Below are 57,671 nucleotides of genomic sequence, written 5' to 3' on the forward strand. Positions count from 1 at the left end.
CTGAGTTAGAGTAGAAAGCCTCTTCCTCAAAGACGTGATCAATAGTCAGCATCCGTTTAAATTCGTACACTCCTACAATTTACGAGTGAATAGCTTTTCTTGACTTGCGTAACTCTTTCTCGTTTTAAAGAAATAAACCAGGTGCAGCAATAGCATCGTCCCTATTCCTAGTACATACACAATGTTATTAAAACCCTGTTCAAGTTTAGTATGGTTTTTATCAATGGTAAAGTGTCTGAAGAATGTTTTAACCGTAGCTTTTCCATTTCTGAAATAGGTTCCGGAAATATATTGAGGAGAAGCAATCGTTTTACCACTTCTGCTCACGTAGCCAATTCGATTATCCTGTACCACGATAGCTACATCTTCGTAGAAAGGCGATACGTTATCAAATGTAACGGGCACGACAATTTTACCTGTGGAATCCACCACGCCTTTTTTAGTCCCTTCCTGTACAATGGAATAATCGTCTTTAATTGAAAGAATGGAGTCTGCTTTTAAAGGGTAGATAAACTCATTATTTTTCTGAAGTAAGCCCCATTTATTATTTTTCTTCGCCCAAATTTTCGAAGAAGGTGTATGGATGAAATCCTGATAGTGAGGTTTTATTACTTCCTTTCCCGCGATCACATCAACATAACCATACTTATTATGCAGTTTGGTTTTATATAACCCATTCCAGTGGGTTGAAGCAGAGGTGTCAATCAGATCATAGGATAACTTTAATGTTAACTCAGCCTTTTCACCCAAAAGCCCATACTTCCCATTTTTTGCAACTACCTGCTTTGCATTCCAGTCGCCGGGTAGCTCAATAAAATCATAGACTTCAGGGATGAGGTATTCACCCTTGTGATTAATAAAATTATACTGTTGATAATCTAAACGTACATGACAGGTACCATTTTGAAAATTTGATGAATGATAGGGACTAAATTCTTTCTCAAAGACTCTTCGATTGTTAGCATCAACAAAATATCCTTTGTTATACGTACTATCAACGACGTAGACTAATCCTTCTCTAAAATACCAGACATCTCTATATACTAAAGGGATAACTAAATGCCCCGATCTATCTATTAAACCCATCCGGGTCGGCTCCAACAGGAAATCAAATCTCCCATCGTGATCAGGATTTCGCTGGACTACTCTTGCAAAACCATCTCTAAACGCCGAAATATCATCGTAGGGTTGCCTGGAAAGCCTCACGCCTTCTTTAGTATGCAAATAGGTCAGATAGCCTTTTTTAAAGTAAATCGTATCATTCGTTTTCCGAATGACTGGCATGTTGATAATCTTTTTGCAGATAAACAGATCGTCACTTGCGTAAACCTCGTCATACTGATTAGCCCAATCGGGCAGATTAATAACTCTTTTCCGTTGAGGTATATCATTCGTGGATGATGATTGGTATTTTGTCGTTTGACTATAGCTATACGTTGCCATAGCAAGCAATAAAAATAGAATTCGCATGAATTTAGAAGGCTGTACCATAATCAATCATCGGGTTTATTCTAATTAATTACATCAATTGTTTCGCTGAATCGCTAGTCAACTTAGTGAATAATTACCTATAAATTATACCTATCCTGAACTGCATTTAAAATTGGCAGTGCATCAGAAATGTATATAAAATAAAATCAACCTCATGCTGGAATAAACTTCAGCAGCCGAGCTCATAATTAATCGACTTATGTCTTAGCAAACCTTTTCTATCAGACTATCACCGAAATCGAGCGTTTACCCAGATAATTCCATTCATTTTCCTGCTTCTAGACCTCCTTGTACGACGTAAAGGTCTTTTTCAACATCATTTACGCACCTTTGCCCAGCGTTTTGTTTTCCGCTTAGAGTCGTAACCTAGCCGCCTGACTCAAACTTGATTTGAGACGAATAGTTTGCCCTTATCTGAATAGCGTCGCTAGCTCCGGTAAAGCCCGAGACTAGCCAGGGTTTGTTACTTTAATCCTTTCTTCCAAAGCATAGAAAGAATGACGGTATTCGCCTAAAAAAAGAGGGCATCTCCTTTCGGAAATGCCCTCTTTCAGTATCAAGTGCTTTTACTTCAGTGCATCAATTAAGGCCTCAGCGGTTACTTTCTGCTGCTCGCCCGTCGTCATATTTTTCAGCGTTAACTGACCAGAGGCGATTTCCTCTGAACCAATGAGTACCACGAAGGGAATTTTCTTTCGGTCGGCGTAATCGAGCTGCTTTTTGAGCTTGGACGACTCCGGATACAACTCGGCGTTGATGCCGGCTTGCCGGACTTTTTGTAACAACGGCAGCGAATAGGTTTCGCCCGCAGCATCGAAATTAGCAAAGAGTACCTTCGTCGTTACGCTCTGATTTTCCGGGAAAAGCTGTAGTTCTTCCATCACGTCGTAAATCCGATCCACGCCCAGTGAAATCCCTACTCCCGACAGGTTGGGCACCCCAAACGCCGCCGTCAGGTTATCATACCGACCACCACCAGAAATACTACCGATCTGCACGCCGCCTGCTTTCACCTCAAAAATGGCTCCAGTGTAATAGCTAAGTCCACGGGCCAGCGTAATATCCAGTTGGATTTTTTTGTCCGAAATTCCCATCGTCCGAATCATCCGCCAGAGCGTTTCCAGCTCCTGCACGCCCTTCATGCCTACCTGCGAATTCTGTAACCAGTCTTTCAGGTTCTCGAAAGTTTCGCGATTCGAAGTCATCGGGGCAAACAGCGGTTGTAGCTTCTTAATGGAGGCATCCGAAAGGCCTTTCTCGCTTAGCTCCTCCTCTACCTTTTCCTTCCCGACTTTATCAAGTTTGTCGATGGCTACAAACAGAGCAGCTTCTTTACCGGCCACCCCAATTACCTCGGCAATCCCGCTGAGAATCTTCCGGTTATTGATTTTGATCGTGAAATCGTTAATCGACAATCCGGCGAAAATTTCGTGTAACATTGCTACGATTTCCGTTTCGCACAACAGGGAATCCGTACCTACAATATCCGCATCGCACTGATAGAATTCGCGGTACCGGCCTTTCTGGGGCCGATCCGCCCGCCAAACGGGTTGCAACTGGTAGCGTTTAAAGGGAAACGTCAGCTCTCCCCGGTTCATCACGACATAGCGGGCAAACGGTACGGTGAGATCGTAGCGAAGCCCTTTTTCGGCGATTTTAGGCGTCAGTTTTTTGTATCCTTCCTCCACATCAGCCGTTTCAATTTTATCCAGGAAATTACCGGAATTCAGGACTTTGAAGAGTAACTGATCCCCTTCTTCACCGTATTTACCCATCAGTACCGACAGGTTTTCCAGCGTGGGCGTTTCGAGGGGTTGAAATCCATATTTCTGGAACGTGCGGCGGATGGTATCGAAAATGAAGTTTCGTTTCACCATTTGCTCCGGACCGAAGTCACGGGTGCCGCGGGGTAAGCTTGGTTTTTGTATACTCATGATCTATGTTTCACAGGAGTGGGGATTTGCTCTCCTGAAGGGCTCTGGTTCATTTTAGACCACAAAAATAGCATTCAAAGCCCGAAGCGAGGGGGATTCATTTAAAATTCCTTTATTTTTAAACGCCCCATTACTTGATTTGTGCGGAAAAACAAGTAGTTTTGCGGTTCATTTTGAGGTTCTGAGTATGAGTATCTGGTATTCCTGGATTACTCGAATCGGTGACCAGTCATACCAAACTGAACAAAATCATGGGTGTATCACAACTGAAGCGTAAAGACCGCAGAAACAAGTCTATCGCTAACAACCGCATCACTACGATCAAACGCCTCTCACTGAAGCCGACGATCAAGAAAGTAGATGTTGAAGCCATCAAAGCTTCTTTCGAACAGAAATAATTGGCAGTTCGGGCATTCTTGCCTATTCTGCCTTTCTATTGATGCATTGAAACCCCGCTAAATGGATTTAGCGGGGTTTTCTTTTTCCTTCTCTTTGTGGGATTTCTCCTCTTTAGGCTTTTGCTTTTTAGCCGCCGCTTCTTTCCGATGAGCCAGCTCCCGGCGATTTTTCCGAAAAAACCGACGCATTTCCTTCCGCGTATCTACCCGTACCCGCATTTGCAGGGCATTGCCGTACATAATCATTCCGCCAACCACGAGGGCAATCGCGTAAATGCCCAGAAGAAACCAGCGATTAAAGACTTCGTTGGTGGACTCTAGCCATACGGCTTTCGCCAGCACAATGATGCCGTACACAAATACAATCAGGCTCACAATCGATAACAGCGTGGATTTGGTCTGCAAACTCATGCGTTTAACGATCTTCCGGCCCGGAGCTTTTTTATATTCAACAATTTTCATAGTTCGTACAGGTTCTTTAAAATACAACCCTGAAAAGAGCCGTATAGTTTGGGGGGTGAAGTACTAGAATTACGCTAAAAAATCCTTTTTTTTCAAAAAGTAGCTGTACACCCGCTAACATCACGTAATTTTCAGTCGCAATCTTACTTTCAAATTTGATATTACCAATGCAGATCGCTCAAAAGCTAACTCTCACGCTGTGCTTATCAGTCGCAGCACTGGGCTTTACCTCGGCTCAGGACCAACGAGCTGTCAAGAAAAACTATCTCGTTAAACCGGAAGAAACGGAATTCTGGGATCCCGAAATCCCAACGGTTACGCCCGGTCAGTCCTATGGCCTGCCCCCCTCGGATGCCATCATTCTCTTTGATGGTAAAAACCTCGACAACTGGGTTACCGTAAAAGACGGCAGTCCTGCCAAATGGGAAGTGAAAGACGGAGCCTTCTCGGTGGTGAAAGGAGCGGGTAACATTTCAACCAAGCAGGATTTCCAGGATTATCAATTGCACATCGAGTGGCGTTCGCCCAATGAGCCTGAGACGCTGAAGAGTCAGGGTAAAGGGAACAGCGGTATTTTCATGCAGGGTATGTACGAAGTACAGGTACTCAACAGCTACAAGAACCGATCGTACCGTAACGGTCAGGCCGGATCGATCTACAAACAAACGCCCCCGATGATCAACCCCATTCGTCCGATGGGTGAATGGAATACGTACGATATCATCTATACGGCTCCCCGCTTTAACCAGAATGGTGGTGTGGAAACGCCTCCGTACGTAACGGTTATTTTCAACGGAGTCATCGTTCAGAACCATACCAAGATTCAGGGTTCAACGGAGTACATCGGTGCTCCGAAAAACGTTCCCCACGGTAAAGGCCCAATCAGTTTACAGGACCACGGCAATGCGGTAAGCTTCCGTAACGTCTGGATTCGCGAACTGTAAGCGACTACCGCGGACAACCTTGAGAGGACAGATTATAGAGAATAGGCATTAGATTCTGGAAAGTCAGCGTCTGATGGCTCTGCTCTATAATCTGTCCTCTTCGATTTAAATCTGTCCGCCGCCGTTTATCTTTGTCGCTTATTCCGTAATCTTTACTCCAGTGAAGCGTCTCATTTCCTTTATTCTTCGTACGGTTCCCCGGCCCGTTTTGCAACGGGTGAGTTATATTCCCCTGAAAATCACGGCGTTTTTCCTGAAAGGTACCGATAAAGAATGTCCCGTTTGTGGCCAGACGTTTCGGCGGTTTCTCCCCTACGGCCGTTTGCAGTCGCGGGCCAATGCCCTGTGTCCCAACTGCCTGGCTCTGGAACGGCATCGGCTGATGTACCTGTATCTACAGGAACGAACCGACTTTTTCAAAGGGAAAAAACGGGTACTGCACGTCGCTCCGGAGCACTGCTTCATGGAACGCTTCGAGAAAATACACGGTGAAGGATACATCACCGCCGACATCGAAAGTCCGCTGGCGAAAGTCAAAATGGACATTCACCAGATTCCTTTCCCTGACAATAGCTTTGATGTTGCGTTTTGTAATCACGTGCTCGAACACGTGGACGACTATCATCAGGCAACCCGCGAACTACACCGCGTGCTGAAACCCGGCGGCTGGGCGATTATCCAGTCACCGCAGGACTGGTCGAAACCGCATACGTTCGAAGATCCTACCATCACCGACCCGAAAGAACGGGAACGTATTTTCTGGCAAAATGACCACCTCCGCCTGTTCGGACAGGATTATGGTCAGGAGCTAGCCAAGGGTGGATTCAAGGTTACTGAAGACCGCTTTGTATTGGAAATGCCTCGCGAACGGGTAGAACGGTACGCCCTGCCGAGTAAGGAGATTATTTATTATTGTCAGAAGTAAACTTTAGACTACCCCGGGTATCCGTATCATACCCGTAAACAACCTGAAAAGTATGAAGTACCATCCGATTCCGAATACTCTATTTGCCAAGAACCGGCAACGGCTTAGTACCCTGCTGAAGCCCAAGTCGATCGCCATTCTTCATTCCAATGACGTACTACCGACCAACGCCGATGGTACGTTGCGGTTCCGTCAGAACAATGATCTCTTTTACGTATCGGGTATCGATCAGGAAGAAAGTATCGTCGTACTGTTTCCGGATGCTCCCGACGAAAAACACCGTGAGATTCTGTTCCTGCGGGAAACGAACGAACACATTGCCGTTTGGGAAGGCTACAAATACACCAAAGAACACGCTCGGGAAGTATCGGGCATTCAGACCGTATACTGGACCCGGCAATTCGACAGCATTCTCCGCACGCTCATTTTCGAAGCCGAACATATTTACCTGAATACCAATGAACATACGCGGGCTGACATCATCGTGGAAAGCCGCGATGCCCGATTCATCAAGCAGTATCAGGAACGCTTCCCTTTACACCAATTCGAGCGGCTGGCTCCGCTGATGCACAATCTGCGGGCCATCAAACAAAGCGAAGAAATTCCCTTGTTGCAGGAAGCCATGCGGATTACGGAAGACGGCTTCCGTCGTTTGCTGAAGTTTGTCAAACCGGGTGTTTGGGAGTACGAAATCGAGGCTGAACTCCTGCACGAATTTGTTCGCCAACGCTCGAAAGGGTTTGCGTACGAACCCATCATTGCGACGGGAGCGAATGCCTGCGTATTGCACTACCTCTCCAATGACCAGCAGTGCCAGGCCGGCGAAGTCATTCTGCTGGACGTGGCAGCCGAATACGCCAATTACAACGCCGACCTGACTCGCTCGATCCCCGTATCGGGCCGTTACACGCCCCGGCAACGGGAGGTATACGAGGCGGTACACCGCGTGATGAAGGAAGCAACGGCTATGCTCGTACCCGGTAACTTATGGGATGAGTACCACAAGGAAGTCGGCAAGATCATGGAAAGCGAGCTGAAAGGCCTCGGACTCATCACCCAGCACGATATTGACCACCAGGACCCCGACTGGCCCGCGTACAAAAAGTACTTCATGCACGGCACTTCCCACTTCCTCGGACTGGACGTGCACGATGTAGGCAGCAAATACCGACGCTTCGAAGCGGGCATGGTATTCACCTGTGAGCCAGGCATTTATATTCCGGAAGAAAAACTGGGTATTCGTCTGGAAAACAATATCTTGATTACCGAAACGGGTAATATTGATATGATGGCAAACATTCCAGTGGACGCCGATGAAATTGAAGCGTTGATGAACGCTTAACCAAAAAAGGGAGCCGAAACGCTCCCTTTTTTGATGTTTTCCAGGGGTGCAACCCCTGGCTATTGGTATTGAACCCGGAACGTGATCTACCATTCAGATTCCTGTTCATCCTTCGGGTAAGTACCCAACCCCGGAGAGGGATTCAATATTCATAAACCTGTATGCAATGTGGGGTACCGCAATCGATCAAACGTATCCGTAGTTCCAACCCGGTAGGCACAGCCTACCCACTCAAAAAGTCCGTAGCGAATGCTACGGACAACCCGCCCCGTTGATACTATCGAATTACATACAGTGACGTTCTATGAGAGACTAGGTGTTGAAATTTCCCACTGGTGCAGGTTTCTTAACCTGCACCCGTTTCTCCTTACTTCATCACACCCTTCCCTACCGAAGACTCAACTCCAAGAAGTTCAACAAACAGAGCTTCGTTGCCATGTGGGCGTGCTATGCACCTTTCTTACTCTGCATTTCCTTCCGCATCTCCAGCACTTCTTCCAGCAGACAATTCATTTTCTCATGCAACTGCTGAATTTCAATTTCCGCTTTCAAATTAATGGCGTAATCGTTGCGGGCCCGTTCGCGGTCCTTGGCTTCCTGCCGATTCTGACTCATCATAATAATGGGTGCCTGAATAGCTGCCAGGCAGGACAAAATCAGATTGAGCAAAATGAAGGGATACGGATCAAACGGTTTTTGCCACAAAAACAGGCTGTTGACGATAATCCAGAGCAAAAGAAAGCTCATAAATCCAATGATAAACTTCCAGCTTCCCCCAAATTCGGCCACGCGGTCAGCCATTTTGTTGCCCCAGCTTTCTTCGCTTTCCGCTTCCGTAGCCGCTACCGTTTGCGTAATCAGCGACTCATCCCCTAGCGTTTGCTGTACCAGTTGCTGCATCTCCAGCAATCGCTGATTCGAGGCAGCATCTGTCAGTTTCCAGTTCTGTAAATGCCGATGCGACTTATTCATCTTATTAATTTTTAACGTTACTATATCGTTTTAATAACCAATACTATAAATCAACCATTTGTACCATTAGCTTTTCCAACTCACGATAGGCACTACCAAAATCAGAATCATACTGTTGCAGATTCAGAGCAAAGGCGTACTGTTCCCCGTTTTTACCAGTGAAATAGCCCGCATAGGCACGGGAGCCGCCAATACTTCCACTTTTGGCCCGTACGTTATCAGCGGCTCGGGTGCCCCTACCCAGATTCTTAACGGTACCGTTTTTTCCAAAAATAGCAATCGTTGAATAAAAGACCGGGAAGTACGGCTCACGGGCTGCAGAGGCTAGAATTTCGGTCATGTTATCCAGGGTAAGTACACTTTGAGGAGAGAGACCGCTGCCATCCTTGATGCGAAAACCGGGTAGTTTCAGTCCTTTGGCTTTCCAGACGTCCTGTAAAGCCCGCACCCCTTCTTCGGTGGTATTGCCATAATTGAGAGCGACCCCAACCGTTTTCAGAAAAGCTTCGGCGTATAAATTGATACTCTGAAAGTTACACTCCGTGATTAAGTCTTTCAGTACGGGTGACTGTACGACACTCAGGGTATCCCGTGTAGCCGGTCGGGCATTTGTACGCAGGTAGTCAAACGCCGTTGTGGGCTCCTGACCCGTCATGATTCCGTTTTCTGCCAACAAATCCCGTAGCGACTGGGCCGCGTACAGGCCCGGATGGGCAATGCTGCCGGATACGCCAAATTCCTTCGGACCTTTGGGTACAAATCCATCCAAAAAATACTGCGTCCCCAGCGGTGACGTATAGATATTAACCTGATCACCTGTTTTGGCAGCATCCGTCCGTACCCGGTTGATGAGCGTGTAGCGGGGCAGTGCAGGCTCCGTTCGCAGCAGAGCGGCCGAATCGCCTACCTGACTACCGGGCTTAAATACGGCCCGGAATTTGTTTTCATTCACATTCAATCCGCTCACCCCCGCCCCGTAGTAGTTGCCCAGATCATCCCAGGGCCAACCGCCGGGTATCGTATTTTCGTCGAAAAGCGTACCGTCACCAATAACCTGACCCGTCACGTAGCGGATGCTTTTAGCCTGGAGAGCGGTCATCCAGCTTTTCAGGAGTTCAGAGAGTGTAGGCGTACTTTTAAATCGACCACTGCCCAGCGAGGGATCGCCGGAGCCGCGAATCCAGAGGTTTCCCAGCAGCGTATCATTGCGGAGGATGCCGTCGGTTTCGAGCGTGGTGGTATACGTATAGTTTTCATTCAGTACCGCCAGTGCCGTAGCCGTAGTGATAAGCTTCATCGTTGAGGCCGGTGGTACGGACTTGCGATGCTGATAAGCCAGCACGGTTTCACCCGTACGCGTCGACTTGATACAGGCGGATACGAAGCCGTGTTGCATGAAAAAACTGGTTTGGAGTGAATCCAAATGGCGGATGAGAGCATCACGTACAAGCGTATCGGGTTTCTGAGCAAAGGTCTGGGAAGAAAAAAACAGCGATAAAAGCAGAAAATAGATGCGATTCATTGGTGTTTGACAAGGAGTAGGATGCTCAACTTCGTAATTCTTTTGGTAGCTTTGCCTGATTTGCTAGCAACTAACTAAGAAGCCACAGGTGTAGACCGACACGAATGTACACCGCTTTTCCGCCTGAAAACAGGGTACGCCCTATGAAATCTTACCCAAAGATGCTTCAGGCAGCAAGCGGAATTCCTTCTCCGATTTAAAACCCTCCATCCCACCATCGGGACACCGCCCTCTGAGGAGTCAGCGGTGGAAGGTTCGGCAAAAACTGGATCGCTGTGGCTGTATGATGATACGATGAAACTAACTTTTTGGGGTGCAGCCCGGCAGGTGACGGGCAGTATGTATTTACTGGAGCTGGAGGATAATTACCGAATTCTGATTGATTGTGGTACCAATATGGAGCGAAATCTGGAAGAGGAGGAAGAAAATAAGCCCTTGTTCCCCTTTGACGCTTCAAGCCTGAATCTGGTGTTGCTCACCCACGCTCACATCGACCATTCCGGGAATATACCCAATCTATACCGCGACGGCTACGAAGGTCAGGTCTTGTGTACGACCCCTACCTACGAGCTTTCCCGACTGCTGTTAATGGATGCGGCTCACCTGAACCAGAAGAAACTGCAACGGGCCACGGGCGATTCCAACAAAAAGAAGAAACGGATGGCCCGCCTCGAAAAAAAGGGCGATCTGTACCTGGACAAACAGGTCGATGACTCCCTGGAAAACTTCGTTACCATCGCGTTTAATCAGAAATTCCAGGTTACGGACAACCTGTGGCTGACCTTCATTCCGGCAGGTCACCTGCTGGGAGCGGCTCACATCATTCTGGAAACGAAAGAAAACGGAGAGAAAAAATCGATTTGCTTTTCGGGTGATCTGGGGCGTAAAAATTATCCCCTGCACGTCGAGCCCAGCCCCGTACCGCAGGTGGATTATCTGGTTTGTGAAAGCACCTACGGTAGCCGTTTACACGAAGATAACCGTTCCCCCGAGGAAGCTCTGGCCGATGTGATTCGCCGTACCTGCATCAATATTCCGGGGCGTCTGATTATTCCTGCTTTCTCAGTAGGCCGGACGCAGGCTTTACTCTTTACGCTGAATCGCCTGTATTCCGAGCAGGGTTTTAAACCGATTCGCGTATTTAGCGACAGCCCCTTGGCTCATTCGACGACGAAAGTTTACGATCGTCACAGCAAATTTCTCAATCCCGAATCGCAGGACTTTAAACAAAAGCACGGTCGTCTGTTCGATTTTCAGAACCTGACTTTTATCGAAAGTGAAAAGGCGAGTCGGGCCATCTCCAATCATAACGAACCCTGTATCATTATTTCAGCTTCGGGCATGGTTTCCGGTGGCCGGGTCGAACAACACGTGGCCGCCAACATCGGCAATCCGTACTGTACGATTCTGCTGGTAGGTTACGCCGCCGAAGATACGCTGGGCTGGCGATTGCTGAACGGACAGAATACGCTACGAATCAAGGACAACGAATACGCGGTTCAGGCAAAAATTGAAAAAATTGATGTCTTCAGTGGACACGGTGATCAGCAGGATCTCGTAAATTTTGTCAAACAACAATCGCCGCAGAAACTTAAAAAGATTTTTCTCATTCACGGCGAAGAAACCTCCATGCAAACCTTTGCCAATCGACTTAATGACGAAGGTTTCGACGATGTCCGGATTCCCCTGAAAGGAGAGAGTTTCGAATTATAAATCGTTTACTAAAGCGGAAAGAACGGCGAGGCATTCGTTACTCAAAATGCTAATTTCCACCGTAACCCCGCTTTTCTTATTACTTTTGTTGTGTTCTAACCTTTGGGTACGTGGCCAATGGCTCACGAATAAGAACTCAGAAACTTGTTTATGCGAACATTACTCGACTTTGAACGGCCCATTGCCGAACTCGAATCCCGAATTGACGAAATGAAACGGCTGGCCGCCGACAAAAACCTTGATGTTTCGGCAGCTACCGCAGTCTTAGAAAACCAGTTAGTAGATCTTAAGAAAGAGACGTTTCGTAACCTGACTCGCTGGCAGCGGGTACAAGTTTCGCGTCACCCCGATCGTCCGTATACGCAGGATTACCTGCACCGGATCTGTACGGATTTTATTGAAATCCATGGCGATCGTCAGGTTGCCGATGATAAGGCGATTGTGGGTGGTTTTGCGAATATCGATGGTCACCCCGTCATGATCATTGGTCAGCAGAAAGGCCGTAATACCAAAGAGCGGCAGTACCGCAACTTCGGTATGCCCAACCCCGAAGGCTATCGCAAGGCCCTGCGTCTGATGAAAATGGCAGAAAAATTCAACTGTCCCATCATTACGCTTATTGATACGCCCGGTGCGTTCCCCGGACTGGAAGCGGAAGAACGCGGACAGGGTGAAGCCATTGCCCGTAATCTTCGGGATATGTTCATGTTAACCGTACCCGTCATTTGTATCGTCATTGGCGAAGGAGCTTCCGGTGGAGCCCTGGGTATTGCCATTGGTGATCAGGTACTGATGCTGGAAAATACCTGGTATTCGGTGATCTCTCCGGAATCCTGCTCGTCGATCCTCTGGCGGAGCTGGGATTACAAGGAACAGGCCGCTGAAGCCCTCAAGCTTACCGCAACGGACATGAGTAGCAATGGACTGGTCGATGGAATCATTCCTGAACCCCTCGGCGGTGCTCACCTCGACCACGACCGGATGTCCGAAATTCTCAAAGGAGAAATCATCAACCGACTCATTGCCCTACAGGCTCTTTCACCCGAAGAACGGATCAATCAACGCATTGAGAAATTCTCAAAAATGGGCGTGTTTGTTGAGTAAGTTTTCGCGATCGGCTACCGTATTTCTGGTACGCCACGGGTAGACCGATCGCTATTCTTCTTCCTATGATTAAAAACCTCATTTTCGATATGGGGAATGTCATCATTGATATTGACGTTCCTCTCACCTATCGGGCGTTTGCCGAACTGGCGGGTATTTCTGAAGAAGAAGCCACGCGTCTGTTTCACGAAAAAGCGTTCTTCCATCAGTTTGAGATTGGAAAAATTAACGAAGCGGATTTTAAAGCGTTGCTTCGTAAAGAATTCAATAGCGACTGGTCGGACGAAACCATCGATACGGCCTGGTGTACGCTGTTGCTCGACATGCCCAAGGCCCGCCTCGATCGCATTCAGGAACTCCGTAAATCGTATCGCGTATTTCTGTTGAGTAATACGAATCCCATTCACGTTCGGGAAATCGTGAAGCGAGCCGCCGCCATGGGCTATGATTTCATGAGTCTCTTTGAAAAACCTTTTCTTTCGTACGAAATGGGTTTCATGAAACCCGATCCGGAATTTTACCGTCACGCCCTCCAGGAAGGGGGTGGCCTTTTGCCGGAAGAAAGTGTATTTATTGACGATAACGCTGATAATATTGAATCAGCTGCAACCGTTGGTATACAAACCATCTGGTTGAATCCGCTCGGCACCGTACTTGATAAATTACTCGATTACTAACCCGCCGGAGCCACATTTCTCGAAAGCCTTGACTGTATGAGCCGTACCCGGCGTCGTTTATATACCCAACTCATTTTATTTGTTCTAACCATTGTGACCACGACGATTGCGGGGGCAGAATGGACGAACGGAACTTCTCTTTTTTACGCCAATCCTCCCTTGACCCTTTCGGACATTCTGGGCGGACTGGCGTTTTCACTTCCTTTTCTGGCAGTACTGACTGTACATGAATTTGGCCATTATTTCACGGCTCGCCTCAACAAGGTTAAGGTTACACTACCCTACTACATTCCCCTCTGGCTCGGCCCTTTCACTACGATTGGTACTATGGGAGCATTTATCAAGCTCCGTAGCCGGGTCAAGACCAATATTCAGTACTTTGACATCGGCATAGCGGGACCGCTGGCGGGCTTTTTCGTGGCTTTGGGCCTACTTTGGTACGGCTTTACCCACTTACCACCACCGGATTATATCTTTACGGTACATCCTGAGTGGCGGCAGTTCGGCAGTAACTATGCCCAGTATGTGTATACCCCACAAGCCATGGAAGGCCGGGGGGCAGTAGGCCTGGGGGATAATCTTCTGTTTTGGTTTTTCAAGAAATACGTTGCCATTGGTACCGTACCGCACCAGTACGATCTGGTGAATTACCCCTTTTTGTTCGCGGGTTATCTATCCCTGTTTTTTACGGCTCTGAACTTGTTCCCCATCGGTCAGCTCGATGGTGGGCACATTTTGTACGGACTTGTGGGGCGTCGGGTTCACCAGATTATATCCCCGATTATCTTCGTGGGATTTCTGTTCTACGCAGGCCTGGGCTGGTTCCGGTACCAGGATTTTGTCGTGGCCGATACCAATGACTTTCTCATTCAGGCGGGATACCTGCTGGCTTATATCGGCATGTTGTTTCTGGCTCTAAGCCGGATTCACGACGATCGACTGATCGTCGTTGCCCTAGCTCTGGGTATTGTACTCAGTCAGCTGGTTCTTAGTTATTTCTTTCCGCAACTCGAAGGCTACCGGGGTTTTGTACCCTTTGCTTTCATGCTGGGACGATTCCTGGGTATTCACCATCCACCAGCCGATTACGAAGTTCCCATTGGCTGGCCCCGTCAGATTCTGGGCTGGTTTTCGCTGGCCGTTTTCGTGGTCTGTTTCAGTCCCCAACCCTTCGTAGTGTATTAAACTTCGGCTTAGGAAAGGATTTTTAGTAATTTTCCCGGGAAGTTAGTATTTCACTTCAACCAACCGAGAACCCTAAACTATAGACGCTGATGTTTCGTTGGCTCGCCGCAAGCCTTTTCCGTTTATCGGGCTGGAAAACTGCCGGTCCTTCTCCGAAAGCATTACCCAAGTTTGTACTCATGGTGGCTCCGCACGCCACTTCTACCGACTTCTTTGTCGGGGTTGGAGCACGGGCCGCCATTGATACCTGGATTTATTACTTAGGAAAAAAAGAGCTGTTCAAACCTGCTCCGGTCGCCTGGTTCATGAAGGCACTGGGTGGTTATCCCGTGGATCGAGGACGAACCAAAAACTTCGTCGACAGTGTAGTCGATCTGTTTAACAGCAAAAAGGAATTTCGGATTTGCATTACGCCGGAAGGGACTCGGGCTGATGTTACGGAGCTGAAAACGGGCTTTTACTACATGGCCTTGGGAGCGAACGTACCGATTGTATTCTGTGCCTTCGATTATGGTCGGAAACTGGTGTACTTTGACGAACCATTCTGGCCTACGGGCAACTGGGAGCAGGACAAAATCGTCATGGCCCGCTTTTTCGATACGGTACACGGAACGAAAAAATCCTGGATACGCAATTATCTGTCTCAGGCCTGATTTTTCAGGTACGCTACCATGCGGCGACCCGCTCGTTCGGAGGCTCCGGTTTCGCCCATTTTTTCGTGTAGATCCTGGTACTGACGCAGCATCTTCTCGCGACTCGTTCCCTGCACAATCTTTTGCAACTCCTGAGCGATCTGTTCGGTCGTTAGGTCGTGCTGAATCAATTCTTTGACGACTTCCTGATTGGCAATCAGATTCACCAGCGAAATATACGGCACGCGAATCAGGCGTTTGGCGATGTGATACGACAATCCGTTGGCCTCGTAGCAGACGACCTCCGGAACGTTAAACAGAGCGGTTTCCAGCGTTGCCGTACCCGAAGTAACCAGAGCCGCGTGAGCAACGGTCAGTAAATCGTAGGACGCATTGGTTACAAATGACACGTCCGATACGGAAGTTTCGTACAGCGTCTCGGACAAGTTGGAAACCTTAGCCACCACAAATTGATAGTCGGGGAACTGGTTTCGTACCGATAACATCTTCGGCAACACCCGGCGTACCTCTTCTACCCGACTGCCCGGCAATAAGGCAATGATCGGACGGGAATCGAGCCTGTTTTTTGTTTGGAAATCCGGATCGGGCGTAAAGGAATCAATGGCATCCAACAGCGGATTTCCTACGTAATCGACCTCGTAATCAAACTTCCGAAAAAAGTCCACTTCGAATGGAAAAATACAAAACATGCGATCCACTACCCGCTTGATCTTCAGTGCTCGTTTCTGATTCCAGGCCCATACTTTCGGGGAAATGTAGTAGAACGTCCGGATGCCGTGCTGTTTGGCAAAAGTCGCCATTCGCAGGTTAAATCCGGCGTAATCAATGAGAATCAGAACATCGGGTTGAAAGGCCAGAATCTGGGCTTTGCATTCCTTCATCTGCCGCCGGATCGTACTCAGATTTTTGGCCACCTCCCAAAAACCCATAAACGCCGAATCGCGGTAATGATGTAGTAATTCGGCTCCGGCCGCCTCCATATCTTCCCCACCCCAGCATTGGATAATCGCCGACGCATCGTGCTGACGAATGCCCTTAATCAGGTTTGATCCGTGTAAATCACCCGAGCGTTCGCCGGCAATGAGGAAGTACTTCATTTAGTTGACAGTTTTCAATTTCTAGTTTTCAGTTTGGAACTTACCGTTTTCAGTAAAACTACGTACTCACTATTGAATGGAATTGGCCCATTACAGTAGCTAAATTACTGAAAACGGTAAACTGCAAATTGAAAACTAGTTTTACCCGAAATACTCCACAAAATTCTTGGGTGTTTCGATGAGTTTCAGGCTGTGGAGCTGGCTGCGGCCCTGCGTGGATTCGGTGACGACGGGGGCCAGAATCTTCCAGATTTCCATGATGAATACTTCACAGGTCGGAATTTTATCCTTCAGAAAATCTACTTCCAGATTCAGATTCCGGTGATCGACCCGCTCGACAATCTGCTCCTTGACGATCTTGCCCAGCTGTTTCATGTCCATCACAAAACCCGTATCCGGATGCGGTGTGCCTTTGACCGTTACAATCAATTCGAAGTTATGTCCGTGATAGTACGGATTGGCACAGGGGCCGAATACTTCAAAGTTCTGTTCGTCGCTCCAACTCGGATTATAAACCCGGTGAGCCGCGTTAAAATGTTCTACTCTTGATACGTATACCATCGTTCAGTGTGTTCTAAAGCCTCGTTTCTATCCGTCACGGTGGGAACGACCTAGCACCGCTGAAAATAGACCGCAAAGGTACGCTTTTCTCAACGGATTTAATACGTAACCTCTTTTAATGATTCCACAGGACGGATTTCGTAGGTTTATACGTCAGCCAAGGTTAAATTTTGATGTTCATTTATAGGATACGTACTATTTTATCTTTTCATATACCGATACGCATTGCAGATATTATTAGATAAATACAATTTATTCATTAAATCTTGACTAGGTTTTCGTAGGGAGTCCTCCTACCTTTGTTTCCTTATATTTTACGCATCAGAAATCTCTCCATACCCTGCGAGTATCTATGATTATTGTTACCGGAGCTGCTGGCTTTATTGGAAGTAATCTTATCCAAAGGCTAAATCAGGATAAATTCAACTTTATCATCGCCGTTGATGATTTCTCGGATCCTGTCAAACGCAAAAATCTGGAAAATAAACAGATTCAGGAGTACGTTGATCGGGAGCATTTCTTCGACTGGCTCGATCAGAATTATCATGAAGTAGAGTTTATTTTTCATATTGGTGCCCGCACGGATACCACGGAATTTAACTACGAGATTTTTGATCATCTCAACGTTAATTATTCCAAGCAAATCTGGCGTAAATGCGTAGCCTACCAAATTCCTTTGGTATACGCTTCGTCTGCCGCTACCTACGGACTGGGTGAATTAGGCTACGAGGACAACGAAACGTTAATCCCTCAGCTTAAGCCTCTTAACCCCTACGGAGATTCTAAAAATCAATTTGATATCTGGGCGTTAGAGCAGGAAGAAAAACCCTTCTTCTGGGCGGGTTTGAAATTCTTCAACGTATACGGCCCTAACGAGTATCACAAAGGCCGCATGGCTTCGGTGATTATGCACGCTCACCGGCAGATTAAGGCTACGGGACAGATGAAGCTTTTCCGTTCGCATAACCCTGAGTTCAAGGATGGCGAACAAATGCGGGATTTTGTGTACGTGAAAGATGTAGTAGAAGTTTGCCTCTTTCTGATGTACAGCCGCAAGCATTCGGGGATTTACAACCTCGGTAGTGGAAAAGCCCGTACCTTCCTGGATCTGGTGACGAACACGTTCAAAGCCATGAACCTGGAACCCCAGATTGATTTCATTGATACGCCCATCGACATTCGCGATACGTACCAGTACTTCACGGAAGCAGCCATGAGTAAACTTCGTTCCATTGGTTATGAAAAGCCCTTCCACACGCTGGAAGAAGGCGTTGCCGATTACGTAGGGAATTATCTGGCGAGCGAACGTTACGTATAAAACGACTCAATACTTTTAAGTCGACGCCTGGAGAACTTTCTTCAGGCGTTATTTTTTATAGAGGTTTACAAAAACTTAATACTCCGATTGAACGACGGCGGTTCGATTACTCAACGTCTGATTTATTTTTGCGGTATGAACTATGATCTGATCCCTTCTCCCTGTTTTGTACTGGAAGAAGCCAAATTAAAGCGTAACCTGGAGTTGCTTCGCTACGTGCAGCAGCAGGCCGGGGTAGAAATCATTTGTGCCCTGAAAGGCTTTTCGATGTTTAGTACGTTCCCGATGCTTCGGAATTACCTAGCCGGAGCCACGGCCAGTAGTATCAACGAAGCCCGGCTTATCAACGAAGAATGGGGAACAAAAGCCCACTCTTACGTACCCGCCATTCGGGAAGATGAAATTGAAGAACTACTCGAACGCTCGACGCATCTGACCTTTAATTCCTGGCGTCAATTCGAAAAATTTGGCAAACAGGCGGCAGCAGCTGGTGTTTCTGTAGGCATTCGTATCAATCCGCAGTATTCCGAAGTCACCACGGATTTGTACAATCCCTGCGTGCCGGGTTCGCGTTTAGGCGTGATTCGTGCCGTACTTCCGGATCAGCTTCCGGCCGAAATTGAAGGGCTACACTTTCATACCCTTTGCGAGAACGATTCGCATACGCTGGAGCGGACGCTCGTACACGTCGAGCAACGGTTCGGTGATTTACTTCAGCAGGTTAAATGGCTCAATATGGGCGGCGGCCATCTCATTACGCGGGCCGATTACGATCCAGAGCATTTGATTTCGGTATTAAAAGCGTTTAAGGCCAAGTTTCCACACTTGAAGATTATCATGGAGCCGGGTTCAGCCGTGGGCTGGCAAACGGGTGTACTGGTTTCAACCGTACTCGATGTAGTGGATGCTCAGGGAATCAATGTGGCCATGTTGGATACATCCTTTTCGGCTCACATGCCCGACACCCTGGAAATGCCCTACAAGCCGCGGATCATCGGGGCTCATCAGGACCCCGTGGCCGGTAAACCTACCTACCGCATGGGTGGCAGTACCTGTCTGGCCGGTGATTACATGGGTGATTACAGTTTCGACGCGGATTTGCAGGAAGGCGACACGATCGTTTTTGACGATATGATTCACTACACCATGGTGAAAACGACGACCTTCAACGGCGTGAATTTACCCAGCATTGGTATCTGGAAAGAGAACGGCACCTTTGAACTCGTTCGCAGCTACGGCTACGAAAGCTACAAGGACCGACTTTCCTAATCGTGATAAAAGGGGCTTGAAAGCCCCTTTTTTATTGAATTCGAATGAACCACAGCGAACAGCCTTCCTGACAAATTGGATCGAGCCGTAAGGTATCATTTCGCACCCGATAGCCGTGCCGGTTCCCGCCGTATTGTGCACTCGTATCAGCGGGTGATCGATGAAGGTAGAGGTATTCACGGTTGATAGTATAGCTACGAACCGACGCGTAATTTCTCAATTCAACGCCCGTAGCTACCACGGTGGAATCCTTTTGAAAACGTAAGGTTTGGGGAGGATTCAGTGGAATTTTGTGGGTATACGGTTTTCCATTCCAATCCCCTCGTTCGACCAGCAACCACTTTCCTACAATGCCTTCTCCAGTCGCTCGTTCGATTCCTTCCAGTGGGTCTTTCCGGCAGGCCGTTGCCAGGATCAGCAGGGTTATTGCGAGTACGTAGGTTTTCATAGCTTCCTGATTAAATAATTTATCGAATGCGTACGTAAGCCGAATGACAACCCTCCACACAGGGCGGTATAATCCATAGCGTATCCGGACTGAGTTTATAGGCAAATTTGTAAGACTGCTTATTCGTCAGTATCAGATGGGAATCATCCATCGAAAATTTTTGGGAAGGTACATTCCCTAAATTCAGCACGTTCTCATTGCGAGTAAACTCAATGATCTCTGCCGTATCGGCTGCTACGGGCACCGTATACAGGCGATCGCCCGGTGAATAGCTGTACTCAAACAGCCGCCATTTCCCGTAGATTCTTGCGTCGTACGCCTGCTCTTTTTCACAACCCATCAGGAGTGTGACCAATGCTAGTATTCCAACCTTTTTCATGAGTCATTCATTTTGTACAAGACCCCCTTCGTGAAAAGATCGTTGGAATGTTGTCGGATGAACTGGTATTTTTCTAGGATAGCTAAACAAAAAATGCCAGCTTCCGCTGGCATTTTTCAAACCTTTATACTGCACAAGTACGTTTATCCTACTTTTTCCACCACCAGGTTATGGTTCGTGTAAATACAGATGTCAGCGGCAATGTGCAGACTTTCGCGTACCATTTCTTCAGCTGATAAATTGGTCGCGTGTTTCTTCAATGCAATGGCTGCTGCCTGAGCAAAGTTGGAGCCGGAACCGATGGCAGCAATACCATTTTCGGGTTCCAGTACATCACCCGTACCGGAGATGATGAGAATCTCCTCCGAATTAGCAACGATCAGCATGGCTTCCAGCTTTCGGAGGTAGCGATCCGTACGCCAGTCTTTCGCCAGCTCAATGGCGGCCCGCTTCATATTCTGACCGTAGGCGTTGAGCTTTTCCTCAAAGCGTTCAATCAGAGTGAATGCATCGGCCGTACTACCCGCGAATCCAGCGACAATTTTTCCGCCCGACAATTTCCGGATTTTTCGAACGTTGGCTTTAGCTACCGTATTTCCCATGGTAGCCTGCCCATCAGCACCCACTACCACTTCGCCATTATGTACGACGCCCAGTACGGTTGTCGAGTGAATTTCTGCTTCTTTCATTGCTTATTCATGGTTAAAAAAGCGGCCCCGAATCCAAATCCGGGGCCGCTTTATGCGATAGTTGACCGTTTCAAGTTTTCCGTTTGCAGGTATGATCGACTGCAACTGTTGCTAGCAATAGCTCCTGACTGAAAACGGAAAACCCTAAACTGAAAACTCATTATACCAGCATCCGCATCGGATCTTCGAGGAGTTGCTTGAACGTTTGCAGGAAGGCTGCTCCCGTTGCTCCGTCAACCGATCGGTGATCGCAGGCTAGCGTTACTTTCATGATGTTAGTAGCGTAGAACTCACCGGCATCATTCACCGCTACGGTTTTCTTGATTCCGCCTACGGCCAGAATACAGGAGTCCGGAGAGTTGATGATCGGATTGAATTCTTCAACGCCGAACATGCCCAGGTTCGAGATACTGAAGGTAGAACCTTCCATATCTTTCGGCTGAAGCTTTTTGTTTTTGGCTTTTCCGGCGTAGTCTTTCACTTCGGTAGAAATCGTCGAAAGCGTTTTCTGATCGGAGTTGCGGATTACAGGTACCACCAGACCGTCTTCCACTGCTACCGCTACACCAATGTTGATGTACTTGTACCGACGGATTTTATCGCCCAGCCAGGAAGAATTCACGGCGGGGTGTTCCCGCAGAGCCAGAGCCGCGGCCTTGATGGTAAAGTCATTGAATGAAATTTTCGCGGGCGATATTTCATTCAACTGCGAACGCAGCTTGATGGCTTTGTCCATCGTAATTTCCATCGTCAGATAGAAGTGCGGAGCCGTGTACAGCGACTCAGACAAACGACGGGCGATGGTTTTACGCATTGACGAGACGGGCAGGTCTTCGTACTCACCCGCGGGCTCAGGAACCGCTACGGGTTTCTGTGGCTGAGCGGCCGGTTGGGCCGGTGCCGCCGCCGGAGCTGCTGCTGCTGGAGCCGAAGCTTCTTTCGCCGCTGGCGTAAAGGTATCGAGGTCTTTCTTCACGATGCGTCCGTTTTCACCGGAGCCCGTTACGTCAGAAAGGTTGATGCCTTTGTCTTTGGCAATGGATTTAGCTAACGGAGAGGCTTTGATACGGCCTTCGGCATCGCTGGATTGCGTTGCATCAGCCGCCTGTTCTTTCGAATCCTCAGCCGGAGCTTCGGCTTTGGTTTCTTCAGCCGCGGGAGCCGTTCCATTTTCAGCGTCGAGAATAGCCTGATAGTTGGCTCCTTCTTCGCCTACGATCGCAATGATCTGGTTGACCTTCGCCGCCTGACCTGCTTCCACGCCTACGTACAACAGCGTACCGTCTTCGTAGTTTTCCAGTTCCATCGTGGCTTTGTCGGTTTCGACTTCGGCCAGGATGTCGCCATTTTTAATTTTATCTCCTACGTTTTTGACCCAGTTGGCAATGACGCCTTCGGTCATCGTATCGCTCAGTAAGGGCATGCGGACCGCCGTCGCTTTGATGCTCGACAGATCCACTGCTTTACTTTCTGATTTTACAGGAGCGGCCGGAGCAGCGGGAGCCGGTTCAGCGGCCGGGGCTTCGGTTTTTTCCTCAGCCGGTGCGGAGCCATTGGCAGAGCCGCCATCGAGCAGAGACTGATAATCTTCTCCGGGTTTGCCTACCACAGCCAGTACTCCATTCACTTCTACAGCTTGCCCTTTGTCGGCAGCTACGTATAAAAGAGTACCATCTGCGTAGTTTTCCAGTTCCATCGTGGCTTTATCGGTTTCAACTTCGGCCAGGATATCTCCGGATTTAACGGTATCGCCCACTTTTTTGAGCCACTCAGCGATGACCCCTTCAGTCATCGTGTCACTCAAAAGGGGCATACGAATTACTTCTGCCATGTGTAAACTAACGGAAAGGGTTTAGGAACAGAATTGCGGGTCAAAAATACGTCTGATTCTCAGAATTCGGCACGTGGATCCGTTAAGTTTTCCAACATACTTGATTCTCAGGACGTTCCCCGCAACAAAATTATCTACGAGCTTAAAGCGATCTTTTGATTCAGCGTTTTGGGCTTCTTCAGCGAACTACCAGCGGCTATGAATGCCCAAAGAAAGCAAAAAAAGAGAGAAGTCAGGGGCTGATTTCTCTCTTTTTTCGTTAGGCCTGAACGGGAATCATCTTCATCCGCTGTACAGCGTAATCCTCCTTGCCGTATTTCCGCAGCACTCGATAGTGCGATTGCAGGGCGGTCCAGAAGGTTTTGTTTTCAATATACTGAATACCGTGGTCCGCGGCTGTCTCTTTTACAATCCTGGAAATTTCGGGATAGTGTATGTGACAGATTTTGGGGAACAAATGGTGTTCAATCTGGAAATTCAATCCACCACACAGGAAATAGGCTAGCGTACTGTTGCAGGAAAAGTTAGCCGTCGTCTGCATCTGATGTACAGCCCAGGATTCTTCAATATTGCCATCGCCATTAGGTTCAGGGAATTCGGTATGTTCAACGATGTGAGCCAGCTGAAACACTAAACCCAGTACCAGTCCTTCAAAGAAGTGCATAATCAGAAAACCAATGACGAATTGCCACCAGGTAATGGACAGCAGGCACAGAGGCAGTACAATGAACAGCGTATAATAAAACGCCTTAAAGAAAAATAAATTAAAGTACTCCTTCTTGGGATGAGCTCGGTTAGGCGTTTTGCCGATGTTCTGTTTGAAGAACTTAACGTAGTCTTTCCGTAGTACCCAGCTTAGCGAAGCCAGTCCGTACAGCAGGAAGGCGTAGATGTGCTGATATTTATGAACGGCATTGACCGGCTCATCTTCGTCGATACGTACGAGGCCGGGTGCAATCTCCAGATCTTCATCGTGTCCGGGAATGTTCGTGTACGTGTGATGAACAATATTGTGGGTGATACTCCAAACGTAGGGATTACCACCAATGAGGTTGAACGTCAAACCCAGCGTACGATTGAGCTTAGAACTCTCAGTAAACGAACCGTGTACGGCATCGTGACAGATATTAAAACCAATAAAGGCACAGGTCATTCCTAGGGCAATGGACAGCAGTAGCATTACCCAGGCGTTGAATTGATTGGAAATAATCAGGCCGTATAGAACCCAAAACAAAACCAGAAAAAAAATGGTTTTATTCCACATGGCCTGATTGGCGTGCTTGGAAATGTTGTTCTCTTCAAAGTAAGCGTCGACTCGCTGACGGGCATCAGCGAAGAAAGTAGATCGGCGTTTGTCGACAAAGCGAAGTTTTGACATTCAGAGTAATTTCAGGAGTAGATGAATAAAGCGAACCGTACGTTTTGCTTATAGAACTGTTAATAGTGGAGAAGGCAGTTCCTCAAACATACTAAGATTTAAACGAACTATCGGTAAAAAGTATATAAAAAATACGAGTCTTTTTAGGGCTCGTATTTTTTAGACAATTAGCTTATTGTATTAATTATTTGTTTAAAACGTCTGATCTTTTACTTAATCTACTGATTAGGTGCTATTTCTTACGTATAGCTCTCTATTTAAGTAGTCAAACGTTTAAGTTTTGCCTTAGCTTTCCAGTTTCAATACAGCCATGAATGCTTCCTGTGGAATCTCTACGTTTCCAACCTGACGCATCCGTTTTTTACCTTTCTTCTGTTTCTCCAGCAGTTTACGTTTCCGGCTAATATCCCCACCGTAACACTTGGCCAATACGTCTTTACGCAGAGCTTTGACAGTTTCCCGGGCAATGATTTTCTGACCGATTGCCGCCTGAATAGCAATTTCAAATTGCTGACGCGGCAGTAACTCGCGAAGTTTTTCACACAGACGCTTGCCCCATTCGTAGGCTTTATCGCGGTGTACAATGGCCGACAAGGCATCCACTTTCTCGCTATTCAGCATGATGTCGAGTTTCACCATGTCCCCTTCCTTGAAGCCCAGGTATTGGTAATCCAGCGAAGCGTAACCGCGGGAGATCGTTTTCAGCCGATCGAAGAAATCAAATACGACTTCAGAAAGCGGCATTTCGAACTGAAGCTCGATCCGGTCAGACGTCAGGTACACCTGATTTTTCAGGATGCCGCGTTTGTCCATACATAACTTCATGATGGTCCCCACGTACTCGCTCTTTGTAATGATCTGAGCGGCAATGAAAGGCTCTTCAATGGACTCAATGTGGTTGGGTTCAGGCATTTCCGATGGAGCTGAAACCTTCAGTAATTCCTCCTTCGTCGTCGTCACGTTAAATTGCACGGACGGAACGGTGGTAATCACTGTCATGTCGAACTCGCGTTCCAGACGCTCCTGTACAATTTCCATGTGCAGCATTCCCAGGAAGCCGCAACGGAAGCCAAAACCCAGAGCCGCCGATGTTTCGGGTTCCCAGATCAAAGCCGCGTCGTTGAGTTGCAGCTTTTCCATCGCTTCACGAAGCTCTTCGAACTCACTCGTATCTACCGGATAAATCCCGGCGAATACCATCGGTTTTACGTCCTCAAACCCTTTGATGGCCTCAGCAGCCAGCCGGTCCATCCGCGTGATGGTATCTCCTACTTTTACTTCTTTAGCGGTTTTGATACCGGAAATCAGATACCCTACATCACCCGTTTTGATGACGTCGCGGGGTTCTTTTTCCAGACGCAGTACGCCAATTTCATCGGCGTGATATTCACGACCCGTAGCCATGAATTTAATTTTATCACCTTTCCGGATTTCTCCGTTGTAGACACGGAAAATTACTTCGATACCGCGGTAGGAGTTGAATACGGAGTCAAAAATCAGCCCCTGGAAAGCTCCATCGGGTTCGCCCTTGGGAGCGGGAATCCGATGAACTACGGCAGCCAGAATTTCAGCAATACCGATGCCTTCTTTGGCCGAAGCGTGGATAATATCCGAACGCTCACAGCCGATCAAATCCACAATCTGGTCGGATACTTCTTCGGGCATGGCACCCGGTAAATCAATTTTATTCAGTACCGGGATGATCTCCAGGTCATGTCCTAAGGCCAGATACAGGTTACTGATGGTCTGGGCTTCGATTCCCTGAGAGGCATCCACGACTAATAACGCTCCTTCGCAGGCAGCAATGGAGCGGCTTACTTCGTAACTAAAATCGACGTGGCCCGGCGTATCAATCAGGTTGAGTACATACTGCTGCCCTTCAAATTTGTAATCCATCTGAATGGCGTGCGACTTGATCGTAATCCCCCGCTCGCGTTCGAGATCCATATCATCCAGCAGCTGATTTTGCATTTGTCGCTGGGATACGGTTTGGGTTTGTTCGATCAGACGGTCTGCCAGAGTACTCTTGCCGTGATCAATGTGGGCAATGATGCAGAAATTGCGAATGTTATTCACGTGTTATGGTCAGTTGAACAGCTTCGGGCTGTTGGCTTGCTGGCTTTAAGCTACTTTATCGATCCGGAAAATGCACGGGTACCTTTCGTTCCCACTTCGTCTTTCCGTTCGAATCTCCAAAAATACACTCAATCTACCGAAAAGTCGCAACACTCCTGCCAAAAGCCCCGGAATGTTTTGGAGAAATCGTATTCTCATTAGAAAATCAACGCTCGCCTCCGATATTGCAAATGGATTTTTAGACGACTTCATGAAACGAATAGTACTAGTAGGTCTTTTGCTGGCGGGATTCGGTACAGCTTCGGCTCAAACCCCGGCGGATTTTCAAAAAGACAGTCTGCGGCGAGCTTACGACCGCGAAACCATTTTTGTATTCGGCAACGGTACCCGCTTTGCCAAGGGCGGACGGGCGTATGCATCGGGCATTCGACAGAAGAATCTGGAGCGGGAGTTTGAGTTCTCAACCGCGGGCCTGTCTGAATACAAGGCGTATCGCAAGCTGCGTACCATTTCTTCGATTCTGACGGTAGCCTCGCTCGGTACCACGATCGTGGGCCTTACCAGTGTCAACAATCGGGGCAGTAATGCCTACTGGGCCTGGTGGGGAGCCGGTATTGCTATTGGGCTGGGTAATGGGGTCATCAGTGGTCAGGCGAATAATCGGTTACAACAGGCGGTCTGGATTCGAAACCGGGATGCATTGACGAGGTGATACTTTTTGAATGTTTGAATTGTAATTATTTTTTCTGGATCGTTACAAGCGTTTGGGTGAAGTTAGGGTTTGGTTGGTACGTGAGATTATGATTATTGAAGTCACCTACGAGTTCCCGGGATTGATCCCAGGCTAATCAGATTGAACCCCGCTGGGGTTCTTTGGTGAATGAGGAATAGAGACCTACTTGTTACGTTTATCAAACCTTACACTTTTCAAACATCAAACTTTATTAAACTCCCCACCCGTATCAAACCTCTCTCAAACGCTTCCTTTTCTTCCCAATACACCCGTAATGTTTATCTAATGAAGCACCAATTCAGAAAAATTTCCCTGGCTTTCCTACTGGGAATGACCTTAATGACGACTGCGGCGGAACGCGTTCTCGCTCAGGGACCAACGATCAACCGGGCCGATTCGCTGTACATTCGTCAGCATTACACCAAACTGGAACGGATGATTCCGATGCGGGACGGCGTGAAGCTTTTCACGTCCATTTACATTCCCAAGGACGAATCGAAGAAGTACCCCATCATGCTCGATCGTACGCCCTACAGCGTGGCTCCCTACGGCGAGGAAAAGTACAAAACGAGTATTGGTCCTTCCATGCTTTTCGCCCGGGAAGGGTACATCATTGTCTATCAGGATGTTCGGGGCAAATACATGTCCGAAGGAGACTTTGTATCAGTGAAACCCTTCAATCCTAACAAAACCAAACCAACGGACGTAGACGAAAGCTCGGATACCTATGATACCATCGACTGGCTTTTAAAAAATTTGCCGACCCATAATGGCAAGGTAGGCACCTGGGGTATTTCGGCTCCCGGTTTTTACACGACCATGACTGCCATCGACGCTCACCCCGCCCTGAAAGCGGCCTCGCCCCAGGCTCCGGTAACGGACTGGTTTATGGGAGATGACCGGCACCACAACGGAGCCTTCTTTCTGATGGGTACCTTTTCGTTTTTATCGTCGTACGGAGCACCCCGCCCCCAGCCTACCACGCAAACGGCCCCGCAGTTCAGTGCGTTTGGCACACCGGATTCGTACGAGTTCTATAAAAAGCTAGGTCCGATCAAAAACGTTAACGAGAAGATCTTCAAGGGTACGAATGCCATCTGGAACGAGATGATGGAAAACGAGACCTATAACGCATTCTGGCAGGCTCGTACGCCGGTGCCTCACCTGAAAAACGTAAAGCCTGCGATTCTAACCGTCGGGGGCTGGTTCGATCAGGAAGATTTGTACGGACCTCTGAAAACCTTTGCCGGGATTGAAAAGAACAGTCCGAAGACCGAGAATTTTCTCGTGATGGGCCCCTGGATTCACGGCGGCTGGTCACGCGTCAAGGGCGATGTACTGGGCAATATTCGATTTGATTCAGATACGGGCCCTTTTTACCGGGAAAACATTGAGCTAGCCTTTTTCAATCACTACCTGAAAGACCAACCAGACCCGAAGCTCCCGAAAGCGTACATTTTTGAAACGGGTTCGAATCAGTGGAAAAAGTACGACGCCTGGCCGCCGAAGCAGTCGGAGGAAAAGAATCTGTACTTCCACCCCAACGGCCAGTTGTCCTTCGAAGCTCCCAAGGCCAATTCCTTTATGGAGTACCTCAGTGATCCGGACAAGCCCGTACCCTTTACGAGCGAAATCCGGAACATTCGCGGAGCTGACTTCATGTACGAAGATCAGCGATTTGCCGCCACGCGTCCTGACGTACTCGTCTACGAATCGGAGGTACTAACGGAAGATGTGACCATTTCCGGAAACGTGATGGCCGACCTGTTTGTATCGACGACGGGTACAGATGCCGATTTTGTGGTCAAACTCATTGATGTATATCCTGGGGATGCTCCCAATAACAGTCCAATTGCGGGTACGAAAATGGGTGGTTTTCAGTTAATGGTACGTGGCGAAGTCATGCGTTCGAAATTCCGTAAAAGCTTCTCCAAACCCGAAGCCCTCGTACCGAATCAGGTAGCAGAAGTAAAATTCGACATGCAGGACGCGGCTCACTGCTTCAAGAAAGGTCATAAAATCATGGTACAGGTGCAAAGCTCCTGGTTCCCGCTGGTAGACCGTAATCCGCAGAAGTTCGTCAACATTTATAAAGCCAGCGAATCCGATTTTCAGAAAGCTACGCACCGGGTGTATGCTTCGCCGAAGCAAGCTTCGCATGTGAAGGTGCGGGTGGTGAAGTAAGGAAGGTATAGCAGACATTAGGAAAGGACGGAGAAATATCCGTCCTTTTTTATATAAAAAGTTTGATAACCTTACTCGCCCAGAGTTTCATTGGGGCAGAATAGTACCTGATCGTTTTTAAAGTATTACCTACATTCCTATGCAAATTGTTTTAACGGGTAGCTCTGGCCGGGTTGGACGAGCCATTTATCAGGCACTTGCTGCCAAACACCAAGTGATAGGTATTGATCGGTCGCCTTTCTCTACGACAAAGATTGTAGCCGATTTTGTTGACACTGAGTTGCTGGTTCGAGCAATGCGGGGGGCTGACGCTGTCATTCATACAGCTGCTCTTCACGCCCCTCACGTAGGAATAGTTCCTGATATTGAATTTCATCGTATTAATGTGGAAGGCACTCTTCTGGTGCTTGAAGCTGCCCGGACCGCTGGCCTGCACCGCCTTGTATTCACTAGTACCACTGCTCTATTTGGCCAAACAATTGATGGGGGCGTTGCTGGCTGGGTTACGGATGAGACCATCCCTAAACCCCGTAGTATTTATCACCAAACAAAATTAGCCGCCGAATCTTTGCTCCAGGAAGCAGCCGATGAATCTTTAGCTATCCGCGTGATTCGTATGTCTCGCAGCTTTCCAGACCAAGCTGACGTGATGGCTATGCATCGCTTATCTAGAGGGGTAGATATTCGTGATGTCGCCGACGCACACGTAGCTGCACTCACTAACGATGGGCCTTTCTATCAAAGCTATATTATCTCTGGGAAAACCCCATTCCTACCCGAAGACTGTTCGCTATTAGCTATTAATTTAAAAGAAGTGATTCGGAAACGTGCTCCGGAATTACTGATAGCCTTTCAAAAGCGGGGCTGGGAACTACCTTCGTCCATCGATCGGGTATACGACTCAAGCTCAGCACGATTAGGCTTAGGGTGGACGCCTCAATATGGCTTCGAAGAAGTATTATCGCAATTGGATCGTCGAAGTCTGGAAGTGCTTCCGGTTCATATTCGTCATAATCATTTGGAAGAATAGTACCCTGCTTACCCCAATTACAAATCGGGGCATTTTTGGTCAAGCGTCTGAGACGCGAAACCTGCCACCCCGATCATTCCATGATGGTTTCAAACCGGGGTGAGTCGAGCGGAGACAATTGTTATTGCTAATTCGTTGAATAGGGCTGTTCCTAAATACATGAGGAACAGCCCTATTTATTTCTACATAAAGAGCACCCAATGAAAGGAATGCTTTCGTCATGCCTTATTTTGTGCCGGTGTAATTAACCACTGTTGATCCCTAACTTAATATGTCCCGGAAACTTTATCTAGTAGCATCCTTTTTGTTCCTTACTCTACTTCAGCACTTTGCTTTTGCTCAGTCAGCAAGTATTACCTGGACGCCTACGACCCGCCTTACGTATCAGGATTTTCAGATTAGTCCGGCCGGAAATTCCATTCACCTTTTGCTTAATTATGAATATGAATTAATTCCACAACCTTTTGGCAAATACACTCCTATCGTCAAAGCTACTGCCACACTTGACCCTACCCTTTCTACCCTCTCAGAGGCCAATGAGATCAATTTACGATATGCTCAGATTTACTTCAATATCTATGGATATGGTGCGAGGCTGATCCAGGTGAAAACGGTAGAAATGGGCACTTTACAAGGAAATACAGAGTCGATAAGATCGGTAATGAATCGCCATTACGGGCAAATTAGTCTACGCGTGAAACAATTGACGAACGCTTTTGATACGGACCTAAAAGTAAAGCCCGTTCCTGAAGTTCTGGATCAATGGGAACGTGACGTACAGCGTTTAACTGAAGAAACTCCAGAAGTTGAAATAAAAAATCAATTGAGTAAATGGCAATTGGGAATGTACGCAGGCGTAGGTCGGAACGTTATGCAGGGAAAAACCAAATCATACTTTACGGATGCCACGAGTTTTAATTTCGGTTTTTCTTTCGATGTAAAGAAATCACGATTTAGCTGGGATATGAATTTAGGCTTTAACCGAACTATAGATTATTTCGAACGCAGGGGCGTGTGGGAGCCCGGAACAAAAGCTAGCCTGGCAACCTTCGAGTTTACGTACGGGCGAAAACTTCAGCGGCAAGACTGGCTTTGGGTTCCTTACGTAGGACTTGGAGTCAATGAATTCACTCCCAGAGGAAACGATGACAACGATCGTCGTAATTTGACGGGTTATGTGCCCGTAGTTGGTCTGGAAATCACTCGTTACCTCAAGCATACGATTCACCCCGGCCAGCGATCCGGTTTCTTTTGCAAAACCCGTTTATCAGCCAGTCCTACCACGTTCTTTACAAACTTTACCGGCACACACCTTAACTTACGATTAGCCATTGGCTTCGATGCTGCTAGAGTAAGAAAAGAGATGGCTTACGTGAAGAAGAATGTGGTCATTTAACACCTGTTCATCCCGCTTTGTAATTGTTGTTGAATGCCCTGCTTGCCCCGATTGGTAACCGTCATGGAGAGATCGGGGCAAGCAGGCGAGTGAAGCGGATCCAAAATGCGATAAGTAACTTTCAGCAAACTTCCATTTCTCTACTGACATAGGGCTGTCATTCTTACCTCGCTCCTTTGCGAGGTCATTCAACAATCCTATCGCTTATGGAGATCGTCACCATCGAACCTTTCTATTTTGTGGGCCTTGCCGTTCGCACGACGAATGAAAACGGGCAGGCAGCCCTGGATCTGGGCACTTTATGGAAGCAATTTCTATCACAAAACCTCATCGATCAGATTCCTGACCCATTAGACTCTACCCTGCATTGTCTCTACACCGATTACGAACAGGACCATACCAGGCCCTATACTGCCTTACTCGGCTGTAAAGTTCGTTCGCTGGACCATGTTCCGGAAGGGTTTGTGGGGAAGACGGTAGCAGGCGGCACCTACGGCGTATTTAAAACAGCAGGAAAACTCAGCGAAGGCATTGTCTATCAGCAGTGGCTAAGAATCTGGAACACGGATCTCAACCGAAACTACACCACTGACTTTGAAGTATATACGACCAATAATCCAGAGGACGAAGTTGTCGCTATTTACATTGCCCTAAACGACTCCGCTCGTCTTGATTAGTAATCATCATAGAATGATCAGGGCATTTTTGGTCAAGCGTCACAGACGCGAAACCATTCCACCCCAATCATTCCATAACGATTTAAAATCGGGGTGAGCTAAATTTTTTCGTTACTTCGCCCCTGTTCTCAAACCTCTCTAAACTGATGAAATTTCTCTTTGCTGGCTTTTTTTTCGTAAGCCTAACCGCCTGCCAATCCCATGATGACCTTCAGGGAACCTGGCAATTAGTATCCTCGGCTAAAATCGAAAAGGGTCGAACCACTACGGATGATTGGTCGGGTAAGAAAATGATCAAAATTCTGAATGCGACTCATTTTTCATTCCTGAATCACGATACAAACGGCGGGAAAGATTCTACGACAGCCTCGTTCGTAGCTGGCGGTGGTACCTATACCCATGAAGGAGATCGGTACACGGAACAGGTAGAATACTGTAGTTACCGACCATACGAAGGAAAAAGTTTTGATTTTACTGTAGAAATTAAACAGGATACGCTTATTCAGACGGGCAAGGAAGAAGTGAAGGAGATGGGTATTAACCACGTTATCGTGGAGAAGTACGTCCGGGTTAAAAATTAAGCAGCCTGTTTCAATCCTACTGTCTTTTTTAATCAGCCCGGTTCGTACCGGGCTTTTTCTTACCCAATCTGTTTCTTCCTGTCGATACAGTTCAGACGATGTTTTCAGCAATTCAGTCAGGTTCGTCTATAAGCTACGCATCTCTTCTACTAGGTTCGTGGAAACAAAAGCCATGAACTATTTTTTTATCACGTTAGCCCTGCTGGTCAGTACCGTCGCCCGAGCTCAGTACCAGCCCCTGGGGGCCATCACGCAACCCGTCGAAGGTTTCGTCATCACTACGCAGGGCGATACGCTGGTCGGTGAAGTTCGTATTGTTTCACTTACGAACGACTCACCCGCTAGCGTAACCGTACAAATTCCCGATCACGAAAAGCAGAAGTTCAGGAGTCTTGAACTGCGGGTAATTGCCCAGCAGATTCCTGATTTCGCGTACCGAACGGGCAGCATTCCCCGCGAACGCGAGTATGTACTGTTTGAACGCGTTACGAATCCGAGAACTGATAAATCAGTATTACTGGAACGATTGACGCCAGCGGACGGTCCTTTGGCTCTGTATTTCGATCCTTCGGGTTGGAAAAATTCGCCGGGATTTACCTTCGGCAATTTCACCATTAGCCGGGAGCAGGAACTCAGCTATATTCTGGTGAAAAACAATCATGCTTTTTTCCTGGCTCGTCCGACTGACGTTGAGCAGATTCACCAAAAAGTCATGTCCGACTGCCCAGCTTTTCTAGAGCGTTATCCAACGGCTACACGTCGCGACTGGCAAGAACTGGGCGAACGCGTGGTCTTCTACAACCAATCCTGCCCGTAATTCAAGCTACAGAACTTATTCCATCTACCACATTCTGAGTTATCTATTCATGAAAAAGTATTGGCTGATATTCTTCACCACCGTGAGTCTGACTGCCTGCGAGCGTTCTATTGATTCGTTTACGCTCCGGATCGAACCCGTTTTTGCTCGAATCACCCAACTTCCTGAAACGGGACAAGTTTCCAAACCACTCCGGATCAACCTTCGGGTGCAGGAACCCAATCCGTGTTACCAGGACATGAGCCTCTTATTGGAAAAGGAAAGTGAATTTACGTATCGCCTACAGGCTAATTCAGGATATGTAAACCATAACCATGCCTGTTCACAGGTTGTAGTCGTGACGGATACAGCCATCACCTTTGTACCTCCACAAAAAGGCACCTACGTTATTCATACCAACAAGCCGCCCCTGCCCGTACAAACCGATTCTATTCGGGTAGAATAACCTGGTATTGGTTAAGTAAAAAAGGGCGATGTGTTTAAAACATATCGCCCTTTTTGGGAGATAAAACTACTTTTTAGATGCCAGATATTGTTCATAAATTGAATCTGACTTCCCCAGGTATTGATTTGCTTCGCGTAAGGTCCAGCGTTCTTTTAGTACCAGGTACGTATTCGGATAAGCATTGTACGGAACCGGAGTAAATGTTACGTTCTTGGGAAAATAATAAGCCGTGAGTTGATTCACGCGAACTGCTCGAATGATCCGACCGATGGCAATAAAGCAGGATGAAAATACGAGCAGTAAACAAATCGTTATGAATTGACTTTTACCGGGAACCTCTTTGACTATACGAATGGGCTTGGTCAAAATAGACAGGGGCTCAAACAGATATGAGCCAATAATGACTAAATAAGGCATCGGACCCCGGAAGAGAAAATCATTGACTTTACCCATTCGATATAGGGAAAAGAACAGAATTAAAACTAAAATAGTATTAAATAAATAGTCCGGTAAAATTTGACTGTATTGGCTTAAATACCGCCGGGCCAGAAAGAACAGGAATAGATTTAAGCCAATGTTCGTAGCAAACTCTTTGAAGGTATTTACATGATCCTCACGAAAAGTCCAGATGAAGCCAGAAATGGGTACTTGCTGATGGGAAGAAAAATAGAAGAGAGGGGGTAATACGATTAAAGCTGGCACTACTAACTTCAAAATAAATGTATACCAATTACGCCTGTAATGTGATAAAATGAAGTTTCGAATCACTATAATTACCATTAATAAACTCATGGTAAGGGCGGGGAATACAGCCCACCAGAACGAAAGTACAATAGCAAAAAAACTGTCTTCAACATCCTGCCTGTATTTGAGAGCAAAAACTAACATTCCAGCCATAATGAACGAAGGAATCGATTGATTGGGTACCCAGAGGAGGTTTTCAAAGTTCGACCAGATTTCCACACCAAAGTCCTGATAATCATAGAAATGTACTGAAAATTTAGCAAAGAAAGTTTTCAGTACATGGGCCGTATCTCCGATCGTCAGGGCCAGCAATACCAGAACGATTTTCCGATTAAGTATCAGATAAATCCAGAATAATCCCAGAAAGAAACCTAGATACGTCCAGATAAATATAGCTGATTCACTTAATTGATGGGTAATTTTGGATACTAATCCAGGCACTACGTAGTAGCCAAAATAGTACGAGACATTAGGTCCTCTTTCAGGCATTTTTAAGGGCCAGTCGTGCACGAATAAATCATAATGCTTGGTATTGTGGGCCCAGTAGTCAAACGTTTGATGACACAATCCGCTAACGCCCGAAATCAGGGTAATAAACAGAGCGAAGGCCGCAACGATAGATACATCTTTACGCCGGATGGATTGTCCGATCGGTAAAGTCCGAACCTGATACGCATATACTAATAACAGCAGAGGAATGGCAATACAGGCAACTATTGTATTGAACCAGTAATAAAAGAAGACGAGATTTGGCAGCAATAGGTAACCCGCACTCAGCAGATGTAACTGACGAGAATTCATACCAGTCTTTTTTAAGGGCTCTTAAAAAAACAAGTTCATGCAAATTCTTACGTACTCCAGAAACGATACTGAATTTAAAAACGACCATACCCTACCCGTTAGATCATCCATACGGATACATCTTACCAGGGAAAAGTACTTAAAAATGGTGGCTTTATTACGAAGCGGTAATCGTATCAACAAGCCAAGTCGTACCTTTAAAAAGTGTGAACAGTAAGCGGCCTGTTCAGGATAGATAAGCGAAAAAAGAATAGATACTGTTCACAAATGGGATATACGCTAACGCGTGGTTAACGTTAGCCAAGGTAAAGAATAAATTTTAAATACCGAATTAAAAGCCGTGTAAATTCACTTCATCACTTTCGCGTATGTCCACGCTTTTTCCCATTTTCTTCTGAATGATTTTGAAGTGGTGTTCATCCTCGGGTGTAATAAGCGAAATCGCTTCGCCAGAAGCTTCCGCCCGTCCGGTACGGCCAATCCGGTGTACGTAATCCTTGGGCGAACGGGGTAACTCATAATTGATCACGTAGGGAAGAAACTGAATGTCGATTCCCCGACCAATCAGGTCCGTGGCCACCAGTACCCGAATTTCTCCGGATTTGAACCGATTCAGGGCCTGCACCCGGGCTCCCTGGCTTTTCTGACTGTGCATGGCGTAGGCTTGAATGCCGTTTTTATTCAGTTTCACGACCAGATTGTCCGCCGTACGTGTGGAGGATACGAAGACCAGTACTTGCTGCATGTCCTGACTCTTGATCAGATACCGAAGGAAAGGACCTTTACGTTCGTCCGCCACCCGATACGCTACCTGCTGAATTAAATCCAGGTTTTGCTCTTCTTCAACGATCTCAATTTTTACCGGATTATTCAGTAATTGCTGGTTGATCCCTTCAATGGCATCACCCAGCGTAGCCGAAAACAACAGGCTCTGCCGTTTGCGGGGCAAGCGGGCAAAGATCTGCTTCATCTCCTCCGCAAAACCCAGATTCAGCATTTTGTCGGCTTCATCGAGGACCAGCATTTCCACTTCGGCCAGCGACACGGCCTTGTTCTGCATCAGATCCAGCAGACGACCCGGCGTGGCTACCAGAATCTCCGTACCCAACATCGCCTTCATCTGGGGATTGATCGATACCCCGCCGTATACAGCCAGCGTTCTTATTTTTCGGGGAAGACGGGCACTAAACGTCTGAAACACTTCGGCAATCTGCATGGCCAGCTCACGGGTGGGCACCAGCACCAGGGCCTTGGGCGAACGGTTGCGAGTCGAAGGCTTCTGCTGAAAGAGTTCCAGAATAGGCAGAGCAAAGCTGGCCGTTTTTCCCGAACCGGTTTTCGCAATTCCAAAGAGGTCTTTTCCCGCCAGAATCGCTGGAATTGCTTCTTTTTGAATGGGATACGCTTGTGTATACTGCTGTTCAGCGATCGCTTTTAGCAGGGGTTCGGAAAGACCAAGATTGGCAAATGACATAGAATTCGGGTACGATGAAAGGCCAAATATACGACGGATTATCCAGAGCAGGGGCGGATGGGGTCAAAGCGTCCCCCGTTAAGCTTTAGTGGAACAGTTCTTTCTTTTTCCCTGAAAAACGATCCATTCCACCTATGAATATCTCCGAATGAATATCTCCGAACTTCTGGTTGCCAGCATTGCTGGCACGTCGCTCATGACGTTGTTTATGTACCTGATGAGTTTTCTGACGGGTTACAAAACGAAAGTTATCAATGTCTTAGGAACGCTTCTGACGTTTCAAACCAAGCCTTCGGGTGAACTGTCGTATTCACCCCTGGCCGTTGCGGTAGGGACCGTTGCTCACTATGCGGTAGGCTTTGCGTTTGCACTGGCGTACGGCTGGCTTTGGTCGGAAGAAATCCTGCAGCCCAATCTTTGGGGCATTCTGATTTTAGGTACGGTGAGCGGTATTCTGGCGGTGATTTTCTGGTGGTCTTTCTTTAAAATCCACCCGAAATCGCCGGATTTGAAACTTTCAGCGTACCTGACGGCCATTTTCCTCGCCCATTATTTTTTCGTTGCTGGCGTGGTCTGGTGTTATAATTTTTTGCGATCCTGAGTTGAAAGCCATCCATTTCCAACGGAACTACTATTTTTGCGGCCAGTGAGCCGGAAATGCCGTGGGAATACCCTTTTTGAAGCCTGTATTTTCACTTTTTCATCATCTAAAACCGAACTTTTCCATCACGTATCGTTCATACACTACTGAAAATGAGCAAGAAAGTTTTAATTATTGGTGCCGGTGGCGTAGGCAATGTGGTTGCGAAGAAAGTAGCCATGAATCCGGATTCTTTTAGCGAAATCCTGCTGGCCTCGCGTACCAAGTCCAAGTGTGATAAAATTGCCGCCGAAGCTCGTGAGCATGGCCTTCCTACGCCCATTCAGACGGCCCAGGTGGACGCTGACAACGTAGCTGAATTAGTTGCTTTGATCAACGACTTCAAACCCTTCATGGTCATCAATGTGGCTCTGCCCTACCAGGATCTGACCATCATGGATGCCTGTCTGGAAACGGGTGTGCATTACTTGGATACGGCCAACTACGAGCCTAAAGACGTTGCAAAGTTCGAGTACTCCTGGCAATGGGCGTATCAGGATCGTTTCCAGAAAGCCGGACTGATGGCATTACTGGGCTGCGGTTTTGATCCGGGCGTAACGCAGGTGTTTACAGCGTATGCAAATAAGCATCAGTTCTCGGAAATGCAGTACCTCGACATCGTAGACTGCAATGCGGGTGATCACGGAAAAGCCTTTGCTACCAACTTTAATCCCGAAATCAACATCCGGGAAATTACGCAGCCGGGTCGGTACTGGGAGAATGGCGAATGGGTGGAAATTCCCGCCATGAGCGTTCATAAACCCATCGAATACCCGAACGTCGGTCTTAAAGAAAGTTACGTTCTGTACCACGAAGAACTGGAATCGTTAGTTAAGAACTTCCCAACCCTGAAGCGGGCTCGTTTCTGGATGACGTTTGGTCAACAGTACATCACCCACTTACAGGTGCTCGAAAACGTGGGTATGACCAGCATTCAGCCCATCAAGTTCCAGGGTATGGATGTGGTTCCGCTGGAATTCCTGAAAGCTTTACTACCCGAACCCGGTACGCTGGGCGAAAATTATACGGGTGAAACGTCCATCGGTTGCCAGATTCGGGGTATTGGTAAAGATGGTCAGGAAAAAACCTACTTCGTTTGGAACAACTGCAAGCACCAGGATGCCTACAAGGATACGCAGGCTCAGGGCGTAAGCTACACGACGGGCGTACCTGCCATGATTGGAGCCAAGCTGATGTGCGACGGGGTGTGGATGCAACCCGGCGTCTGGAACTGTGAGCAGATGGATCCCGATCCGTTTATGGATTTGTTGAATAAACACGGTTTGCCCTGGCACGAAGCGGTGAATGAACCGTTGTCCGTAGAGCAATAGAATAAAAAAGCCGATTCTTTAGGGAATCGGCTTTTTTGTGTTTGATGGATACTATTCTCGACCCCCGCATTGCACATGGGGGCTAGACTGGTACCGTTTGCGACTGGTGCAGGTTTCCAAACCTATACCCGCCCTTTGGCCGTTTCCAATTGCCTTCATTAGAGAAGTAATTGTAGTTACAAGAGGTAACCGTTCCCCGCATTGCATACGGGCTATTCAAATTGAACCCCTTCGGGGTTAAGAACTTCTTTTGTATAGAAACTAGACTGGTGCAGGTTCCCTAACTCCATTAGAATTTCCCAATTATTGCAACTCCGCCTTAAATCCAGCTTTTTCGACAGTTTGAATGACGGTTGCGGCTTCCAGCTCCTCTCCTTCCACCGTTAGAATTTTATCCGGATTGTTAGTGTCTACTTTCCAATTATCAATCGAATCTTCCTGATTCAGAAACGGAGAAACTTTGGCTACGCAATTGCTGCAGTTGATATTGGTTTTGAATTGAATCGTTTCCATGTGTTCAGTTTACAGCGGTCCGCCGCTGCGGTTTTTAATTTTCTGTTTTCAGTTAAGCACCTGACTTGTTAGTACTCTAAAAACAGCTAATCTACTCCTTCATTTATTTATTTCATTAAAAATCAAACCCTCCGGTACTTTAACCGTAGACTATTCATCACGACGGATACCGAACTCAGGGCCATGGCTGCTCCGGCGATCATCGGATTCAGTAAAAATCCGTTCAACGGGTACAATACCCCGGCGGCAATGGGAATTCCGATGATATTATAAATGAAGGCCCAGAACAGGTTCTGTCGAATGGCGTGTACCGTCAGTCGGGAGATTCGTAACGCTTTCGGTAACTGTAGCAAGTCGCCTGAAATCAGCGTCATTTTCGCTACATCCATCGCCACGTCTGAGCCATGCCCCATGGCAATGCTTACGTCGGCCTGAGCCAGAGCCTGTGAGTCGTTGATGCCGTCGCCTACCATGGCGACTACCTTTCCCTGGCTCTGGTAGGCTTTCACCACCTCGGCTTTATCACCGGGCAGGACTTCCGCCCGGAACTCAGTTACGCCCACTGCTGCCGCCACCTGAGCGGCCGTCTGGGCATTATCGCCCGTCAGCATGAGTACCTGCACGCCTTGCTTTCGCAACTGCGTAATGGCTTCTTTTGAATGGGCTTTGATCGGGTCGTTGATCGCCAGTACGGCCAGCACTACCTGCTCCCGAGCCAGTACAATCACCGTACGAGCCTGATTTTGCCACTGCTGTACGGGCCAGTGGTCCAGTACTACGCCTTCGGCTTCCATCCAGCGGGGACTTCCTGCCCGAAAAACTACGCCTTCTACCTGACCGCGGATGCCCTTCCCGGGTACATTTTCCAAAGCCGACACCGCGGCTGGTTTTACTTTCTCTGCTTTCAGAGCTTGTACAATAGCCTGAGCCAGCGGGTGCGTCGATTGACTTTCCAGGCCTAACAAGACGGGTTTCCAGGCTTCGTCGCTCCATTGGCTATCCGTTACGCTGGGCTTGCCTTCGGTGATCGTTCCGGTTTTATCCAGAATGAGGGTATCCATGCGGTAGGCTCGTTCCAGGCTTTCCGCGTCTTTGATCAGAATGCCGTTTTCGGCTCCCTTACCTACCCCAACCATAATCGCTGTGGGCGTCGCCAGTCCCAGAGCACAGGGACAGGCAATGACCAGTACCGTGACGGCATTAAGCAGGGCGTACGTAAGGGCGTTTTCGCCACCTATCAGCCACCAGACCACAAACGTCAGTACGGCAATTCCTAAGACTACTGGAACGAAAATACCCGCAATTTTATCAACCAGTCGCTGAATGGGGGCTTTACTCCCCTGAGCTTCCTGTACCTGCCGGATGATCTGAGCCAGTAAGGTATCGCTGCCCACTTTCTGAGCAATGAAATGAAAACTCCCCTGCTGATTGATGGTTCCGGCAAATACCTTGGTCCCCTTCGTTTTTTCAACGGGAATGGGTTCCCCTGAAATCATACTCTCATCGACGTACGACTGGCCTGCTTTCACCTGCCCATCCACGGGTATCTTATCACCGGGCCGTACCAGCAGACGATCGCCCACGCCTACTTCGGCGAGTGGTACTTGTACTTCTTCGCCGTTTTCAATCCGTGTGACCGTCTGCGGTTGTAGACCCATTAGCTTTTTGATGGCCGAAGACGTATTGGACTTAGCCCGTTCTTCCAGCCATTTGCCCAGCAGAATAAACGTCACTACGACCGCCGCTGCTTCAAAATACACGTGTGGATGCAATCCCCGCTGATGCCAGAATTCCGGATATATCGTGTTGAACACGCTGAAGGCATAGGCAATACCCGTGCTCATCGCGACCAGTGTATCCATGGAAGTTTGTCCGAAGCGGGCCTGCTTGACGGCATTAACGAAGAACTTCCGCCCGAAACAGAAAAGTACCGGCGTACTCAGTCCCCACATCAGGTAGTTGGCGGGCGGCCAGTCCATCCATACCATCCCCAGTACTACCACCGGAATCGTCAGTAGGGCCGACCAGATCAGATTAGACTGTAAGGTTTTAAGGCGATTTTCTTTGTATTCGGCCTGCTTTTCCTGAGCACTCTCCGCATCAATGATCAACCCATAGCCAATGCCCTGTACGGCCTTTTGTAGCTTTTCAAGGGACGTTTGCTGCGGGTCAAAAACAATACGGGCGGATTCGTCGGCGAAGTTGACCGTTGTGGTTTCTACGCCAGGCTGTTTCGTCAGTATGGTTTCCACGCTTTGGGCACAGGCCGCACAGCTCATGCCTGTGACGGGTATACGTAAAGATTCGGTGGGTGTTTCAAGCGTTTCCATGACTACTTCCATTACAGATACAAAGTTCGGCTTCCTGATGTGTTGCGGCATTACAGCTTTCCGGAAGGAATTTGCATAGTTTTGCCACTAGCGTCGGGGTTTACGCGGGTAATCTTCCATCTCCACGGCGGGCAGTACCGGATTCAGAATTTGCTTGGAAATGACCACCCGGAAAAACTTCACCCCACTCACTTCGTAATCCTGCCAAAACTTATCCCGTAACTGTAAATTTCGGTAAATCGTTGAGTAACTCACCTGGGGTTCCCAGCCATGAATGTTCAGCGTAGTTAACAAAAATTCTACCGTTTTTTTCAGGTTAGAAAAGTACACCACGGACGCATCCCGCCGCCGCTGGTCGGGTAAAGCGGGATAGGGCTGAATACTGAGTTCATAAATAGGTTGCTGATTCATAGCACATTCATGGAAAATTATGAGCTTATTTTTCAGTAACACAATTTCAGGGTAAGAAGTGCCGTTTCATCCACATACACCAACAAAAAGACCCCGACTGCTTTCGGCTGGGGTCTTTCTATTTTTGTCTGGTATCTTCCAGCTTTACTGCAAACGCCTAAACAGACGATTAGGTAGGTCTACATATGATCCTACGGCCAAATCAATCTGCATGGCTTCAGAGCATACAAACAATCGCCCACTTAGGTAATTGTCAGGTCTGGTTCCATACCTGGCAAGGCCCAAGGAATCAGCAATGGCAACTCCTTTTTCTAGTTTAATAAGTTGATAGCTTCCCTTGTACAGCACACTTTTCTCTTTTCGAACTTCAATGTGATTCGTATCGGCGAAAATCATTTCCACGTTCGGTACCGGAGCGGTATAATTCGTAACGGATGAACTCGTATAGACAAGTTTCCATTTGCCCAGCAATTGCTGTCGAAACGTTTTGACATCCGTAGCGGCATTCTCTGCCAAACAAGGCGTTAGTACCGGCTCAATGGATTTGTTTTTTTGACAGGCCACAGCTAGTACCAGCAGAAGAAAAGTAGTTTTTTTCATTGATTTCCCTTTTTTCACCAGGACCCGGGCGTATATCCTAACGTTGGAAAGTCATTTCATTATTTTCATTTTTTATTCAGCAGCCAATCGGCTGACGGCCAATTTTTTAAGTACTCCGGTCAAAAAAACTGTCAACCGAAAACCGAAAACTCTAAACTTTTGCTATTATCTTTGTATCCCGTACACAAATCATACACGTCGTCATGTCCACGGCCAAACCGACGAAATATATCTTTGTTACGGGCGGGGTTGCATCTTCTCTCGGCAAAGGCATTGTCGCCTCCTCGTTAGCTAAACTTCTGCAAGCCAGGGGTCTTTCCGTTACTATTCAGAAAATCGATCCTTACATTAACGTCGATCCCGGTACGCTCAATCCGTATGAGCACGGCGAATGCTACGTTACCGATGATGGAGCCGAAACGGACCTGGATCTAGGTCACTACGAACGCTTTCTGAACGTTCCTACGTCACAGGATAACAACGTGACGACGGGTCGTATCTACTACAACGTCATCATGGCCGAACGCGAGGGTAAGTACCTCGGTAAAACGGTTCAGGTGGTCCCTCACATTACCGACGAAATCAAACGCTGCATTACGGCGTTGGGTACGACGGGTAATTTTGACATTGTCATTACTGAAATCGGCGGTTGCGTAGGTGATATTGAATCCTTACCCATCATCGAAGCTGCCCGTCAGCTGAAGTATGAACTGGGCGAGAACAATACGCTTTTCATTCACCTGACTCTGGTTCCGTACCTGAGTTCGGCGGGTGAATTGAAAACCAAACCGACGCAACACTCGGTTCGTACGCTTTCGGAATCCGGTATTCAGGCCGATATTCTGGTTTGCCGTACCGAGCACCCGATTCCGCAGGATATGCGTCGCAAGATCGCTCTCTTCTGCAACGTACAGCCTAACGACGTAATCGAATCCATCGACGCCGAGACCATCTATGATGTGCCGCTGTTGATGAAAAAGGAAAAGCTCGATCAGCGGGCGTTGTACAAACTCAATCTGTACAACGATCAGGAACCCGATCTGGATTCCTGGAAAGACTTCCTCGGCAAGTACAAAAACCCAACGGACCAGATTACGGTAGGTCTGGTAGGTAAGTACGTCGAACTGAAAGACGCCTACAAGTCCATTGCGGAAGCCTTCATCCACGCCGGTGCTGAAAACGAGTGCCGGGTTAAGGTTGAATGGATTTCTTCGGAAACCCTGGAACAGGAAGAAGTCATTGAGCAATTGCTCAATCTGGATGGTATTCTGGTCGCTCCGGGTTTTGGTGAGCGGGGTCTGGAAGGAAAAATCCGGGCCGTACAACTCGCCCGTGAGAACAAGATTCCGTTCTTCGGTATCTGCTTAGGTATGCAGATGGCCGTCATCGAGTACGCTCGCAACGTAGCGGGTATTGCCGGTGCTTCCTCTTCCGAGCTGGAACCTTCCACCCCTAATCCGGTCATTGACCTGATGCAGGAGCAGAAAGCCATCAAAGCCAAAGGCGGTACCATGCGACTGGGAGCCTGGCCTTGTGATCTGCAAAAAGATTCACTCGCCCATCAGATTTACGGCAAGAAGAAAATCTCCGAGCGTCACCGTCACCGGTATGAATTCAACAATGCGTATCTGAAGCAATTGAATTCTGCTGGTCTGGTTACCTCAGGTATCAATCCGGAAAGTAAACTGGTCGAAATCATTGAGCTGAAACCTGAAGTTCACCCCTTCTTTATCGGTGTGCAGTTCCACCCCGAGTATAAAAGTACGGTGTTGAGTCCGGCTCCGCTGTTCGTACATTTCGTGAAAGCAGCCCTTACTTACTCCCTCGCGAAACGGGAATCGGTAACGGTGGGCGTCTAAAATCGCTCTACATAAACGAAACAAGCGTCTGATCATTAACCTATTATCTGATTCTAACTAAAGCATAGTTTTAGAAAAGAGAAGCCGTTAGGTCCTAGGTTTTATTGATACCAATCGGCACTGTCGGTTACCGTTTAACATTAATTCCATTCTATTACTGGAAAAAAAGGACGAGCACGCAGGGCTTTCGGGATTGTTTCCGAACTTTGCGTGCTCATTTTTTTAAACTCTAATTACACCGGAGCCTTGTTGTCTCCCCACCATCCTTATGGATCGTAATACCATCATTGGGTTGCTATTGATTGTTGGCATGTTGCTTGGGTACCAGTTTCTGATGCCCGAAGAAAAGCCGCAACCCCAGAAACCCCAGCAAATGGGTGTTCCCAAGAAGAATGTTTCTACGGCTGCGACGCTGGACACGGCCGCCTTAGGTAGCTTCTCAGCCGCTGCCAAAGGTACTTCGCAGGAAGTAGTCCTTGAGAACAAAGACGTTCGCGTTACGTTCTCTACCCAGGGCGGCCGGATTAAGGAAGTACTGCTCAAAAATTACAAAACGTACGATCAAAAGCCGCTGTACCTTTTCGACGAGAAGGGTTCCCGTCTCGGACTGGAATTGCCCAACGGTCCCGGCAAAGTAGATGTTAGTCAATTATTCTTCACTACGACAGATCAAAGTCAGGTAATAGCGGAAAGCGGTTCGGGTACGGTAGCCTTTACCCTCCAACTGGCCAGTGGTCAAACCATCGAACAACGCTATACGCTTCCCGGCAAAGGTTTTACGCTGGGGTACGATCTAAACGCAAAGAATTTCGGTGGAAACGCCCGCCTGTTCTGGTCGCACACCATCGATCGTACGGAGAAAGATGTTAACAAACTGCGGAATGAGAGTACCATCAACTATTTAACCACGGATGAATCCTTCGATCACCTGAGCCAGAATAGTTCCGGTACGGAAGAGCAGACGCTGGAAGAACCGATCAAATGGCTTTCGTTCAAGCAGATGTACTTTGTATCCGGTCTGGTGGGTGAAGGTACGAACCTCTCGGGTGTAAAGCTGAAATCAACGGCCTTCCCCGACAATAACGAGGAAAATCTGAAAACGCTGGAAGCCGAAGTACAACTGCCTGCGGCTGATCTGGCGGCGGGTAAAGGCAAGTTCAAGCTGTACTTTGGCCCGAACGATTACCAGCTTACCACGCAGGTAGCTCCCGACTTTAACGAAAACGTGTACCTGGGTTACGCCTTCCTGAAACCCGTGAACCGGTATGTATTCGTTCCGCTGTTCAATTTGCTCGGTGGATTTATTTCCAACTACGGCGTACTGATTTTTGTACTGGTCTTCATTATCAAACTGATTCTGACGCCTCTTACGTACAAGAGTTACATTTCCATGGCGAAGATGCGGGTGTTACAACCGGAGCTTGCGGCCCTGAAAGAAAAAATCGGCGACGACGATGCTCAGAAAATGCAGCAGGAACAGATGAAGCTGTACCAGCAGGTGGGAGTTAATCCTTTATCGGGCTGCGTACCGCAATTACTGACGCTGCCTATTCTGATGTCGGTCTTCTTCCTCTTCCCGAACCTGATTGAGCTGCGTCAACAGCCCTTCCTGTGGACCAATGACCTTTCGGCGTACGATGACCTGATTAAGTTCGGTTTCTCGTTACCGATTCTGGGTAATCACATCAGCTTGTTTACGGTGATGATGACGGGTTCCAGCATTCTGTTTGCGTATTACAACAACCAGACGACGGTAAGCACGCCGGGTCCGGTAGATTATCGTACGCTGGGTTACATCATGCCGCTCGTGTTCTTCTTTATCATGAACTCCTTCCCGGCGGGTCTGGCCTGGTACTATCTGGTATCCAACCTGATCACGATCGGTCAGCAGCAATTGATCAAACGCTTCGTTGACGAAGACAAAATCAAAGCTATTCTGGAGGAAAACCGTCGCAAGATTTCGAGCGGAGAAAAGAAAAAATCGAAATTCTCTGAGATGCTCGAAAAACAGTTGAAAGCGGCGGAAGAAGCGAAAAAACAAGCCGAAGCTCAGGCCAACAAAAAGAAAAAATAGTTGGTAACTGGCCCAATGGCCTGCCTAACGTGACAAAAGCCCCTGACCTACCGGAAAGGGGCTTTTTGATTGGTATCTTTCTTTTGCGTAAATATTGGGGGCGGTTGGTAAGACCGTCCATTCTGATTTACTTTTGTTCAAAGACGTATTCATGATTCGACTTACCTTCATCTTTTTCAGTATCCTTTTCTCGCTGAATGTTCTGGCCCAAACCGCTCCTGCAGACTACCAGCAGGCGTACCAGAAGGGCGAACGGGCTCTTCGCGATAAAAAATACGATCTGGCCCGCGAGTATTTTGCTCCGCTCACCTCGGCCCGTTACCAGAACGAACTGGTACCCTACAGTCACTACTTCATGGCTCTGGCCTGTTTAAAAAGCGATCGGCTGGCCGAAAGTCGCACGTACTTACGGCAGTTAGAAAGCCGTTACCCCAACTGGTCTAAAATCGCTGATGCCCGCTACCTGTACGCCAATGTGCTGCTGGAAGAAGATCAGTTTACGGCCGGTGTGGATGCTCTTAACGCCTGCCGGAAGCACGCATGAAGCAGGACATTGAGTCACTGGAAGCGTATTATCTGGCTCAGTGTACGAACCTTTCCACGCTGCGTCAGCTCCATACCAAGTACCCCAATGATGCCATTATTGCCGAAAACCTGGTCGCTCTGATTCAGCGGACGTCAACGAATAAGGCCGATCTGGATTTAGCAGCCCGACTTACTACTCGGTTTTCCCTGAAACCCCGCACGGCTCCAACGGGTCCAAGTACACCGGTATTGACTGCCCCGAAAGGCAAGAAAAGTGCCTATACCGTTGCTGTCCTTTTCCCGTTCCGAATGAATGAGCTAAACTCGGCAAACAATCAATTCGTGGTGGATCTGTACGAAGGCATCCGGCTGGCCGTCAAAAAACTGCAAAGCGAAGGAATCACGGTCAATGTCCTGGCCTATGAAGTGGATAATACAGCTGAAAGTATGCAGAAGGCATTCGGTGATCCGCAGTTTCAGCAATCGGATGTACTCATTGGACCGCTGTATCCGGTTACGTACGAATTAGCGACGACCTGGGCTGCCGAACGGAACATTCCCATCGTCAATCCCATTTCGACGAATAGTTCTTTACTGGAAAACCAGACGTATCTGGTACAACCCTCCGTTGAATCACAGGCTCGTTTGCTCTTCCAGTTTTCGCAACGCTTTACGCCAAAATCCACGTACATCGCCTACGGCAATACGCGTCAGGATTCACTACTCGCTGCCACATACGCTCAAGTAGCAAAAACCAATGGCGTGCAGGTACTAGGCATGAAACGCGGTCGCAGCGAAAGCCTCACCGTTGAATTAAAGGGTAAGAAGCCGGGTCACATTCTGGCTGCTTTTACGGGTAGCGGCGAAGGCCCCGGCGTGATTTCCTGGAATCGCAGTACGAACCTGGGTGTTCCTCTGCTGGTGCCTTACGAAGCCTTCAATACCAACACGTCTTCGGCGTCCACATTTTCGGGTTCGAATGTGTATTTCTTTGATTCCATGTTTAGCAGTGATACCGACCCAGCGGTACTGGATTTTCGACAGAAGTACATGACGCAAGTCAATACACTGCCGTCTAATTACGCCTACCTTGGGTACGACACCATGCTCTTTTTCGGTCGTATGCTGGGTAAGTACGGTAGCGATTTTACCAAAGGTCTGAAAAATCAGTCCTACAAGGATGGCTATACGCTGGGTGGATTCGACTATCGGCAATCCACCGACAATCAGAATTTCAACGTTCTAAAATTCAGTAATTATCAATTTATTCAGGTTAAATAAATGCGTTTGGAGTTTAGGGTTTTGTGTTTAGAGTTTGGGCCAATACAATCGTTGATAGACTGCTCTTTTCAGCCAACTGGTACTTCGGCAATTTAGACTTTGATGGTATCTCAACTCCAAACTCCAAACCCAAAACTCCAAACCTAACTTGCTTCCATGACAACATCTGAACAACTTTTTCAACGAGCCAAAGAGGTCATTCCTGGTGGCGTCAATTCGCCGGTACGGGCGTTTCGGGCCGTGGGTGGCAATCCCCTATTTATCAAAGCAGCCCAAGGGCCTTATTTGATTGATGAAGATAACAACCAGTACATCGAACTGATCAACTCCTGGGGGCCGATGATTCTGGGCCACGCCAATGAAATGATCCAGAAAGCCGTTTCGGATGCGGTTCAGCATTCGTTTTCCTTCGGGGCTCCTACCCGTCGGGAAGTAGAAATTGCGGAACTCATCATTTCAATGGTACCCTCCATCGAGAAAGTTCGGATGGTGAATTCCGGTACCGAGGCTACGATGTCGGCCATTCGCGTGGCTCGTGGCTTCACGGGTCGTGAAAAAATGATCAAGTTCGAAGGTTGTTACCACGGTCACGGCGACAGCTTCCTGATTGCCGCCGGTAGCGGGGCCGTAACGATGGGCGTTCCTGACAGTCCGGGGGTAACCAAAGGCGTCGCTAACGATACGCTGACGGCTCCCTTCAATGATCTGTATTCGGTAGAAACGCTGGTAGAAGCCAACAAAGGCCAGATTGCCGCTATTATCCTGGAACCCGTGGTAGGAAACATGGGTCTGGTATTGCCCGAACCCGGTTTTCTCGAAGGCTTACGGGAACTGTGTGATAACGAAGGAATTCTGTTAATTTTTGATGAAGTAATGACGGGCTTCCGTCTTTCCGCTTCCGGTTTTCAGGGCATCACGTCCGTCCAGCCCGATTTAACGACGCTGGGTAAAATCATTGGTGGCGGTATGCCCGTAGGTGCTTACGGGGGCCGCAAGGAAATCATGGATTTTGTCTCTCCGGCGGGTCCGGTCTATCAGGCAGGTACGCTTTCGGGAAACCCTATCGCCATGGCCGCTGGAAAAGCCATGCTGACTTATCTCAACGAAAATCCGGAAGTCTATACGGAACTGGATCGCATCGGAGCCAAGCTGGAAAATGGTCTGCGGGCGGGTAACCAGAAAGCCGGTAAGAACTTCACCATCAACCGGATTGGTTCGATGTATACGCTCTTCTTCAACGAGCAGCCCGTTACGGATTTTGCCTCGGCCAAGGCTTCTGATCTCAGTATGTTCGGAGCCTATTTCCAGGCGATGCTGAAACGCGGCGTGTACCTGGCTCCTTCGCAGTTCGAAAGTCTTTTCATCTCAACGGCCCTGACGGACGACCTCGTCGATCAGATCATCGCCGCTCACGAAGTAAGCTTACTGGAGGTACTGGGTGGAGCGTAGGTAGTTTGAAAGAGGTTTGAAAAATTTAGATTGAGTTTGAGGTTTGATTCGTGTTTAAGAAAGGTTTGAAGGTTTGACTACAGCGAATGTCGCCTTCCCAGAAAAGGTGTTTCAGAAGATAAGTTTGTGGAAGTGATTTAAAAGCTCGCGAATCTTCAAACCTTAATCAAACATTCAGACAGCCTTCAAACCCTCAAACATTAATCAAACTTTGAACCATTTATGAAACCTCAAACACCATTCAAACCTTAAACTATATTCAAACCCTTTCCCCATTCATGCTTCGCTTTTCCATCATTATTCCCGTGTATAACCGTCCAGACGAATTAGCGGAATTGCTGGCCTGTCTGGCCCGACAAACGGTTCGGAATTTTGAAGTCGTCGTCGTGGAAGATGGATCAAGCGTACGTGCGGAACACGTCGTTCGGTCGTTTGAAATCACTCTGGACATTCGTTATTACGAAAAGCCCAACAGCGGACAGGGTTTTGCCCGCAATTACGGCATGGAACGGGCGGCTGGCGACTGGTTTATCATTCTGGATTCGGATGCTCTCGTTGAGCCGCAGTACCTGGAAATCGTCAACCGGGAAATTGATCGCCAGCAACTCGATCTATACGGTGGCCCTGACCGTGACCACTCCAGCTTTACCCCTGTACAAAAAGCCATCAGTTATTCGATGACTTCCCTGTTTACTACGGGAGGCATTCGGGGTAAAGCGAAAAATGCGGGTGGTACCTTTCACCCCCGGAGTTTCAATATGGGACTGAGTCGGCGGGTCTGGGAACAAACGGGTGGTTTCCGGATTACTCGAATGGGTGAAGATATTATTTTCAGTATTCAGGCCCTCAAGCTGGGCTTTCGCAGTGCTTTGATTCCCGAAGCTTTTATCTACACAAACGCCGGACCGACTTTGGGGCTTTTTTTCGACAGCTTCGTTTTTTCGGACGAGCCCGCATCAACATTACCCGCTTTTTCCCGGATACGCTGAAACTGGTACATTTTTTCCCGGCCGCGTTTACCGTATGGCTGTTTAGCTTTCCGCTTCAACTGCTCATTTTTAAACCCTTGTTTCAGCTTTCGGTACTAGCTCTGCTGGCCTACTGTCTGATGATCTTCTTTGATTCCTGGAAACAGAATCAGAGCATTACCGTCGCCAGTCTCAGTGTGCAGGCTGTTTTTGTGCAAATGGTAGGCTATGGCCTGGGCTTTTTAAGTGAAGGCTGGAAGTACCTGCGGGAACCCCAAGGCACGGTACAGACCGGCGAACGCGTGGAATATCCCTCTTAATACTAAAGCCCGACGGTTCTTCCGCCGGGCTCTATTTTACAACGAACCGATCCTATGAAATTTGACTCTCTATCCCTCAATGTAAACGAGGACGATCAGCAATTTGAATTACAAATCGACCAGCATACGGCCTTGATTACCTATCGCGTACTGGATGCTCATACGCTGGCTCTTGATCATACGGAAGTTCCGGAAGAACTCGAAGGTCAGGGCGTAGCTTCGGCACTGGTCGAAAAAACGTTTCAGTACCTGGACGATAACCAGCTCAAGCTCGTACCCAACTGCTCATTCGTACGGACGTATCTGGAACGGCATCCCGACTGGAAACGCCTGGTGGCCTAATCCAGCAGTCGCGTAGCTTTGATGAATCCGCGTTGCCAGTAGTCGTTGTACAGGTTGTCTTCAATGACGCCCCGACTACTGGACGCGTGGATAAACATGACACCCTCGGACCCATTGATGTGCGTGACGATACCCGTATGATTGATTCGGTTCGCACCGAAACCTTTGTATTCCGTGTTGAAGAAGACCAGGTCGCCGGGCCGTAAGTCACTTACTGAGATCGATTGTCCCACATTGGCCTGTTCGGCGGCCGTACGCGGCAGTTTCAGTCCGATCTGCTTAAAGCTTACCTGTACCAATCCTGAACAATCGAGCCCAACACTGGTCCCCCCGCCCGTCCGGTAGTTGGTCCCGCCGTAACTCTTGGCGGTATTGATTAAATCATTCACCAGCTGTTTGTCGTACCGAACCGCCTTGGGGTTGTACTCCGCTTTTTTAGTTAAAGCATATTTGGCCGGTGTAGCTGGGGAAGCCGCTGAAGCCCCCGCATACGATCGCGAGGCGGATGTTCCGCCATAAGAAGAACGCGAGGCCGTAGAGGCACGATTGACAGGTGCCCGGTACGTAGTTTGGCGACTGACGGGTTTACTACGAGTCGTCGTACGAAATAATTCACAGGAACTAAGTAAAATACTTAGCGTACAAAGGAGCGGAAAAGTCCAAAAACGCATAAGCCAGTGTTTAAGTGAGTTGTGAAGGAAGACTAGTACTTACAATTGATTTTCAGCTATTTAAGACCTCGTGTCTTCCAAAAAACTTCGGTTTAAAATACCCTATATCGGCTTGAATGTAAGGATTCAGTCCTAAAAACGACAAAACGGGAAGCATATTTTTTTACATGCTTCCCGTTTTTTTATCAGAACTTCATGGTCAAAGCGATGCGTTTACGGGTCAGATCTACTTCCACTACTTTCACCTGAACCTGCTGTTGCAACTTAACGACCTCGTTGGGATCCCGGACGAAGCGATTCGACAATTGCGATACGTGCACCAGCCCGTCCTGTTTCACCCCAATGTCCACGAAGGCTCCGAAAGCCGTAATGTTGGTAACGATACCGGGCAGAATCATCCCCTCCCGCAGATCTTCTGGCTTCCGTACGGAAGCATCGAATTCGAAGGCCGTAAGGGGTTGACGCGGGTCCCGACCGGGTTTTTCCAGTTCGCTCACAATGTCCTGCAAGGTGGGCAATCCTGCTTTTTCAGTAACGTATTTTTGTAACTGAATTTTCTTCCGCTCTTCCGTCTGGGTTATCAGGTCTTTTACTGACACACCCAGGTCTTTCGCCATCCGTTCGACGATGTCGTAGCTTTCCGGGTGTACTGCTGAATTATCCAGGGGATTGGCAGCTTCCGCAATTCGCAGAAAGCCCGCACATTGTTCAAAAGCCTTTCCACCTAATCGCGGTACTTTCAGGAGTTCTTTCCGGGATTTGAAAGCTCCGTGTTCGCGGCGGTACGTCACGATGTTCTGAGCCAGCGTAGGGCCCAATCCGGAGACGTAACTCAGCAAGTGTTTACTCGCCGTATTCAGGTTGACTCCTACCGCATTAACGCAACTCTCCACCACCGTATCCAGACTTTTCTTTAACGCTCCCTGATCTACGTCGTGCTGATACTGTCCTACGCCAATGGACTTGGGATCGATTTTAACCAGTTCAGCCAAGGGGTCCATCAAGCGGCGACCGATCGATACGGCTCCGCGGACCGTAATGTCTTTATCCGGAAATTCATCCCGGGCCACCTCCGAAGCGGAGTAGATGGAGGCTCCCTGTTCGGAAACCATGAAAATGGGAATCGTCAGGGATAGTCCTTTCAGAAAATCTTCCGTTTCCCGTCCTGCAGTACCATTGCCTACCGCTACGGCTTCGATCTGGTACGAAGCAATGAACTGACGTACTTTCGCTTCCGCCTCCTGCTTTTTGTCAAAGGGATAAAGTACCGTATCACTCAACAGATTGCCCTGAGCATCGAGTACAATGGTTTTGCAACCCGTCCGGTAGCCGGGGTCAATACCCAGCACCCGTTTTTGACCCAGTGGCGACGAGAGAAGCAATTGCCGAAGGTTTCCCACAAAAATGGTGATTGCCTCAGCGTCGGCTTTTTCTTTCGAAAGTCGGGCAAATTCATTTTCGATACTGGGCTTGATGAGTCGCTTGTAACTATCCGTAATGGCGTCTTCTACGAATGGTTTAGCGGGTGAAGAACCCCGAACGAACAATCGGTCCAGCTGTTCCAGCGAGCGTTCTTCCTCGGGAGAAATGCTTACGGATAAAAAGCCTTCTTCTTCCCCCCGCCGAATGGCCAGCAGGCGATGCGAGGGAATTTTCCGCAGCTCTTCCGAGAAGTCGAAATAATCGCGGTATTTAGCTCCTTCCTCTGCTTTATTTTTTTTGAGTTTAGCGTAGACAATTGCCTGTCTTTCAAAGACTTTACGAATGGCATTTCGGGCGTCCGCGTTCTCGGAAATCCACTCGGCCATAATGTCGCTGGCTCCCTGATAGGCTTCTTCCAGCGTGGGTACCGCCTCGTTAACAAAGGCTTGAGCTTTCCCCGTAATATCGCGTTCGCGTTGCTCAAAAATTAGCCGGGCCAGCGGTTCCAATCCCTTTTCGATGGCGATACTGGCTTTGGTTTTCCGCTTGGGTTTATACGGCAGGTACAGGTCTTCGAGCTGGGTGAGCGTCTGGGCGTCTTCGAGTTGCTTCCGAAGCTCGGCCGTTAATTTACCCTGCTCCTGAATGGATTGCAGGATACTCTCCCTACGCTTTTCTACTTCCTGGAATTTCTCGTACTGATCTTTAATGGCCTGAATCTGTACTTCATCCAGACTACCCGTCATTTCCTTACGGTACCGGGCGATGAAGGGTACGGTAGCTCCTTCATCGAAAAGTTGAATGGTATGCTCGACCGAACGAGCGGAAAGCGATAACTGACTTGAAATAAAAGCTACTGCGGTACGCATGGGTATCAATATTCAGTTTACGGTTTTCAGTTGCTTGTTTTGGGTTTAGCGTTTGGGGTTTTGAGTTTCCTCGGCTCACCCCGATTTATAACCGTTATGGAATGATCGGGCTACAACTGGTTAAGTGTCTCCGACGCGAAACCAGTCCCCTCCTACTTATTGCTGATTACAGACTGAGCAGTTAACCCAAAACGCTAAACTCAACACTCACTTCATGGATACAATCTCTCCGGTCTCCAGATATACAATCCATCCTTCAACCTGCGTATATCCCATCTCACGGTAACGGCGGGCGTAGGATTTCATTTGGTCCCGGTGGCTTTCGCGGATCTGGCCGGTTTTGTAATCCAGAATGGCTATGCTTTGATCGGGGCGAATTACGACCCGATCCGGACGCAGAATATCTCCGTTGGGCATCAGGATTTCCTGTTGCGACAAAAACTCGGCGGGCAATTCAAAATACGGTTTCATTTCTTCCCGACTCAATACCCGCTCAATGGCTTCCCGGAGAAGAACCATCTGCGATTCGTCAATGAGTCCCCGTTTCTGCATCCGGTCAATCACGTTGGGTACGTCTTCAGGCGTACGGATTTCCCGCATGACGGCATGAGCTTTATTGGCCCAGTCTTTCTGACTGGTAAACGTATCCCACTCCGTCAGCCGATCTTTCTGCCGCCGTAAACGCATACTTTCCCGCCGAACCGTGAGTACGTTTTCAATACTAATCGTCGTGTCATCTTTGACTGCGACAGGGCGGGGCTTGGGAGCATTCCCCTGTCGTACGATGTGCTGTCCTTCGTCCGAATCGACGTAACTCGCAAAAAACTGCCCGACGGTGTCTTTCAAAGGCTCGCCTTTCTTCGTCCGTTTTACTTCCATCGAGACGTACAATCGTTCGACGGCACGGGTCAGGGCCACGTATAACAGGTTTAGATTATCGAGAAAGGTTTGCTCCGTTTCGTGTTCGTATTCGGCCTTCAGGTGTGTTTGAGCGAGTTTCTGCGTCACCGAAAAAGGAGCGGTACGCAAACGACGGAGCTGACGGTCGCCACTTTCAGGCAATTGTAGTTCCTCTAACTCAATCTCCTCCAGATCTCCCCAGATTTCGTCCCACTGATTCGACGTAAAGCTCCAGTTGGCGTATGGTAACAAGACGACCCCGTACTCCATTCCTTTCGACTTGTGAATCGTCTGAATCGTAACGGCATCACTACCTTCGGGGGTATTGACGCACAATTTGTTCTTTTGCTGTTCCCAATCCTGAACGAAATCGCTCAGATGGCCGCTTTTTCGAACGGAAAAATCCTGGGCGTAGTCCAGAAACCGAAACAGGTACGGAGCCTGAGCGGGTACACCGAATAGCCGGAAACGGGCAATCAATTCTTCGCAGAGTTCGAACAGTCCGAATTTTCGTAATACCGAAGGCTCCAGGGTTTGCCCTTCTTCTTTCAGCCACGTCCAGAAAGCTTTCCAATCCGTCGATTCCACCATCGCCCGGATCCGGGTGTTGATTTCCTCATTCGGAATTTTCCCCTGAATGTCCTTCAGATACAGGTAGGCTGCTTCGTATTTGACCAGCGGCTGATCGGGTGCATCCAGAACCCGTAAAAACGCCATGACTAAATTCACCGCTACCGAGGCACTCACCAGCAGTGAATCGGCGGAAATAACCGGAATCCGTTGGGCGGTCAGCGTATCCGCCAGCAGCCGGGCGTGCCGGTTTTTTCGACACAAAATGGCAATATCTTTATACGTATATCCTTCAGCCCGGCAGGCGTTGATTTGGTTGATGACAAAAGCGGGCGTTGGTTCGGTATCCGCCTCCGTTTCCAGAAAATCGATCTGTACGTGTCCGCCGCACTTGGGATTTACTTCGGGCGTTTTCTGGAAATAGGTCTGGTAAATTCGCGGCGTGACCTGCCACTCTTCCCGAATCTGATGATCCAGCACATGCTTTAACAGGTCATTGTTGAAATCCACAATTTCCTTACAGCTCCGCCGATTGTAGTTGAGTACCTCCGGTTGCAAATGTCGGGAAATGGTCAGCAAACGATCGCCTACGTTCCAGTTAATGGTATTTCCAGATGGTAACATGGGCGACAAATCACTGCCTTGTTTCTGGTGAAGATGCACCAACTGCTCCATTTCTCCCCCCCGAAACCGGTAGATACTTTGCTTCGCGTCACCCACCACGAGGTTGTAATGACTGGACGATAAGCTATTGTCAATCAGCGGCATAAAGTTCAGCCACTGAAGTTGTGATGTATCCTGAAACTCGTCAATGAGGATGTGATGGAACTTCTCCCCGAGTCGTTCGTACAAAAAGGGTACGGGCTCTTCCAGTACAATGTTGAGAATGGACTGGTTGAAGCGGGAGATGTGAATTTGTCCGGAGTGATCCTCAATAGCTTTTACTTCATCGGACAGTTGCTTGAGCAAAGCCAGTTTATGCAGGTGTTTCTCTAACTCCTGGCACAGCGTATATTTTTCAATCTGACTCTCGTACAGATTGACCACCTCACGGCCAACCACTTCCAGCTCTGCTTCAATACTTTCGAACTGCGAAAGAATCAGCAGGGGTGTTTTGGCTTTCATCCAGTTTTGTTCTCGCTGAATAACGGCCTGTAAACGCGAGGAAACTCCTTCGGCGAACTTCTTTTGTCCGTCGCGTACTTTTTGCAGAAAACCGGCGGCCCCCGTGGCTCCGTAATTGAAATCACTAACGGTCAGCGTTGCCTTCTCTTCAATGAGTTCCATCGCCAGGCGGCCCAGGCGGCGGTATTCGTCCTCCTGACACTGGCAGTACTGACGGATCT

The 57,671-nt window shown here is 48.2% G+C and carries 51 protein-coding genes (1 of these 51 running past the window's edge); 29 read left to right on the forward strand and 22 right to left on the reverse strand.

Annotated features, from left to right (window positions below):
- Positions 1-72: 72 nt before the first annotated feature.
- Positions 73-1,491 carry a WG repeat-containing protein gene (locus tag BWI97_RS06345; protein ID WP_102200413.1) on the reverse strand — a complete coding sequence of 473 codons (1,419 nt, stop codon included), beginning with the start codon at positions 1,489-1,491 and terminating at the stop codon, positions 73-75.
- Between the two features lie 566 nt (positions 1,492-2,057).
- Complete coding sequence (gene hisS / locus BWI97_RS06350; protein ID WP_102200754.1) at positions 2,058-3,419, reverse strand: histidine--tRNA ligase; 1,362 nt, start codon at positions 3,417-3,419, stop codon at positions 2,058-2,060.
- A 257-nt stretch (positions 3,420-3,676) separates the two neighbouring features.
- On the opposite strand from hisS, the gene BWI97_RS28040 reads away from it, so the two are divergent.
- On the forward strand, positions 3,677-3,823 hold the full coding sequence (locus BWI97_RS28040; RefSeq protein WP_165795965.1) for a hypothetical protein: 147 nt from the start codon (positions 3,677-3,679) through the stop codon (positions 3,821-3,823).
- Between the two features lie 57 nt (positions 3,824-3,880).
- Here the strand turns inward: BWI97_RS28040 and BWI97_RS06355 are convergent, their stop codons facing one another.
- Positions 3,881-4,285, reverse strand: coding sequence for a hypothetical protein (locus BWI97_RS06355; RefSeq protein ID WP_094811223.1), 405 nt, complete (start codon positions 4,283-4,285; stop codon positions 3,881-3,883).
- Between the two features lie 167 nt (positions 4,286-4,452).
- On the opposite strand from BWI97_RS06355, the gene BWI97_RS06360 reads away from it, so the two are divergent.
- From BWI97_RS06360 to BWI97_RS06370, 3 genes are all read left to right on the forward strand, one after another.
- Complete coding sequence (locus BWI97_RS06360) at positions 4,453-5,229, forward strand: DUF1080 domain-containing protein (protein ID WP_094811221.1); 777 nt, start codon at positions 4,453-4,455, stop codon at positions 5,227-5,229.
- Between the two features lie 160 nt (positions 5,230-5,389).
- Positions 5,390-6,154, forward strand: a complete 765-nt coding sequence (locus tag BWI97_RS06365) for a class I SAM-dependent methyltransferase (RefSeq protein ID WP_094811219.1) — start codon at positions 5,390-5,392, stop codon at positions 6,152-6,154.
- A gap of 52 nt (positions 6,155-6,206) precedes the next feature.
- Complete coding sequence (locus tag BWI97_RS06370) at positions 6,207-7,496, forward strand: aminopeptidase P N-terminal domain-containing protein (RefSeq protein WP_102200414.1); 1,290 nt, start codon at positions 6,207-6,209, stop codon at positions 7,494-7,496.
- 447 nt (positions 7,497-7,943) lie between these two features.
- On the opposite strand, the gene BWI97_RS06375 is transcribed toward BWI97_RS06370, so the two are convergent.
- Together BWI97_RS06375 and dacB are read right to left on the reverse strand one after the other, a co-directional pair.
- Positions 7,944-8,468, reverse strand: coding sequence for a DUF1003 domain-containing protein (locus BWI97_RS06375; protein ID WP_102200415.1), 525 nt, complete (start codon positions 8,466-8,468; stop codon positions 7,944-7,946).
- 43 nt (positions 8,469-8,511) lie between these two features.
- Positions 8,512-9,990 (reverse strand): D-alanyl-D-alanine carboxypeptidase/D-alanyl-D-alanine-endopeptidase, encoded by a 1,479-nt coding sequence (gene dacB, locus BWI97_RS06380; RefSeq protein WP_102200416.1) that lies wholly within the window; start codon positions 9,988-9,990, stop codon positions 8,512-8,514.
- A gap of 294 nt (positions 9,991-10,284) precedes the next feature.
- On the opposite strand from dacB, the gene BWI97_RS06385 reads away from it, so the two are divergent.
- From BWI97_RS06385 to BWI97_RS06405, 5 genes are all read left to right on the forward strand, one after another.
- The gene (locus tag BWI97_RS06385; RefSeq protein WP_102200755.1) at positions 10,285-11,703 is read left to right on the forward strand and encodes an MBL fold metallo-hydrolase RNA specificity domain-containing protein; all 1,419 of its coding nucleotides are present in this window, start codon (positions 10,285-10,287) and stop codon (positions 11,701-11,703) included.
- A 150-nt stretch (positions 11,704-11,853) separates the two neighbouring features.
- A complete protein-coding gene (locus BWI97_RS06390; RefSeq protein ID WP_094811213.1) occupies positions 11,854-12,807 on the forward strand; it encodes an acetyl-CoA carboxylase carboxyltransferase subunit alpha in 954 nt (317 codons plus the stop codon).
- A 65-nt stretch (positions 12,808-12,872) separates the two neighbouring features.
- The gene (locus BWI97_RS06395; protein WP_102200417.1) at positions 12,873-13,484 is read left to right on the forward strand and encodes an HAD family phosphatase; all 612 of its coding nucleotides are present in this window, start codon (positions 12,873-12,875) and stop codon (positions 13,482-13,484) included.
- A gap of 36 nt (positions 13,485-13,520) precedes the next feature.
- The gene (locus BWI97_RS06400; protein ID WP_102200418.1) at positions 13,521-14,669 is read left to right on the forward strand and encodes a site-2 protease family protein; all 1,149 of its coding nucleotides are present in this window, start codon (positions 13,521-13,523) and stop codon (positions 14,667-14,669) included.
- 89 nt (positions 14,670-14,758) lie between these two features.
- On the forward strand, positions 14,759-15,322 hold the full coding sequence (locus tag BWI97_RS06405) for a 1-acyl-sn-glycerol-3-phosphate acyltransferase (protein WP_102200419.1): 564 nt from the start codon (positions 14,759-14,761) through the stop codon (positions 15,320-15,322).
- On the opposite strand, the gene lpxB is transcribed toward BWI97_RS06405, so the two are convergent.
- Both lpxB and BWI97_RS06415 read right to left on the reverse strand, forming a co-directional pair.
- Positions 15,313-16,419, reverse strand: coding sequence for a lipid-A-disaccharide synthase (gene lpxB, locus BWI97_RS06410; RefSeq protein WP_102200420.1), 1,107 nt, complete (start codon positions 16,417-16,419; stop codon positions 15,313-15,315). The two genes, BWI97_RS06405 and lpxB, sit on opposite strands and share 10 nt — an antisense overlap.
- Positions 16,420-16,560: 141 nt before the next feature.
- Positions 16,561-16,980 (reverse strand): 6-carboxytetrahydropterin synthase, encoded by a 420-nt coding sequence (locus tag BWI97_RS06415; protein ID WP_102200421.1) that lies wholly within the window; start codon positions 16,978-16,980, stop codon positions 16,561-16,563.
- A gap of 352 nt (positions 16,981-17,332) precedes the next feature.
- Here BWI97_RS06415 and rfaD point away from each other — a divergent pair, with 352 nt between their 5' ends.
- Both rfaD and nspC read left to right on the forward strand, forming a co-directional pair.
- Positions 17,333-18,298, forward strand: coding sequence for an ADP-glyceromanno-heptose 6-epimerase (gene rfaD / locus BWI97_RS06420; RefSeq protein ID WP_102200422.1), 966 nt, complete (start codon positions 17,333-17,335; stop codon positions 18,296-18,298).
- 135 nt (positions 18,299-18,433) lie between these two features.
- Entirely contained in the window at positions 18,434-19,567 is a 1,134-nt protein-coding gene (gene nspC / locus BWI97_RS06425; protein ID WP_102200756.1) for a carboxynorspermidine decarboxylase, read from the forward strand.
- A gap of 31 nt (positions 19,568-19,598) precedes the next feature.
- On the opposite strand, the gene BWI97_RS06430 is transcribed toward nspC, so the two are convergent.
- The 6 genes from BWI97_RS06430 to lepA form a co-directional block, all read right to left on the reverse strand.
- Positions 19,599-20,015 (reverse strand): hypothetical protein, encoded by a 417-nt coding sequence (locus BWI97_RS06430; protein ID WP_102200423.1) that lies wholly within the window; start codon positions 20,013-20,015, stop codon positions 19,599-19,601.
- Between the two features lie 19 nt (positions 20,016-20,034).
- A complete protein-coding gene (locus tag BWI97_RS06435; RefSeq protein WP_146010884.1) occupies positions 20,035-20,394 on the reverse strand; it encodes a hypothetical protein in 360 nt (119 codons plus the stop codon).
- Between the two features lie 143 nt (positions 20,395-20,537).
- On the reverse strand, positions 20,538-21,083 hold the full coding sequence (gene hslV, locus BWI97_RS06440) for an ATP-dependent protease subunit HslV (RefSeq protein WP_094811199.1): 546 nt from the start codon (positions 21,081-21,083) through the stop codon (positions 20,538-20,540).
- Positions 21,084-21,243: 160 nt separating this feature from the next.
- The gene (locus BWI97_RS06445; protein WP_102200425.1) at positions 21,244-22,914 is read right to left on the reverse strand and encodes a pyruvate dehydrogenase complex dihydrolipoamide acetyltransferase; all 1,671 of its coding nucleotides are present in this window, start codon (positions 22,912-22,914) and stop codon (positions 21,244-21,246) included.
- A gap of 259 nt (positions 22,915-23,173) precedes the next feature.
- Entirely contained in the window at positions 23,174-24,292 is a 1,119-nt protein-coding gene (locus tag BWI97_RS06450) for an acyl-CoA desaturase (RefSeq protein ID WP_102200426.1), read from the reverse strand.
- A gap of 285 nt (positions 24,293-24,577) precedes the next feature.
- Entirely contained in the window at positions 24,578-26,368 is a 1,791-nt protein-coding gene (gene lepA, locus BWI97_RS06455; protein WP_102200427.1) for a translation elongation factor 4, read from the reverse strand.
- Between the two features lie 250 nt (positions 26,369-26,618).
- Between lepA and BWI97_RS06460 the strand changes: the two genes are divergently transcribed.
- The 8 genes from BWI97_RS06460 (at position 26,619) to BWI97_RS06495 (ending at position 34,231) form a co-directional block, all read left to right on the forward strand.
- On the forward strand, positions 26,619-27,080 hold the full coding sequence (locus tag BWI97_RS06460; RefSeq protein WP_141217619.1) for a hypothetical protein: 462 nt from the start codon (positions 26,619-26,621) through the stop codon (positions 27,078-27,080).
- A gap of 306 nt (positions 27,081-27,386) precedes the next feature.
- Positions 27,387-29,285 carry a CocE/NonD family hydrolase gene (locus BWI97_RS06465; RefSeq protein WP_102200428.1) on the forward strand — a complete coding sequence of 633 codons (1,899 nt, stop codon included), beginning with the start codon at positions 27,387-27,389 and terminating at the stop codon, positions 29,283-29,285.
- A gap of 139 nt (positions 29,286-29,424) precedes the next feature.
- Positions 29,425-30,315, forward strand: a complete 891-nt coding sequence (locus BWI97_RS06470; RefSeq protein WP_102200429.1) for an NAD(P)-dependent oxidoreductase — start codon at positions 29,425-29,427, stop codon at positions 30,313-30,315.
- A gap of 427 nt (positions 30,316-30,742) precedes the next feature.
- On the forward strand, positions 30,743-31,711 hold the full coding sequence (locus tag BWI97_RS06475) for a hypothetical protein (RefSeq protein WP_146010885.1): 969 nt from the start codon (positions 30,743-30,745) through the stop codon (positions 31,709-31,711).
- Between the two features lie 206 nt (positions 31,712-31,917).
- On the forward strand, positions 31,918-32,388 hold the full coding sequence (locus BWI97_RS06480; protein WP_102200431.1) for a GyrI-like domain-containing protein: 471 nt from the start codon (positions 31,918-31,920) through the stop codon (positions 32,386-32,388).
- Positions 32,389-32,534: 146 nt separating this feature from the next.
- Entirely contained in the window at positions 32,535-32,969 is a 435-nt protein-coding gene (locus BWI97_RS06485; protein WP_094815458.1) for a hypothetical protein, read from the forward strand.
- A 172-nt stretch (positions 32,970-33,141) separates the two neighbouring features.
- Positions 33,142-33,786, forward strand: coding sequence for a hypothetical protein (locus BWI97_RS06490; RefSeq protein WP_102200432.1), 645 nt, complete (start codon positions 33,142-33,144; stop codon positions 33,784-33,786).
- A 49-nt stretch (positions 33,787-33,835) separates the two neighbouring features.
- Positions 33,836-34,231 (forward strand): hypothetical protein, encoded by a 396-nt coding sequence (locus BWI97_RS06495; protein WP_102200433.1) that lies wholly within the window; start codon positions 33,836-33,838, stop codon positions 34,229-34,231.
- 66 nt (positions 34,232-34,297) lie between these two features.
- Here BWI97_RS06495 and BWI97_RS06500 read toward each other — a convergent pair whose 3' ends face one another.
- Both BWI97_RS06500 and BWI97_RS06505 read right to left on the reverse strand, forming a co-directional pair.
- A complete protein-coding gene (locus BWI97_RS06500; protein WP_102200434.1) occupies positions 34,298-35,776 on the reverse strand; it encodes a hypothetical protein in 1,479 nt (492 codons plus the stop codon).
- 331 nt (positions 35,777-36,107) lie between these two features.
- A complete protein-coding gene (locus tag BWI97_RS06505) occupies positions 36,108-37,250 on the reverse strand; it encodes a DEAD/DEAH box helicase (protein WP_102200435.1) in 1,143 nt (380 codons plus the stop codon).
- 148 nt (positions 37,251-37,398) lie between these two features.
- On the opposite strand from BWI97_RS06505, the gene BWI97_RS06510 reads away from it, so the two are divergent.
- Both BWI97_RS06510 and BWI97_RS06515 read left to right on the forward strand, forming a co-directional pair.
- Positions 37,399-37,851: a hypothetical protein gene (locus BWI97_RS06510; protein WP_102200436.1), complete on the forward strand. Its 453-nt coding sequence runs from the start codon at positions 37,399-37,401 to the stop codon at positions 37,849-37,851.
- 152 nt (positions 37,852-38,003) lie between these two features.
- Positions 38,004-39,221: a saccharopine dehydrogenase family protein gene (locus BWI97_RS06515; protein ID WP_102200437.1), complete on the forward strand. Its 1,218-nt coding sequence runs from the start codon at positions 38,004-38,006 to the stop codon at positions 39,219-39,221.
- 303 nt (positions 39,222-39,524) lie between these two features.
- On the opposite strand, the gene BWI97_RS06520 is transcribed toward BWI97_RS06515, so the two are convergent.
- The 4 genes from BWI97_RS06520 to BWI97_RS06535 all read right to left on the reverse strand — a co-directional run bounded on the left by BWI97_RS06520 (position 39,525) and on the right by BWI97_RS06535 (position 43,075).
- Positions 39,525-39,734, reverse strand: a complete 210-nt coding sequence (locus BWI97_RS06520) for a heavy-metal-associated domain-containing protein (protein ID WP_094815444.1) — start codon at positions 39,732-39,734, stop codon at positions 39,525-39,527.
- A gap of 122 nt (positions 39,735-39,856) precedes the next feature.
- Positions 39,857-42,064 (reverse strand): cation-translocating P-type ATPase, encoded by a 2,208-nt coding sequence (locus tag BWI97_RS06525; RefSeq protein WP_102200757.1) that lies wholly within the window; start codon positions 42,062-42,064, stop codon positions 39,857-39,859.
- A gap of 87 nt (positions 42,065-42,151) precedes the next feature.
- The gene (locus BWI97_RS06530; protein ID WP_094815442.1) at positions 42,152-42,475 is read right to left on the reverse strand and encodes a hypothetical protein; all 324 of its coding nucleotides are present in this window, start codon (positions 42,473-42,475) and stop codon (positions 42,152-42,154) included.
- 144 nt (positions 42,476-42,619) lie between these two features.
- Positions 42,620-43,075 carry a hypothetical protein gene (locus BWI97_RS06535; RefSeq protein WP_102200438.1) on the reverse strand — a complete coding sequence of 152 codons (456 nt, stop codon included), beginning with the start codon at positions 43,073-43,075 and terminating at the stop codon, positions 42,620-42,622.
- A 203-nt stretch (positions 43,076-43,278) separates the two neighbouring features.
- On the opposite strand from BWI97_RS06535, the gene BWI97_RS06540 reads away from it, so the two are divergent.
- From BWI97_RS06540 to BWI97_RS06570, 8 genes are all read left to right on the forward strand, one after another.
- Positions 43,279-44,934, forward strand: a complete 1,656-nt coding sequence (locus tag BWI97_RS06540; RefSeq protein WP_102200439.1) for a CTP synthase — start codon at positions 43,279-43,281, stop codon at positions 44,932-44,934.
- 268 nt (positions 44,935-45,202) lie between these two features.
- Positions 45,203-47,008, forward strand: coding sequence for a membrane protein insertase YidC (gene yidC, locus BWI97_RS06545; RefSeq protein WP_102200440.1), 1,806 nt, complete (start codon positions 45,203-45,205; stop codon positions 47,006-47,008).
- Between the two features lie 151 nt (positions 47,009-47,159).
- The gene (locus BWI97_RS06550) at positions 47,160-47,552 is read left to right on the forward strand and encodes a tol-pal system YbgF family protein (protein ID WP_146010886.1); all 393 of its coding nucleotides are present in this window, start codon (positions 47,160-47,162) and stop codon (positions 47,550-47,552) included.
- Entirely contained in the window at positions 47,549-48,814 is a 1,266-nt protein-coding gene (locus tag BWI97_RS06555; RefSeq protein WP_102200442.1) for an ABC transporter substrate-binding protein, read from the forward strand. The genes BWI97_RS06550 and BWI97_RS06555 overlap by 4 nt, the downstream gene beginning before the upstream one ends.
- A 156-nt stretch (positions 48,815-48,970) precedes the next feature.
- A complete protein-coding gene (hemL, locus tag BWI97_RS06560; protein ID WP_102200443.1) occupies positions 48,971-50,263 on the forward strand; it encodes a glutamate-1-semialdehyde 2,1-aminomutase in 1,293 nt (430 codons plus the stop codon).
- A gap of 278 nt (positions 50,264-50,541) precedes the next feature.
- A complete protein-coding gene (locus tag BWI97_RS06565) occupies positions 50,542-51,252 on the forward strand; it encodes a glycosyltransferase family 2 protein (protein ID WP_369826548.1) in 711 nt (236 codons plus the stop codon).
- A 77-nt stretch (positions 51,253-51,329) separates the two neighbouring features.
- Complete coding sequence (locus BWI97_RS29190) at positions 51,330-51,551, forward strand: hypothetical protein (protein WP_369826549.1); 222 nt, start codon at positions 51,330-51,332, stop codon at positions 51,549-51,551.
- 54 nt (positions 51,552-51,605) lie between these two features.
- Positions 51,606-51,893 (forward strand): GNAT family N-acetyltransferase, encoded by a 288-nt coding sequence (locus tag BWI97_RS06570; RefSeq protein ID WP_094815428.1) that lies wholly within the window; start codon positions 51,606-51,608, stop codon positions 51,891-51,893.
- On the opposite strand, the gene BWI97_RS06575 is transcribed toward BWI97_RS06570, so the two are convergent.
- The 3 genes from BWI97_RS06575 to BWI97_RS06585 form a co-directional block, all read right to left on the reverse strand.
- Positions 51,890-52,564: a C40 family peptidase gene (locus BWI97_RS06575; RefSeq protein WP_102200444.1), complete on the reverse strand. Its 675-nt coding sequence runs from the start codon at positions 52,562-52,564 to the stop codon at positions 51,890-51,892. The two genes, BWI97_RS06570 and BWI97_RS06575, sit on opposite strands and share 4 nt — an antisense overlap.
- 185 nt (positions 52,565-52,749) lie before the next feature.
- Positions 52,750-54,855 (reverse strand): Tex family protein, encoded by a 2,106-nt coding sequence (locus tag BWI97_RS06580; protein ID WP_102200445.1) that lies wholly within the window; start codon positions 54,853-54,855, stop codon positions 52,750-52,752.
- Positions 54,856-55,062: 207 nt separating this feature from the next.
- Positions 55,063-57,671: the 3' portion of an exodeoxyribonuclease V subunit beta gene (locus BWI97_RS06585; RefSeq protein WP_102200446.1), read on the reverse strand. Its footprint extends 718 nt past the window's final position; 2,609 of the gene's 3,327 nt are visible here — the last part of the coding sequence; its start codon lies off the right edge, out of view; the stop codon is at positions 55,063-55,065.

The sequence above is a fragment of the Siphonobacter sp. BAB-5405 genome, assembly GCF_002872335.1.
GTDB lineage: Bacteria > Bacteroidota > Bacteroidia > Cytophagales > Spirosomataceae > Siphonobacter.

Excerpts from the sequence above, each read along its gene's own strand:
- BWI97_RS06345 (WP_102200413.1), bottom strand. The coding sequence starts at position 1,491 with ATGGTACAGCCTTCTAAATTCATGCGAATTCTATTTTTATTGCTTGCT.
- BWI97_RS28040 (WP_165795965.1), top strand. The coding sequence starts at position 3,677 with ATGGGTGTATCACAACTGAAGCGTAAAGACCGCAGAAACAAGTCTATC.
- BWI97_RS06355 (WP_094811223.1), bottom strand. The coding sequence starts at position 4,285 with ATGAAAATTGTTGAATATAAAAAAGCTCCGGGCCGGAAGATCGTTAAA.
- BWI97_RS06360 (WP_094811221.1), top strand. The coding sequence starts at position 4,453 with ATGCAGATCGCTCAAAAGCTAACTCTCACGCTGTGCTTATCAGTCGCA.
- BWI97_RS06370 (WP_102200414.1), top strand. The coding sequence starts at position 6,207 with ATGAAGTACCATCCGATTCCGAATACTCTATTTGCCAAGAACCGGCAA.
- BWI97_RS06375 (WP_102200415.1), bottom strand. The coding sequence starts at position 8,468 with ATGAATAAGTCGCATCGGCATTTACAGAACTGGAAACTGACAGATGCT.
- dacB (WP_102200416.1), bottom strand. The coding sequence starts at position 9,990 with ATGAATCGCATCTATTTTCTGCTTTTATCGCTGTTTTTTTCTTCCCAG.
- BWI97_RS06385 (WP_102200755.1), top strand. The coding sequence starts at position 10,285 with ATGAAACTAACTTTTTGGGGTGCAGCCCGGCAGGTGACGGGCAGTATG.
- BWI97_RS06390 (WP_094811213.1), top strand. The coding sequence starts at position 11,854 with ATGCGAACATTACTCGACTTTGAACGGCCCATTGCCGAACTCGAATCC.
- BWI97_RS06395 (WP_102200417.1), top strand. The coding sequence starts at position 12,873 with ATGATTAAAAACCTCATTTTCGATATGGGGAATGTCATCATTGATATT.
- BWI97_RS06400 (WP_102200418.1), top strand. The coding sequence starts at position 13,521 with ATGAGCCGTACCCGGCGTCGTTTATATACCCAACTCATTTTATTTGTT.
- BWI97_RS06405 (WP_102200419.1), top strand. The coding sequence starts at position 14,759 with ATGTTTCGTTGGCTCGCCGCAAGCCTTTTCCGTTTATCGGGCTGGAAA.
- lpxB (WP_102200420.1), bottom strand. The coding sequence starts at position 16,419 with ATGAAGTACTTCCTCATTGCCGGCGAACGCTCGGGTGATTTACACGGA.
- BWI97_RS06415 (WP_102200421.1), bottom strand. The coding sequence starts at position 16,980 with ATGGTATACGTATCAAGAGTAGAACATTTTAACGCGGCTCACCGGGTT.
- rfaD (WP_102200422.1), top strand. The coding sequence starts at position 17,333 with ATGATTATTGTTACCGGAGCTGCTGGCTTTATTGGAAGTAATCTTATC.
- nspC (WP_102200756.1), top strand. The coding sequence starts at position 18,434 with ATGAACTATGATCTGATCCCTTCTCCCTGTTTTGTACTGGAAGAAGCC.
- BWI97_RS06430 (WP_102200423.1), bottom strand. The coding sequence starts at position 20,015 with ATGAAAACCTACGTACTCGCAATAACCCTGCTGATCCTGGCAACGGCC.
- BWI97_RS06435 (WP_146010884.1), bottom strand. The coding sequence starts at position 20,394 with ATGAAAAAGGTTGGAATACTAGCATTGGTCACACTCCTGATGGGTTGT.
- hslV (WP_094811199.1), bottom strand. The coding sequence starts at position 21,083 with ATGAAAGAAGCAGAAATTCACTCGACAACCGTACTGGGCGTCGTACAT.
- BWI97_RS06445 (WP_102200425.1), bottom strand. The coding sequence starts at position 22,914 with ATGGCAGAAGTAATTCGTATGCCCCTTTTGAGTGACACGATGACTGAA.
- BWI97_RS06450 (WP_102200426.1), bottom strand. The coding sequence starts at position 24,292 with ATGTCAAAACTTCGCTTTGTCGACAAACGCCGATCTACTTTCTTCGCT.
- BWI97_RS06460 (WP_141217619.1), top strand. The coding sequence starts at position 26,619 with ATGAAACGAATAGTACTAGTAGGTCTTTTGCTGGCGGGATTCGGTACA.
- BWI97_RS06465 (WP_102200428.1), top strand. The coding sequence starts at position 27,387 with ATGAAGCACCAATTCAGAAAAATTTCCCTGGCTTTCCTACTGGGAATG.
- BWI97_RS06470 (WP_102200429.1), top strand. The coding sequence starts at position 29,425 with ATGCAAATTGTTTTAACGGGTAGCTCTGGCCGGGTTGGACGAGCCATT.
- BWI97_RS06480 (WP_102200431.1), top strand. The coding sequence starts at position 31,918 with ATGGAGATCGTCACCATCGAACCTTTCTATTTTGTGGGCCTTGCCGTT.
- BWI97_RS06485 (WP_094815458.1), top strand. The coding sequence starts at position 32,535 with ATGAAATTTCTCTTTGCTGGCTTTTTTTTCGTAAGCCTAACCGCCTGC.
- BWI97_RS06490 (WP_102200432.1), top strand. The coding sequence starts at position 33,142 with ATGAACTATTTTTTTATCACGTTAGCCCTGCTGGTCAGTACCGTCGCC.
- BWI97_RS06495 (WP_102200433.1), top strand. The coding sequence starts at position 33,836 with ATGAAAAAGTATTGGCTGATATTCTTCACCACCGTGAGTCTGACTGCC.
- BWI97_RS06500 (WP_102200434.1), bottom strand. The coding sequence starts at position 35,776 with ATGAATTCTCGTCAGTTACATCTGCTGAGTGCGGGTTACCTATTGCTG.
- BWI97_RS06505 (WP_102200435.1), bottom strand. The coding sequence starts at position 37,250 with ATGTCATTTGCCAATCTTGGTCTTTCCGAACCCCTGCTAAAAGCGATC.
- BWI97_RS06510 (WP_102200436.1), top strand. The coding sequence starts at position 37,399 with ATGAATATCTCCGAACTTCTGGTTGCCAGCATTGCTGGCACGTCGCTC.
- BWI97_RS06515 (WP_102200437.1), top strand. The coding sequence starts at position 38,004 with ATGAGCAAGAAAGTTTTAATTATTGGTGCCGGTGGCGTAGGCAATGTG.
- BWI97_RS06520 (WP_094815444.1), bottom strand. The coding sequence starts at position 39,734 with ATGGAAACGATTCAATTCAAAACCAATATCAACTGCAGCAATTGCGTA.
- BWI97_RS06525 (WP_102200757.1), bottom strand. The coding sequence starts at position 42,064 with ATGGAAACGCTTGAAACACCCACCGAATCTTTACGTATACCCGTCACA.
- BWI97_RS06530 (WP_094815442.1), bottom strand. The coding sequence starts at position 42,475 with ATGAATCAGCAACCTATTTATGAACTCAGTATTCAGCCCTATCCCGCT.
- BWI97_RS06535 (WP_102200438.1), bottom strand. The coding sequence starts at position 43,075 with ATGAAAAAAACTACTTTTCTTCTGCTGGTACTAGCTGTGGCCTGTCAA.
- BWI97_RS06540 (WP_102200439.1), top strand. The coding sequence starts at position 43,279 with ATGTCCACGGCCAAACCGACGAAATATATCTTTGTTACGGGCGGGGTT.
- yidC (WP_102200440.1), top strand. The coding sequence starts at position 45,203 with ATGGATCGTAATACCATCATTGGGTTGCTATTGATTGTTGGCATGTTG.
- BWI97_RS06550 (WP_146010886.1), top strand. The coding sequence starts at position 47,160 with ATGATTCGACTTACCTTCATCTTTTTCAGTATCCTTTTCTCGCTGAAT.
- BWI97_RS06555 (WP_102200442.1), top strand. The coding sequence starts at position 47,549 with ATGAAGCAGGACATTGAGTCACTGGAAGCGTATTATCTGGCTCAGTGT.
- hemL (WP_102200443.1), top strand. The coding sequence starts at position 48,971 with ATGACAACATCTGAACAACTTTTTCAACGAGCCAAAGAGGTCATTCCT.
- BWI97_RS06565 (WP_369826548.1), top strand. The coding sequence starts at position 50,542 with ATGCTTCGCTTTTCCATCATTATTCCCGTGTATAACCGTCCAGACGAA.
- BWI97_RS06570 (WP_094815428.1), top strand. The coding sequence starts at position 51,606 with ATGAAATTTGACTCTCTATCCCTCAATGTAAACGAGGACGATCAGCAA.
- BWI97_RS06575 (WP_102200444.1), bottom strand. The coding sequence starts at position 52,564 with ATGCGTTTTTGGACTTTTCCGCTCCTTTGTACGCTAAGTATTTTACTT.
- BWI97_RS06580 (WP_102200445.1), bottom strand. The coding sequence starts at position 54,855 with ATGCGTACCGCAGTAGCTTTTATTTCAAGTCAGTTATCGCTTTCCGCT.